The organism is Faecalicatena contorta (assembly GCF_003149105.1).
Taxonomy (GTDB): domain Bacteria; phylum Bacillota; class Clostridia; order Lachnospirales; family Lachnospiraceae; genus Muricomes; species Muricomes contortus_C.
Map to the genome: position 1 here is coordinate 1 of NZ_QGDS01000014.1, position 57,671 is coordinate 57,671.

The 57,671-nt window shown below is 40.7% G+C and carries 60 protein-coding genes, 2 pseudogenes and 1 riboswitch (1 of these 63 running past the window's edge); of the genes and pseudogenes, 15 read left to right on the forward strand and 47 right to left on the reverse strand.

Annotated elements, in window-relative coordinates:
- Window positions 1-113: 113 nt before the first annotated feature.
- Complete coding sequence (locus A8805_RS17355) at window positions 114-989, forward strand: IS3 family transposase (RefSeq protein WP_242992467.1); 876 nt, start codon at window positions 114-116, stop codon at window positions 987-989.
- A gap of 122 nt (window positions 990-1,111) precedes the next feature.
- On the opposite strand, the gene A8805_RS17360 is transcribed toward A8805_RS17355, so the two are convergent.
- Genes A8805_RS17360 through larA form a run of 3 tightly spaced genes read right to left on the reverse strand, consistent with a single transcriptional unit; the run spans window position 1,112 to window position 4,531 of the window.
- Window positions 1,112-2,101: a 2-keto-3-deoxygluconate permease gene (locus A8805_RS17360; RefSeq protein ID WP_109713501.1), complete on the reverse strand. Its 990-nt coding sequence runs from the start codon at window positions 2,099-2,101 to the stop codon at window positions 1,112-1,114.
- Window positions 2,102-2,110: 9 nt separating this feature from the next.
- Window positions 2,111-3,238, reverse strand: a complete 1,128-nt coding sequence (locus tag A8805_RS17365) for a glycerate kinase (RefSeq protein ID WP_109713503.1) — start codon at window positions 3,236-3,238, stop codon at window positions 2,111-2,113.
- Window positions 3,239-3,253: 15 nt separating this feature from the next.
- Complete coding sequence (gene larA / locus A8805_RS17370; RefSeq protein WP_109713505.1) at window positions 3,254-4,531, reverse strand: nickel-dependent lactate racemase; 1,278 nt, start codon at window positions 4,529-4,531, stop codon at window positions 3,254-3,256.
- Window positions 4,532-4,775: 244 nt separating this feature from the next.
- Between larA and A8805_RS17375 the strand changes: the two genes are divergently transcribed.
- Window positions 4,776-6,590: a sigma-54-dependent transcriptional regulator gene (locus A8805_RS17375; RefSeq protein WP_109713507.1), complete on the forward strand. Its 1,815-nt coding sequence runs from the start codon at window positions 4,776-4,778 to the stop codon at window positions 6,588-6,590.
- Here A8805_RS17375 and A8805_RS17380 read toward each other — a convergent pair.
- The 14 genes from A8805_RS17380 to A8805_RS17445 all read right to left on the reverse strand — a co-directional run bounded on the left by A8805_RS17380 (window position 6,573) and on the right by A8805_RS17445 (window position 15,550).
- Entirely contained in the window at window positions 6,573-6,974 is a 402-nt protein-coding gene (locus tag A8805_RS17380) for a hypothetical protein (RefSeq protein WP_109713509.1), read from the reverse strand. The two genes, A8805_RS17375 and A8805_RS17380, sit on opposite strands and share 18 nt — an antisense overlap.
- 25 nt (window positions 6,975-6,999) lie before the next feature.
- Complete coding sequence (locus A8805_RS17385; protein WP_109713511.1) at window positions 7,000-7,359, reverse strand: cupin domain-containing protein; 360 nt, start codon at window positions 7,357-7,359, stop codon at window positions 7,000-7,002.
- An 81-nt stretch (window positions 7,360-7,440) separates the two neighbouring features.
- Entirely contained in the window at window positions 7,441-7,983 is a 543-nt protein-coding gene (locus tag A8805_RS17390; RefSeq protein WP_330405990.1) for an HD domain-containing protein, read from the reverse strand.
- A gap of 13 nt (window positions 7,984-7,996) precedes the next feature.
- Window positions 7,997-8,587, reverse strand: coding sequence for a GrpB family protein (locus A8805_RS17395; RefSeq protein ID WP_109713515.1), 591 nt, complete (start codon window positions 8,585-8,587; stop codon window positions 7,997-7,999).
- Window positions 8,588-8,621: 34 nt separating this feature from the next.
- Window positions 8,622-9,830: an MFS transporter gene (locus A8805_RS17400; RefSeq protein WP_109713517.1), complete on the reverse strand. Its 1,209-nt coding sequence runs from the start codon at window positions 9,828-9,830 to the stop codon at window positions 8,622-8,624.
- Between the two features lie 54 nt (window positions 9,831-9,884).
- Window positions 9,885-10,520, reverse strand: a complete 636-nt coding sequence (locus tag A8805_RS17405) for a Vat family streptogramin A O-acetyltransferase (RefSeq protein WP_109713519.1) — start codon at window positions 10,518-10,520, stop codon at window positions 9,885-9,887.
- Window positions 10,521-10,583: 63 nt separating this feature from the next.
- A complete protein-coding gene (gene arr, locus A8805_RS17410; protein WP_109713674.1) occupies window positions 10,584-11,012 on the reverse strand; it encodes an NAD(+)--rifampin ADP-ribosyltransferase in 429 nt (142 codons plus the stop codon).
- Between the two features lie 311 nt (window positions 11,013-11,323).
- Window positions 11,324-12,085, reverse strand: coding sequence for an EFR1 family ferrodoxin (locus A8805_RS17415; protein WP_109713521.1), 762 nt, complete (start codon window positions 12,083-12,085; stop codon window positions 11,324-11,326).
- Window positions 12,086-12,115: 30 nt separating this feature from the next.
- Window positions 12,116-12,730, reverse strand: a complete 615-nt coding sequence (locus A8805_RS17420; RefSeq protein WP_242992459.1) for a putative immunity protein — start codon at window positions 12,728-12,730, stop codon at window positions 12,116-12,118.
- Complete coding sequence (locus A8805_RS17425; RefSeq protein WP_109713525.1) at window positions 12,693-13,400, reverse strand: nitroreductase family protein; 708 nt, start codon at window positions 13,398-13,400, stop codon at window positions 12,693-12,695. Before A8805_RS17425 ends, A8805_RS17420 begins: the two co-directional genes overlap by 38 nt.
- Before the next feature lie 130 nt (window positions 13,401-13,530).
- Window positions 13,531-14,046 (reverse strand): GNAT family N-acetyltransferase, encoded by a 516-nt coding sequence (locus A8805_RS17430; protein ID WP_109713527.1) that lies wholly within the window; start codon window positions 14,044-14,046, stop codon window positions 13,531-13,533.
- A gap of 4 nt (window positions 14,047-14,050) precedes the next feature.
- Complete coding sequence (locus tag A8805_RS17435; protein WP_109713529.1) at window positions 14,051-14,878, reverse strand: undecaprenyl-diphosphate phosphatase; 828 nt, start codon at window positions 14,876-14,878, stop codon at window positions 14,051-14,053.
- 48 nt (window positions 14,879-14,926) lie between these two features.
- Window positions 14,927-15,172: a glycine zipper family protein gene (locus A8805_RS17440; protein WP_109713531.1), complete on the reverse strand. Its 246-nt coding sequence runs from the start codon at window positions 15,170-15,172 to the stop codon at window positions 14,927-14,929.
- Window positions 15,173-15,232: 60 nt separating this feature from the next.
- On the reverse strand, window positions 15,233-15,550 hold the full coding sequence (locus A8805_RS17445) for a PadR family transcriptional regulator (protein WP_109713533.1): 318 nt from the start codon (window positions 15,548-15,550) through the stop codon (window positions 15,233-15,235).
- Window positions 15,551-15,961: 411 nt separating this feature from the next.
- Between A8805_RS17445 and A8805_RS17450 the strand changes: the two genes are divergently transcribed.
- On the forward strand, window positions 15,962-16,792 hold the full coding sequence (locus A8805_RS17450; protein ID WP_109713535.1) for a class I SAM-dependent methyltransferase: 831 nt from the start codon (window positions 15,962-15,964) through the stop codon (window positions 16,790-16,792).
- Between the two features lie 149 nt (window positions 16,793-16,941).
- On the opposite strand, the gene ribE is transcribed toward A8805_RS17450, so the two are convergent.
- From ribE to ribD, 4 genes are read right to left on the reverse strand one after another with little or no spacing between them, the layout of a single operon-like run.
- Window positions 16,942-17,409: a 6,7-dimethyl-8-ribityllumazine synthase gene (gene ribE / locus A8805_RS17455; protein ID WP_109713537.1), complete on the reverse strand. Its 468-nt coding sequence runs from the start codon at window positions 17,407-17,409 to the stop codon at window positions 16,942-16,944.
- A gap of 21 nt (window positions 17,410-17,430) precedes the next feature.
- Window positions 17,431-18,630, reverse strand: a complete 1,200-nt coding sequence (locus tag A8805_RS17460) for a bifunctional 3,4-dihydroxy-2-butanone-4-phosphate synthase/GTP cyclohydrolase II (RefSeq protein ID WP_109713539.1) — start codon at window positions 18,628-18,630, stop codon at window positions 17,431-17,433.
- A gap of 11 nt (window positions 18,631-18,641) precedes the next feature.
- Window positions 18,642-19,280: a riboflavin synthase gene (locus A8805_RS17465; RefSeq protein ID WP_109713544.1), complete on the reverse strand. Its 639-nt coding sequence runs from the start codon at window positions 19,278-19,280 to the stop codon at window positions 18,642-18,644.
- Window positions 19,262-20,362: a bifunctional diaminohydroxyphosphoribosylaminopyrimidine deaminase/5-amino-6-(5-phosphoribosylamino)uracil reductase RibD gene (gene ribD / locus A8805_RS17470; protein WP_109713546.1), complete on the reverse strand. Its 1,101-nt coding sequence runs from the start codon at window positions 20,360-20,362 to the stop codon at window positions 19,262-19,264. Before ribD ends, A8805_RS17465 begins: the two co-directional genes overlap by 19 nt.
- 241 nt (window positions 20,363-20,603) lie before the next feature.
- Window positions 20,604-20,716: riboswitch (FMN riboswitch) on the reverse strand.
- Window positions 20,717-20,885: 169 nt separating this feature from the next.
- Here ribD and A8805_RS17475 point away from each other — a divergent pair.
- The 3 genes from A8805_RS17475 (at window position 20,886) to A8805_RS17485 (ending at window position 24,016) form a co-directional block, all read left to right on the forward strand.
- A complete protein-coding gene (locus A8805_RS17475) occupies window positions 20,886-22,004 on the forward strand; it encodes a C45 family autoproteolytic acyltransferase/hydolase (protein WP_109713548.1) in 1,119 nt (372 codons plus the stop codon).
- A gap of 19 nt (window positions 22,005-22,023) precedes the next feature.
- Window positions 22,024-22,899: an AraC family transcriptional regulator gene (locus tag A8805_RS17480; protein ID WP_109713550.1), complete on the forward strand. Its 876-nt coding sequence runs from the start codon at window positions 22,024-22,026 to the stop codon at window positions 22,897-22,899.
- A 124-nt stretch (window positions 22,900-23,023) separates the two neighbouring features.
- Complete coding sequence (locus A8805_RS17485; RefSeq protein WP_109713552.1) at window positions 23,024-24,016, forward strand: serine hydrolase domain-containing protein; 993 nt, start codon at window positions 23,024-23,026, stop codon at window positions 24,014-24,016.
- Between the two features lie 114 nt (window positions 24,017-24,130).
- Here the strand turns inward: A8805_RS17485 and A8805_RS17490 are convergent, their stop codons facing one another.
- Window positions 24,131-24,469 carry a winged helix-turn-helix transcriptional regulator gene (locus A8805_RS17490; protein ID WP_109713554.1) on the reverse strand — a complete coding sequence of 113 codons (339 nt, stop codon included), beginning with the start codon at window positions 24,467-24,469 and terminating at the stop codon, window positions 24,131-24,133.
- 104 nt (window positions 24,470-24,573) lie between these two features.
- On the opposite strand from A8805_RS17490, the gene A8805_RS17495 reads away from it, so the two are divergent.
- Window positions 24,574-25,428: an arginase family protein gene (locus tag A8805_RS17495; protein ID WP_109713556.1), complete on the forward strand. Its 855-nt coding sequence runs from the start codon at window positions 24,574-24,576 to the stop codon at window positions 25,426-25,428.
- Between the two features lie 332 nt (window positions 25,429-25,760).
- A pseudogene (locus tag A8805_RS17500) lies at window positions 25,761-25,931 on the forward strand (BlaI/MecI/CopY family transcriptional regulator); the annotation flags it as partial.
- A 47-nt stretch (window positions 25,932-25,978) separates the two neighbouring features.
- Here A8805_RS17500 and A8805_RS17505 read toward each other — a convergent pair.
- The 7 genes from A8805_RS17505 to A8805_RS17530 form a co-directional block, all read right to left on the reverse strand.
- Complete coding sequence (locus A8805_RS17505; RefSeq protein WP_109713560.1) at window positions 25,979-27,187, reverse strand: DUF6070 family protein; 1,209 nt, start codon at window positions 27,185-27,187, stop codon at window positions 25,979-25,981.
- A gap of 409 nt (window positions 27,188-27,596) precedes the next feature.
- Window positions 27,597-28,970: a sensor domain-containing diguanylate cyclase gene (locus A8805_RS22380; RefSeq protein ID WP_207657722.1), complete on the reverse strand. Its 1,374-nt coding sequence runs from the start codon at window positions 28,968-28,970 to the stop codon at window positions 27,597-27,599.
- Between the two features lie 486 nt (window positions 28,971-29,456).
- A complete protein-coding gene (locus A8805_RS22790) occupies window positions 29,457-29,579 on the reverse strand; it encodes a hypothetical protein (RefSeq protein WP_278321256.1) in 123 nt (40 codons plus the stop codon).
- Window positions 29,576-31,435 (reverse strand): heavy metal translocating P-type ATPase, encoded by a 1,860-nt coding sequence (locus A8805_RS17515; protein WP_181392893.1) that lies wholly within the window; start codon window positions 31,433-31,435, stop codon window positions 29,576-29,578. The genes A8805_RS22790 and A8805_RS17515 overlap by 4 nt, the downstream gene beginning before the upstream one ends.
- A 120-nt stretch (window positions 31,436-31,555) precedes the next feature.
- The gene (locus tag A8805_RS17520; protein ID WP_109713567.1) at window positions 31,556-31,831 is read right to left on the reverse strand and encodes a metal-sensing transcriptional repressor; all 276 of its coding nucleotides are present in this window, start codon (window positions 31,829-31,831) and stop codon (window positions 31,556-31,558) included.
- Window positions 31,832-31,947: 116 nt separating this feature from the next.
- Entirely contained in the window at window positions 31,948-32,418 is a 471-nt protein-coding gene (locus A8805_RS17525) for a VOC family protein (protein ID WP_109713569.1), read from the reverse strand.
- A 596-nt stretch (window positions 32,419-33,014) separates the two neighbouring features.
- Window positions 33,015-33,350 carry a recombinase family protein gene (locus tag A8805_RS17530; RefSeq protein ID WP_109713571.1) on the reverse strand — a complete coding sequence of 112 codons (336 nt, stop codon included), beginning with the start codon at window positions 33,348-33,350 and terminating at the stop codon, window positions 33,015-33,017.
- A gap of 521 nt (window positions 33,351-33,871) precedes the next feature.
- Between A8805_RS17530 and A8805_RS17540 the strand changes: the two genes are divergently transcribed.
- Both A8805_RS17540 and A8805_RS17545 read left to right on the forward strand, forming a co-directional pair.
- On the forward strand, window positions 33,872-34,486 hold the full coding sequence (locus tag A8805_RS17540; RefSeq protein WP_109713575.1) for a TetR/AcrR family transcriptional regulator: 615 nt from the start codon (window positions 33,872-33,874) through the stop codon (window positions 34,484-34,486).
- Window positions 34,487-34,499: 13 nt separating this feature from the next.
- Window positions 34,500-35,297: a DUF4097 family beta strand repeat-containing protein gene (locus tag A8805_RS17545; protein ID WP_181392894.1), complete on the forward strand. Its 798-nt coding sequence runs from the start codon at window positions 34,500-34,502 to the stop codon at window positions 35,295-35,297.
- Window positions 35,298-35,929: 632 nt separating this feature from the next.
- Here A8805_RS17545 and A8805_RS17550 read toward each other — a convergent pair.
- The 3 genes from A8805_RS17550 to A8805_RS17560 all read right to left on the reverse strand — a co-directional run bounded on the left by A8805_RS17550 (window position 35,930) and on the right by A8805_RS17560 (window position 39,407).
- Complete coding sequence (locus A8805_RS17550) at window positions 35,930-36,193, reverse strand: DUF6870 family protein (RefSeq protein ID WP_109713579.1); 264 nt, start codon at window positions 36,191-36,193, stop codon at window positions 35,930-35,932.
- 146 nt (window positions 36,194-36,339) lie between these two features.
- Window positions 36,340-38,664 carry an ABC transporter permease gene (locus tag A8805_RS17555; protein WP_109713581.1) on the reverse strand — a complete coding sequence of 775 codons (2,325 nt, stop codon included), beginning with the start codon at window positions 38,662-38,664 and terminating at the stop codon, window positions 36,340-36,342.
- The gene (locus A8805_RS17560) at window positions 38,658-39,407 is read right to left on the reverse strand and encodes an ABC transporter ATP-binding protein (protein ID WP_330405995.1); all 750 of its coding nucleotides are present in this window, start codon (window positions 39,405-39,407) and stop codon (window positions 38,658-38,660) included. The genes A8805_RS17555 and A8805_RS17560 overlap by 7 nt, the downstream gene beginning before the upstream one ends.
- Window positions 39,408-39,499: 92 nt before the next feature.
- Here A8805_RS17560 and A8805_RS17565 point away from each other — a divergent pair, with 92 nt between their 5' ends.
- Complete coding sequence (locus A8805_RS17565; protein ID WP_109713585.1) at window positions 39,500-40,105, forward strand: TetR/AcrR family transcriptional regulator; 606 nt, start codon at window positions 39,500-39,502, stop codon at window positions 40,103-40,105.
- A gap of 253 nt (window positions 40,106-40,358) precedes the next feature.
- On the opposite strand, the gene A8805_RS22385 is transcribed toward A8805_RS17565, so the two are convergent.
- Entirely contained in the window at window positions 40,359-40,619 is a 261-nt protein-coding gene (locus tag A8805_RS22385) for an AraC family transcriptional regulator (protein ID WP_109713587.1), read from the reverse strand.
- A 54-nt stretch (window positions 40,620-40,673) separates the two neighbouring features.
- Between A8805_RS22385 and A8805_RS22200 the strand changes: the two genes are divergently transcribed.
- A complete protein-coding gene (locus A8805_RS22200) occupies window positions 40,674-40,835 on the forward strand; it encodes a hypothetical protein (RefSeq protein WP_181392895.1) in 162 nt (53 codons plus the stop codon).
- A 21-nt stretch (window positions 40,836-40,856) separates the two neighbouring features.
- Here A8805_RS22200 and A8805_RS22390 read toward each other — a convergent pair.
- The 10 genes and pseudogenes from A8805_RS22390 to pcrA all read right to left on the reverse strand — a co-directional run.
- Window positions 40,857-41,023 (reverse strand): annotated as a pseudogene (locus A8805_RS22390) (ArsR family transcriptional regulator); the annotation flags it as partial.
- Window positions 41,024-41,319: 296 nt separating this feature from the next.
- On the reverse strand, window positions 41,320-41,667 hold the full coding sequence (locus tag A8805_RS17580; RefSeq protein ID WP_109713589.1) for a cupin domain-containing protein: 348 nt from the start codon (window positions 41,665-41,667) through the stop codon (window positions 41,320-41,322).
- A gap of 336 nt (window positions 41,668-42,003) precedes the next feature.
- Window positions 42,004-43,104, reverse strand: coding sequence for a PQQ-dependent sugar dehydrogenase (locus A8805_RS17585; protein ID WP_242992461.1), 1,101 nt, complete (start codon window positions 43,102-43,104; stop codon window positions 42,004-42,006).
- A 61-nt stretch (window positions 43,105-43,165) separates the two neighbouring features.
- Window positions 43,166-44,767 carry a diguanylate cyclase gene (locus A8805_RS17590; protein ID WP_109713591.1) on the reverse strand — a complete coding sequence of 534 codons (1,602 nt, stop codon included), beginning with the start codon at window positions 44,765-44,767 and terminating at the stop codon, window positions 43,166-43,168.
- A 376-nt stretch (window positions 44,768-45,143) separates the two neighbouring features.
- Complete coding sequence (locus A8805_RS17595; protein WP_146199458.1) at window positions 45,144-45,593, reverse strand: hypothetical protein; 450 nt, start codon at window positions 45,591-45,593, stop codon at window positions 45,144-45,146.
- Window positions 45,594-45,786: 193 nt separating this feature from the next.
- Window positions 45,787-46,776, reverse strand: a complete 990-nt coding sequence (locus A8805_RS17600; protein WP_109713595.1) for a guanosine polyphosphate pyrophosphohydrolase — start codon at window positions 46,774-46,776, stop codon at window positions 45,787-45,789.
- Window positions 46,777-46,887: 111 nt separating this feature from the next.
- Window positions 46,888-48,621, reverse strand: a complete 1,734-nt coding sequence (locus A8805_RS17605; RefSeq protein WP_109713596.1) for a Na/Pi cotransporter family protein — start codon at window positions 48,619-48,621, stop codon at window positions 46,888-46,890.
- 31 nt (window positions 48,622-48,652) lie between these two features.
- On the reverse strand, window positions 48,653-50,020 hold the full coding sequence (gene rlmD, locus A8805_RS17610) for a 23S rRNA (uracil(1939)-C(5))-methyltransferase RlmD (RefSeq protein WP_109713598.1): 1,368 nt from the start codon (window positions 50,018-50,020) through the stop codon (window positions 48,653-48,655).
- A 124-nt stretch (window positions 50,021-50,144) separates the two neighbouring features.
- Window positions 50,145-50,384 (reverse strand): hypothetical protein, encoded by a 240-nt coding sequence (locus A8805_RS17615; protein WP_109713600.1) that lies wholly within the window; start codon window positions 50,382-50,384, stop codon window positions 50,145-50,147.
- Between the two features lie 138 nt (window positions 50,385-50,522).
- Window positions 50,523-52,748, reverse strand: a complete 2,226-nt coding sequence (gene pcrA, locus A8805_RS17620; RefSeq protein WP_109713602.1) for a DNA helicase PcrA — start codon at window positions 52,746-52,748, stop codon at window positions 50,523-50,525.
- 374 nt (window positions 52,749-53,122) lie between these two features.
- Between pcrA and A8805_RS17625 the strand changes: the two genes are divergently transcribed.
- The gene (locus A8805_RS17625; RefSeq protein ID WP_109713604.1) at window positions 53,123-53,734 is read left to right on the forward strand and encodes a DUF1836 domain-containing protein; all 612 of its coding nucleotides are present in this window, start codon (window positions 53,123-53,125) and stop codon (window positions 53,732-53,734) included.
- A gap of 19 nt (window positions 53,735-53,753) precedes the next feature.
- Here A8805_RS17625 and A8805_RS17630 read toward each other — a convergent pair whose 3' ends face one another.
- On the reverse strand, window positions 53,754-54,059 hold the full coding sequence (locus A8805_RS17630) for a YerC/YecD family TrpR-related protein (RefSeq protein ID WP_109713605.1): 306 nt from the start codon (window positions 54,057-54,059) through the stop codon (window positions 53,754-53,756).
- 97 nt (window positions 54,060-54,156) lie between these two features.
- Window positions 54,157-54,879: a phosphatase gene (locus tag A8805_RS17635; RefSeq protein ID WP_109713607.1), complete on the reverse strand. Its 723-nt coding sequence runs from the start codon at window positions 54,877-54,879 to the stop codon at window positions 54,157-54,159.
- A 99-nt stretch (window positions 54,880-54,978) separates the two neighbouring features.
- Here A8805_RS17635 and A8805_RS17640 point away from each other — a divergent pair, with 99 nt between their 5' ends.
- Window positions 54,979-55,194, forward strand: a complete 216-nt coding sequence (locus tag A8805_RS17640) for a hypothetical protein (RefSeq protein WP_109713609.1) — start codon at window positions 54,979-54,981, stop codon at window positions 55,192-55,194.
- Window positions 55,195-55,354: 160 nt separating this feature from the next.
- Window positions 55,355-56,434: a hypothetical protein gene (locus A8805_RS17645; protein WP_109713611.1), complete on the forward strand. Its 1,080-nt coding sequence runs from the start codon at window positions 55,355-55,357 to the stop codon at window positions 56,432-56,434.
- A gap of 160 nt (window positions 56,435-56,594) precedes the next feature.
- On the opposite strand, the gene A8805_RS17650 is transcribed toward A8805_RS17645, so the two are convergent.
- A complete protein-coding gene (locus tag A8805_RS17650) occupies window positions 56,595-57,530 on the reverse strand; it encodes an ROK family glucokinase (RefSeq protein ID WP_109713613.1) in 936 nt (311 codons plus the stop codon).
- A 100-nt stretch (window positions 57,531-57,630) separates the two neighbouring features.
- Window positions 57,631-57,671, reverse strand: the 3' end of a protein-coding gene (nagA, locus tag A8805_RS17655) for an N-acetylglucosamine-6-phosphate deacetylase (protein ID WP_207657724.1). Its footprint extends 1,087 nt past the window's final position; 41 of the gene's 1,128 nt are visible here — the last part of the coding sequence; its start codon lies beyond the right edge, outside the window — the gene reads right to left on this strand; the stop codon is at window positions 57,631-57,633.

Consider the following 57,671-nt stretch of genomic DNA (forward strand, 5'->3'; position numbering starts at 1 on the left):
CATATCAAACAACTTGAAGATGAACTTCTAAAATTAAAAATAGAGAATGCTTATTTAAAAGAATTGAGGAGGTTGCGTTTAGAGGAGGAAACTCTTCTGAAAAAACAGCGAGAATCATCCACAGCCTCCGAAGAGACTTCAAATTGACAGCTATTCTCGCAGTGATTGGATTCCCCAAATCAACATACATGTACTGGCAAAAAAGATTGGAAAGAGAAAATCCCAACCAGGAACTCGAAGAAAAAATACAGAAAATTCATTCAACCCATAAAGACTTTGGATACAGACGTATGTTGGGTGAACTTCGCAAACAAGGTTTCCTAGTGAATAAAAAGCGGGTTCAACGAATTATGCAGAGACTATCCATACAAGTAACTTCCTTTACTAGAAAAAGCCGTAAATACAGTTCCTACAAAGGTAGAGTTGGTAAAGTGGCACTAAATAGACTACGGAGACGTTTTGATACTAAAATACCACATCAAAAAATCACAACCGATACCACTGAATTTAAGTATTATGATGTAGATTCTAAGGGACGTATGATAATCAAAAAATTATACCTAGATCCGTTTATGGATTTGTGTAATAGAGAAATTCTAAGCTATGGAGTATCACCTACACCATCTGCCAAAAACATAATAGATGCTCTGAACACTGCAATCGAAATCACATCAGATTGTCCATATCGAAGAACCTTTCACTCGGATCAAGGCTGGGGTTACCAGATGAAAGCATATGTTCGTACCTTGCAAGAACATCGAATCTTTCAAAGTATGTCCAGAAAAGGAAATTGCCATGATAATTCAGTTATGGAAAATTTCTTTGGGATAATGAAACAGGAAATGTATTATGGCGAAGTGTATTACAGTTATGATGATCTCAATGAAGCAATAAATAACTACATAGAGTATTACAATAAACAACGAATAAAAGAAAAACTAGGATGGATGAGTCCCGTTGAATACAGACTCAGCCTTTTGGCAGCATAAAAGAAAAATGCGAAGTGGAAAATCCACTTCGCAATAAAGTCTAACTTTTAGGGGTCACATCAGAATACTTGTTCCGACTAGCACCTTTCTTTTCTTGTTTTCAAAAAAGATCTGTCTATTTTTTATGAAGCAGCAGCCTTTCCTCTTTTTCTTTCCTCTACTTTATGTAAATATGACGTAAGCAAAGGGCAAAGAATAGCAGTCACAATAATAGCCGCCGTAATCTGTACCGTAGCAACTGCTGCTACCGCAACCAGGGAAGCATCCGCCGCCGCAACAGCCGCAGGTGTAGCGGCTGCATTGCCTGCGGTAGTTCCGATCCCGGCACCTACCTCAGGATATTTCATTCTCAGAATCTTATAGACAAAGTATCCTCCAAGGCCTGTAATAAGTGTGCAGGCAATTCCCAGAACAATCCCGGGAAGTCCCGCCTTTAGCAGGTTAGAGAGGTGCAGACCTGCTCCCAGCGGAAAGGCGAAGAAGGGAATCATCATAGTAGCCCCCGGTTCACAGAATTTCCGGATCTCTTCATCCAGGTTCCCCAGAATACAGCCTACAATAATCGGAATCAAACAGCCGATTAATACTGTGACAGGTATTGTGGCAACACCTGCTGCGCCCAATGCCACCATGGTAAAAAAGGGACCGTCATTGATTGACAAGATGGAAACAGCTCCTACATCCGTTGCATCGCCATATTCCCCAGCAAGAGCGGCGTACAAGCCTCCGTTTGAATTGGAAATCGCTCCCACAATAGCGAGAGGCGCCAGACCTAAAATACCATTGGGGCCAAAAACTTTACCAATTACAACACCGATTATGATTCCTGTCAGCACCTTTGTTGCAGTCAGTACAACGCCCTTATACAAGGGCACACCAGCTTTTTTAAAATCAATTGTTGTAGCATTGCAGAATAAGAATACCGCCAATATGGGCATTGCCCCAGTCTTAAAAAGGTTCTCTGTAAATGTCCCTCCAAACCAATCCCATACTCCAGTATCAGTCAGGCCCAATATGCTGTTTCCAAAAAGGGTATTGACAATAGCACCTAATAGCAAAGGTACTACCATTAACCCTCCCGGCAATTTCTTTACTGTCTTTAATATCTTCATATCTTCCCCCTATATTTTTAATAGCCTCAAAACATTATCCACCGTGTAACCGAGATTTTCCCTTGAAAACTTACTGCTGACTGAAAAATCCTGTGGAAGGCGGTTAATTGAAAAAACTGCTGTCACTCCCATCTCATATGCTTTGGCGATTTCCTGATCGTCTGCTCCTCCTACAATTGCAATCAGAGGAACATTGCGCTTTTTCGTCCTTTCTGCAATACCGATTACAACTTTTCCTCTAAGACTCTGGGAATCCAGTTTTCCTTCCCCAGTAAGCACATAGGAATCATGACTTAAAAGTTCATCAAAGTTAACAGTATCCAATACAGTTTGAATTCCCATCTGCAGCTCAGAATTAAAAAATGCAACCATTCCTGCTCCCATGGCCCCGGCTGCCCCGGTTCCCGGGATTTTGCTTACATCCTTTCCAATGGTGTTTTCTATTGCCGCGCTTAAAAGTTTCAAGCCCTCATCCAGTTCCTTTACCATCTTTTCATCAGCACCCTTTTGAGGTCCGAATATATAGGCAGCCCCTGTCTCTCCGTACATGGGATTATCAATATCGCACATTGTCACAATCTCCACATCCTTTAGAATGGGGTCCATTTCATCCATGGAAATCCTGGAAATAGAATCCAGAGTTCCGCCGGTAGGGATAAAGATTTCGCCCTTGCCATTATAAAACCTAACACCAGCTGCCGAAGCTGCACCACAGCCTCCGTCATTGGTACAGGAACCGCCCAGACCTATGATTATTTTCTTTGCTCCAGACTTTGCCGCAGCAAGAATCAACTGGCCTACCCCGTAGGTGGTAGTAAGCTTGGGATTCTTTCTGTCTTCCACAAGGGGAAGACCTGCACATGACGCCATTTCCACAACAGCAGTTTCTCCATCGGAAAGCAATCCATAATAAGCATTCATATCTTCAAAATAAGGGTTTTTGACAGTAACATACTTTTTCTCTCCCCCCACTGCTGCGATGAATGCTTCCACACTTCCTTCCCCTCCGTCTGCCACAGGGATGGACGCCACCTCACTGCCCGGAAAATGAATGGAGATCTTTTCCTTCATGATATTGCAAATTTCTCCTGAGCTTAAAGTTCCCTTAAAGGAATCAGGTATTAGAATAAACTTCATATTTGTCCCTCCTCATTATTCAATTACAATGACTGATACGCCATCTGGAATTACAGCAACCTTATAGTCTTCTTTTTTCACTATTTCCTTTGCCTTTTTCATCGCCTCCTCCATGCTGTGAACCGGTATCATATGCAGGTCACGAACCATCTCATCCGGAGCATCCGAAACATAAATCACATGTGACTTTAACAATACTCTGGCAAAAATCTGGGATTGCCATTGATCAGGTATAGTTTCCTCCGCCTTTCTGTCCAGGAATACCTTCATCATCTTATTTAAGTCTTTTTCATCCCTGAATGTTTCATAAAAGACTTCTCCTCCGTGACCGTCTACAGATTTAGCAACCATAATAATCACTCCGCCCTCTTTTACAGTGGCTTCCGCTGCCGTCATCCCCTTTACTGCCTGATAAATGTTCTGGTCAAGAGGATATCCTCCATTTGTGGAAATGACTATATCGGAAGGTATGGCATCCACCCGGCACATGCTGTTTAAAAACTCACGCCCTTTCCGGTGGGCTAAATCGCAATCACCTGAAACACAGTTTATCACCTTATGCTCTGCATCAATCACCACATTGACAATAAAATCAAGCCGTGCAGCCCTGGCTCCATAAAGCATGTCATTATGTATAGGATTTCCTTCAATAACACCCGTTCTTGCATACTTGCTGGCAATGAACGCTGAATTGTGATTGTACATAACAGTTTCCCGGCTTGCCACCCCCGGAAGAACACTCTTTCTTCCCCCTGAGAATCCGGCAAAGAAATGGGGCTCAATAAATCCTTCCCCAATAAGCAGATCAGCTTCTGCTGCAATCCGGTTGATTGAAAAATTCCCGCCGGAGGGCAGCTTTCCAAAGAAAACAAGGTTCTCTTTATCATCGCAGTCGTGAATAATGATCTCTTCCTCCCGTACAATATCTTCGCCGAATTTATCTACCAATTCATCCTTCGTGGTTTCCCGGTGTAAACCAGTAGAAATTAATATGGTAATATGGGCATCTTTGTTTCCCTCACGGATTTCCTTTAATAAGAGAGGCATAATCACTTTGCTTGGAACCGGTCTGGTATGATCGGAAGATATAATGACAATCTGGTTCTTTCCCGCAACCATGTCTTTAAGTCTGGGAGTCCCTATGGGATTCTCCAGGGATTCCTGTACAAGCTCCTCCTGGCTTTTTTCTGCCTTATATTGATGCAGGCTGGATACCAGGACCCCGGCTAAATGCTCCTCCTCAATATTGGCTTCTATGGTTTCTTTCCCATAAGGTAAATGAAATGTTCTCATTATGTAGTCTCCTTTCCGTTTCATTTTAAAACAATTCTATCCATTATTTTTTTTACTTTCAACTTTTTAACTCTATTTCTTGTTCCATTATGAAACAAAATGCATAGATACTGATTTTAAAGGAGTTCCATTCTCTTATTATTTTTATTTCAAGAAAGATTATGCCTATTATTTTCAACGTTCTTGTGCTATAATTAGTTTCATATTGAAACAACATATTATTAAATAACTAGTGGAGAAATCTATGGACCGTAAAATAAAAATTCTGGGCATTGCTCCTTATGAAGGGCTAAAAATACTAATGGAACAGGCTGCTTCCAAAAGGAAGGATATCCAGCTTACTGCAGTAAGAGGTAACCTGGAAGAAGGAAAAAGAATTGTACAGGCCATGGGCCATGAATACCATATCATATTGTCACGTGCTAATACCGCTGACCTGATTAGAAATATCACCCATCTTCCTGTTATTGATATTGGAATCTCCTATTATGATGTACTCCATTGCATCCGGCAGGCAAAAGCAACAGGAAACCCATTTGCCATTATAGGTTTTCACGGACTGACTTCCATTGCAAAATCACTTTGCGAACTTATGGAATACTCTATTGAAATTATCTCCATCCATTCTGCAGATAACGTAAAAGAGCTATTAAGGGATGTAAAGAAAAGGGGATATGACACCATCGTATGTGATACGGTTCCATATCCTTATGCAAAACTTATGGGAATCACTCCCATCCTTCTGACTACAGGCATTGAAAACGTCAATGCTGCCATTGACAATGCAGTGAAACATTATAGAAATGAAGCACAATATCTGGATCAGATCTCGATTCTGAAAAAGACAATTTCCAGTACGGAAACGTATACAGTTATCTTTGATACGGAAAAAAAGCTTTTATTTTCTTTCAATGCACAGCCTGACTCTGAGTCCATTCTTCAGAAAATATATAAGACAATAGATGCTTCTCCTTGTGTAAATGCTGATTTTTTTATCAATACCAAAGGGACGGTTTATTCTGTTTACTGCCGATATCATGAAGAAGAAAAGAATTCTTTTTATATCTGCCATATCAGCACAACCGGAATTCCCCTGACCTATTCAAAATATGGCATCAAAATATTAAACCGGATCCAGGCAGAGGAAATTTACAGCACCAGTTTTTACAGTATTACAAATGCTTCCAAAGAGCTGCAGCACAAACTTATTCAGATAAATGAAACAAATACTCCTGTTATGATTACAGGAGAAATAGGCACAGGAAAAGACAAGGCAGCCATGCTTTTATACTCCAAAGGACCAGCTAAAAATAATCCTATGTTTACCATAGATTGTTCTCTTTTAAATAGCAGGAATTGGAATTACCTGGTTTCCAACTATAATTCACCTTTTATGGAGAATAAGAACACCATATATATCAGCAATATAGAAAGCCTGGATGAGGCCAAACAGCATCAGTTATTATCCATTATGACCGATACAAACCTTCATCTGCGGAACAGGATTATTTTATCCTGCTCCAGCGGACACCGGCTGTCTATTCCCCACATTGCCATGCGGTTTATGAATTTGCTTAACTGTTATGCACTCCATATGCCGGCTCTGCGGGAACAGGCGGAGGACATCCCCGCCTCGGCAACCTTATATCTAAACACCCTCAATCAGCAATTAGGAAAACAGGTAGCAAGCATTCAATCTCAGTCCATGGAGCTTCTTTTAAACTACGATTGGCCCTTTAATATAACACAGTTTCAAAGAGTATTGAAGGAAGTTGTCACCTTAACCGATACAAGCCATGTGGCCCCAAAAGTTATCAGCCAGGTTCTGGAACAAGAATCCAGATTCATTATTTCAAAAGACCTTGGCAATGATGCCCTTACGGATGGGCAGGGAGCTGAGAACATAAGTCCCGTGAATTTAAATCAGCCGCTGTATTTAATCATAAAAGACATTGTGGAATACACCCTGGATAAATGTAACGGGAACCAAAGTGCTGCTGCAAAAAAGCTTGGAATCGGAAGAACCACCTTGTGGCGTCATTTAAGCAGTGATAAGTGAGAACCGCTTCAGCCATTTACTGGAGAAAGGACTTCCATGAGATGGATAAACAATTTTTGTGTTTAGTGTTTTTGCCTTTGCTATACTCTCTTGAAGCAGACAAAAATTATCTGCAAACATAGAAGGGGACGGCAAGGGCATATTCATCACTAAATCTCCTGCAAATAAGCAGTCATTAAATAGCACTCCGATTGAGCCATTGGTATGTCCCGGCAAATGAACAATATGAAAACTATTGAAATCAGGCAAGTATTCTTCGTATGTTACAATAATATCCGGAGTGAATTTATTATATCGTGCTTTATCCATTTCCTTAATAGAGATACTCCTAACGGTGTTTCCCAAAAAACTATTTGTATTGCCGGATTTGATTGCCAATATCATTTTTACCTCCTCCAATAACAACCGCTTATATTTTTTCTAAAATTTCCACAGTCTTTTCGTTTTTGACATTTCCAGTATTCAATGTGGTTTTAGGTTCAAACAACATAACATGTACTTCCTCTTCAGCAACCGGCATATGTTCTATTCCTCTTGGTATAATGAATATCTCACCCTCATTTAGAATAATATCTTCTGTGCGTAACTTAATTACCATTCTTCCCTTAATAACCATGAACATTTCGTCCTCGTTTTCATGCATATGCCATACGAATTCGCCTTTAAGCTTTGCGAGCTTTACATAAGTCTCATTGATATCACCAACAATTTTAGGGCTCCAGTACTCACTGAAAGTATTCAGTTTATCATTGATATTAATTTTTTCCATTTTAACCTCCATTCCACACACCTTCGGGCGCGGCACAAATAAAATTCAGGAGAGGTAAGCTTTTTACCCCACTCAGTATAATTACTTTAATTCTAAAATAAAACGATCATAAGCAATCTTCTTTCCTGTCGGGGTTTTGAAATTTTCCTCTATGCACTTTTTTATTTTCTGCTGCTCTTTTTGCTTATCCATAATCGTTAGATTTTCTAATAGATCCGCTTCCCATTGTATTTGAAAATCAAGACCGTCAATTTTAGCCGGTGTGTGATGATTGCCTATAATATAGCAGATTCTTTCGATGTCGTCTGAATCGAAATTCTCACGAACTAATATTTTTCTTGCAACAGCCGGGCCTTCCTTCTCTTGATAAACGCCCTCTATAGAGTCATATTTCCGTTTTGCCTCTACCGCACCAATATCATGGAGAATAGCAACGCTTGATATTAATTCTCTTTCCTTAATACTTACATTTTCTCCATCCATGATATCTTCGGCATTTTTAAGTACCTTAAGAGTATGGTCTATCCCAAAAGGAATTTCTTTAAATATTTCTTTCATTTGTTGTATAATATGTTCTTTATGCATGGTTGCCTCATTCTTTCTGTCAAGTTGTATTTCATTCAATTAGATTTCGTTCTTATTCAGCGCCATTGGCTCGTTTCATGATTTCCTGAACTACAGAGGTTTTTGCATCCGCGTAATGCTGCACATGCCGCCATCTATCTTTTGCTAAGCTTCGTTTGACCTGTGCATATTTATCCCGGTCGGCTTCATTTGACCTCAGCCAATTGCGAAAAAGCAACATTCTATCAACTTCAGATGCACCCTCACTGAATACATGCAGATTAATATCCGTATCAGGCCCCTTAAACATACGATGCTCAAACCAGTCGGGCTCCCGAACCCGCAGGATATAACCAGCTTTCTCTAAATCCGGTACATAGGACGGTTCATTAGCGGATTTCTTTACAACCAGGAGCATATCTATGATTGGCTTGGCACACAGTCCCGGAACGGAGGTGGAGCCAACATGCTCCAACCGTATGATTTTGTCTCCCAGTATTGAACGAATCCTGTCAGCTTCCTGTGTAAAAGCTTCCGGCCAATGTGGATCATATTCCACGAGGGTAATTTGAGCATTATGGGGTTTTAATTCGCCTACAACAAACTTCTGGAGTTCTTCATCATTCCGGGGCATGGAACTGTTATGATCCTGTTTTGACGGCATATTAGCCACCTCCTTCTGAAACATATAGCATAAATTATGACTCCGTTTTTGGCACCCTGCAGTAAAACAGCCCTGCCAGGGCCAAAAAGGCGCCTGTCACCAGCAGGATAGACTCCACACTGACAATGTCGGCCAGGGGGCCAAAGAAAAGGATTGCCACCGGCATGGCAGCCGACGCAATGAGCTGCACTACGGAAAAAGCCCGTCCCAGCATGGCCGGCTCCGTGATTCCCTGAATATAAACAGTCTGGGCAGTATTGAGCACCGGTATGAAGCATCCTGCCAATCCCATGAACAACAGATATACCCAGAAGTGCCGGGCCAGCCCCAGAAGGGCAAACAGGATACCGAAGGCTACCAGGCAGAGTGCTGCGGTTCTGAATTTGTCCCGGAACTCCCCGCGCAGCGCCACAAAGACGCCGCCTAAAAGGGAACCCACCGTCCAGACAATTTCGTTAGCGGTGAGCCTCCAGACTTCGTCTCCAAAGCTGCGCTCCACCATCAAAGGGGTCAGAACTGCTGCGGGTGTAATTAAGAAAAAGGAAACCAAATAACAAATCACAATGCGCCGCAGCTTTGGATGGCTTAGCGTATAAGAAATTCCAGCTTTTAAATCGCCGAGCACCGACAAGGGAACGGTAGGTGAAGCAGCCTTCTCAACCTGGATGGCACTCATAACAGCAATAGCCAGCCCTGCCGTTATCACATCCACAAAAAAGGTGGACACAATGCCGATGGAGCCTAGCAGAATACCTCCCACGGCGGGGGACAGGAGCATCAGGACCGAACCGATAGTCTGATTAAGGCCCTGAATCCGGACAAGCTGCTTTTCCGGTACAATCTGCGGATAGATGGCGCTGACGGCAGGCCCCTGAATCCCCCCGCCGGCGGAGCGTACAGCCGAAACCGCCAGAATCAGGCCCATATACTGAAATCCCGCCAGAAAAGCAATCGCCAGCCCCAAGGTGGCAAGAGCGATGAATCCGTCTGACAGCATAATCAAGTATTTGCGGTGATACCGGTCGGCGAGTACGCCGCCGAACAAGGATACCACCACTTGAGGAAGCATTGAGCAAAGGGTAGCCAGCATAATCCATGTTCCTGAAGAGGTTGTAAGGGTGATATGCCACAGGATGGCAAAGCCTACTACGGATGAACCAAACAGAGATATGTTTTGACTCACCAGAAATAAAGCTGCCTGCCGTTTCCAGGCATTATTATTGGGTTTTTGAATCATATTCATAAATTTATCTCCTAAAATGGCAATGATTGCCTGGTACTATGGGTCTGGCTGGAATTATGAAATCATCCTGACTTTCGTTAAATCTCCGCTGCACAGGGCACCCAGATTGTCAAATATTTTTTTTGCAGGCCAGTTCCACCATTTTAACTCCAGCAAGTAAGTAATCAAGTCGTCATCAAAGCGTTTGCGGATGATGTGCAGAGGGTTGCCGCCCGCGATATGATAGGGAGGCACATCCTTAGTCACGACGGAACCCGCAGCAATGATGGCTCCATCTCCGATTTGCACTCCCGGCATGACGGTGACATTCTGTCCAATCCACACATCACTGCCAACAAAGGTATCGCCTTTAAACGGCAAGTCTTCCAGAGCAGGAGTAGATTTTTCCCAGCCGTGGCCCATGATATTGAACGGGTAGGTGGTAACACTGCTCATCCTGTGGTTTGCCCCATTCATGACAAACTCGATACCTTTTGCAATAGCACAGAATTTACCAATGATAAGCTTATCACCCAAAAACTCATAGTGATGGGTCACATGCTCCTCAAAATTTTCTGCGCCGTTGATATCGTCGTAATAGGTATATTCGCCCACTATGATGTTCGGCCGGATGATGACGTTCTTGATGTAGCATACACTTTTGATATTTTCATTGGGGTAGACGTAATTTGGGTCGGGTCCGTATAGCATAAAGCAGTCCTCCTTCACATTATAATCATAGTCTCCCGTAAACTGGAATTTACAGCTATCAAGTCAGTCGTTGATTGCCTCGATGCCAAGCCGTTCAAGCTCAGCAAGATGATCCCGCATATTCTGGAGCTCCCCCGGGGAGTGTCCCTTCCAGTCCATGATCTCACCCACGACTCGCAGTGGCTGTTTGGTACGGTAATATCTGGTAGGGTTCCCCGGAAACTTCTTATCCGTCAGATTTGGATCATCCTCAATAGGACCGGTGGGCTCTACCTGATAAATCCGGCCAGGTTTATCACCTGCTGCCAGTTCAGCTCCCCAGACGGCCGCATCCAGTGTAGCGGTCAGGTAGACATAGTTGGCCTTCTTTCTCTCACCATAGTTAGAGCTATAGTTGGGTTCCAGTAAATCCCCGTCTTTCAAATCAGCTTTTGTGCCATGGTAAAAAGGCCCCAGTTCCGGTACTCCGTATGGTGCCGGTTTGTTTTTCATATTCACTCTTGTACACCTCCCTGTAACAAACAGGCGTTGCCGCTGCCCGTCTCTTGAATATTATAAAATTCATTGATAAATAGCATATACAATTTGATATTTCCTTAATCAATTCTTTTCTGCTCTTATATTTCACTATATTGCCCTGTCATACAAAGTTAATTCTATCACACATTTTTTCAAAGTTAACCATAAATCTATAAACATTATCTAATGTGATAGGGTTCATTCACAAAAGGCAGCCTTATCAAAATGACAAAGCTGCTATAGACTGTGTTATTTAATTGTAACTAATGCCATTGACGTTTCTCTTACAGATACTTATCTATATTACTTTGCTCTATGACACGTTTCCCCAATAAGGTGATTGCTTGTTTAGGACACTTATTCACACAGCGGTAACATAAAGTACATTGATTTCCAGATACTGCAATTCTATTTTTCAACTCTATATTCTTCATAGGACACAAATCAACACATTTATTACAACCAATACATTTTTCAGCATTTATATTTAACTTATCCGAATATTGTTTTGTTTTATTAATAAAATAGAGTCTTTGTCCAAAAAGCCCTGCAAGATGATATAACATTCCAATTCCCTCTTGCGGCGGATTGTCATCTTTTAGTTGTCTTACAGCTTTTCTTATTTTCTGCCCGGCTTCTAGTATAAGTTTTTTATTATCCTCTAAAGACCTTTTTAATATCTTTTCATCACCTATACTATCTGGCATTTTTATATGTAAGCCGCCAACAATTTCCGCTCCATACTTCTTAAGTTCTCTAGCTAATATACCAGACCCATCTCCACTAAATAATCCCATTGTTGCAATAACAAAGACTCGTTTACCTTTCCACACAGCTTTATTCTCAGCAAGAAAATCCTTTAGTATTTTAGGTATATTACTGTATTGTACAGGATAACTGAAAACAATGTCTTTATGTTTATCAATTTGCTCTGACAATTCATCATCTTCAATAGAAAATGCCCTTGCTGCTGCATCATACTCCTGTAAAAACTTTTCTATACAATATTTTGAATTGCCTGTTCCACTAAAATATATTCCTATCATAATTACCCCTGAATTTTAATATACCAGCTATTATTTTGCCCTCTTCTTTTCATTCAACAATTTTTCCTTATTCGGCCGATTATCATCCATTAAAAAACTGGCCCATTCCAAATCAAGTTTATCAATATTTTCCTGCCAATAGATAAGCCGTTCGCGGTAAGCATTGATTTTGTCGTTAACTGGTTTGTAATATTCGTCCTTCCCAAATCGAAGAACAATGGCTGTAAGCTCATAAAACACCAGTCCTAAAGCATGAGTTTCCACATGCACAGTCGCGCCGGCATGACCCATTGCATGGCATAATGCTCCACATACTTTATCATCAATTTCTTTTGCAACAGCATGGGCATCTAAAATTGCCCGTTTTGCAGCAGGCATCTTGATTTTGCCTCTTGACCATTTTTCGCAGAAGTGCAGTGCCATTCTTGGTCTTAACTCTTGTGGATATTTTTCTTCAAATTGTGCCAGAGGAATTTTTGCGCAATCCAATGCCCACATAACAAGTGTATAATGTTTCTGCTGTTCTATTAGCATTTTAAGCTCTTGCAAACATTTGCTGTCACGAGAAAACAGTATCTTGTTCTTTTTCTTTAACTTCTGTTCAACATCAGAGTACATTGTAGACTCCGCCATTTCCAAATTCAAATTTTCCACCTGCCCCTATCTCGAAATGTCTTTTTGCAATACCTAAATCAATCAAATCCATTGGGTAATCATTTATAATTCGGGCACTTAAAATATTATTCTCATACTTAAACATCGGTTTTTGTGTGTTTTTAGCACTTGGGGCAAGTAATACGGCTTCCATTCCGTTTTGTACCCATTGCGGCAAAGGCTGATCGCTTATAATTCGTTCGTCTATGCTCTTTATTTTCCTATGTGTAGCTGACCGCACCATTTTTTCTGTTAATGAAGGAGCTGCTACTTTACCTAACACCACAACACAAACTAATTCCTCACCATTATCGATTGTTAATTCATCCTTATCAAAAGTGCCTCCAACCCAGCATGTTCCTAAACCCAAATCAGTTATAGCAAGAACTAAATCTTCTCCGTAATATCCGATCTTTTCCTTCAAATCTTTATCGTCTTTCTTTCCCTTCATCAATATAAGAGAGCGTACATTGGTAAATAACCCATAACTTTTTCTTAACTTCTGAAAAGCACCGCTTCCATCCTCCACGAAAGCCATTGTTAAACCGGATGCTTCATTTAACTGGTGAATAAGAGAAATAATTTTTTCCCTTTCCCCATCTGTAATCGGCTCCTTTTCAAACTTTCTCCGTGAAATTCTATTTTCTACCGCACTGTACATAAAATCGCCTCCAATTATTCTTACAAACCAGCTATTCCGACATAGGATTTCATCAATTTTTCTCTTGTCTTTGGAAAGTATTCTTTATTACTTATTTCTATATAATTTAGTGGAAAAACAACAGAAAGGTCTAATTAAGATTGCAAATCATGATATATTCCTGCTCATTTTCAGCACTTATTTCAAATCCTGCCTGCTGATACATTTTAACAGCATAATTGTCTTTTTGAACTGCAAGAGATGCCTTTGAGTAACCTTTCTCTCTCAAATACCCTATCATTTTCCTCATTAAATCTGTTCCAATCCCTCTTCCACGATACTGCGGATAAACAGATATAGCAAACTCCGGAACAGCATCATCAATATGGCCAAATGCCTTAATACAACGAACCCAAACAGCTCCAACAATCTTTTCGTCAACTTCTGCGACAAAGCAATAATCATCTTTTTTTGACCCAAACTCATCAATATATATCCAAATAGAAGGATCTTGTATAATTGTTCTTGGCGCTAAGTTGTCTGTATCTTTTTGAAAAACCGCTTCATACACAAAATCTGTTAATAACATAATTTCAGCACTTTTTATTGGTCTAATTAACAAGTTTCGTTCACCTCCGGACTCCTGTTTATAGCTGTATATTTGCATCAGTCTATAAAATTATCAGTATAACAAGAATACCAAGTGCAATTCGATACCAGCCAAATGCTTTAAAATCATGCTTTTTGATATATCCCATGAGGAATCTTATTACTAAAACAGATACCGCCAATGCTACTGCCATACCAATTCCTAAAGTAAGCAATTCTGTGCGTGTAAAGGAAAAGCCAAATTTCAGTATTTTAATGGCACTTAACCCAAACATAACTGGTACGGCAAGAAAAAATGTAAATTCTGCTGCCGCAACTCTTGATACGCCTATCAGCAATGCACCTATAATTGTAGCCCCGGAACGCGAAGTGCCGGGAATAATGGAGAGCACTTGAAATAATCCAATCAAAAAAGCCGTCCGATAGCTAATATCATCTAACTTTGTGGTAGTTGGCAGCCGCCTTTTATTCCATATTTCAATGACGATAAAGACTATACCATAGAAAATGAGAGTCGCTGCAATCACCATAGGTGTATGCAAATTGGCTTCAATATAATCATCAAAAAGAATAGTAATAACAGCTCCAGGAATACAGGCAATCACTACTTTAAACCAAAGGGAAAAAGTACCTTTTTTAATCATAGGCTCTGTTTTATCTCTAAACTGGAACGGAAACATTTTTTTCCAAAACATCGCAACTACTGCAAGGATTGCCCCGAGCTGAATAACAACAAAGAACATTTCCTTAAATGCCCCGCTCATATTAAGAGTAATAAACTCGTCTACAAGAAGCATATGACCCGTACTGCTGATAGGCAGCCATTCCGTAATACCTTCTACAATACCAAGAAAGATTACTTTCAGAATTTCTATAAAATCCAACGTCACTATTTTAAATCCTCCATCTCTTGTGTATTCATCATTAACCAGTGCTTCTTATTTTTTCTTTTTTACAGATTCAACAACTGCACCAACTACTAAGCCAAGTGCAGTGCCAAGGGAAATACCAATGGTCAAGTTATCGAACAAGATACCAAACGAAACACCCAGCCCAGCACCTATAGACAGAAAAACGCCTGTATAATTCATTTCGTTTTTCTCGTTTATCTCCTTATATTCATCATCGGACTTATCTATATTTTCTTGTAATTTTTTATGATTAGTTTTATTATCACCATCCATCTTAATTTCTCCTATCCTTTCTATAATTAATCAGAACCTTAATCAACGGCAAATTCCTATTTATAACAACTTCTTTGCAACGGAATACATTTCACAAATCCGCAAGCCTTCCAGCCTTAATATTTCTTTGCCAAGCGGTGTGATAAGATATAATTTTTTTCTGTCAATTTCTTTTGTTGATAAGATTAATTCATCATGTTCCAATTTAGAAATGCTTTGGTAAATCGTTCCTGACCCTAAGTTAATTCTATTACGCGTTAGTTCCTGTACAAATTGTTTGATGCCATAACCGTGCCGCTCTTCTTGTAGTGAAAACAAAATGTAGAACATAGTTTCACTCATTGGAATAAACCTTTTTATTGCTTTTTCAAGTTCCATATTCCTGACTCCCAACCTATATTACAACGTACTGCATCACAGTGTGATATAATAATATATCACACTGTGATGTATGTCAAGAGACCTCCAAAATTCTTATAGCGCCCACCGGACTGTAGTTGACAACTCCCCTCATGTACTATAATATAACTTAACTAGACTGAATAGAAAAGGTGATGGAAGTCCGGTGTATCAGATGTCATAAAATCAATGGCATGGGTAGACTGGAAAAGAGTGGATAAAATCAATTCAATAGGTTAAGATTAGCTGCTGCGGCAGTTTATTTCTTGTACCTAATGTTTGACTTTATTTTACTCTCAACTTTTCTTCACCTTTCGGAGATTAGCCGTAGAGTAAAATCTACGGCTTTTTATTTTGTCTAAATATAAATTTTCAAAGGAGAAAAAGATTATGTTAAACAGTATTGTCAAGCTTTTAGAGCATCCCCCACTCTACACAAAATCAGAGGGCGCATTCTGGAATGATGAACACATTTCAAAGCAAATGCTCAAAGCCCACCTTGACCCCGAATTTGAAGGCGCAAGCAGAAAAAAAGCATTTATTGAAAAATCAGCTCTATGGATAGAGGAAGTTGTCCCCCCTTCAAGCTACCCCTTACTTCTGGACATTGGCTGCGGCCCTGGGATATATGCCGAAAAATTCGCAAAAATGGGTTACCAGGTGACCGGGATTGATTTTTCTAAGCGGTCAATAGAATATGCGCAGAACTCAGCACTCCAACAGGGTTTAGATATCAACTATCATTATCAGGATTATCTGACTATGGATCTGAATAAGATTTTCGATTTTGCAGCAATGATATATTGCGACTATGGCGCATTATCAACAACAGACAGACAAGTGGTCATGCAAAAGGTGTTTGAGCATCTGAAACCTGATGGAAAATTCTTATTAGATGTGTTTGGGGCGGCTAAATACAAAAGCTTTGAAGAAAAACAGACATGGGAAGTCTGTCATGACGGTGGGTTCTGGCGCCCAAGAAAGTATGTTGCACTGAACGGGTGCTATAAATACTCGGATTATGTAACATTAGAGCAAGTTTCAATCATTTCTGATAGTGAGACTGCCCTTTACTATTTGTGGAATACCTATTTCACAAAAGAAATGCTCATCCGGGAAGCAACTGACGCAGGATTTAAAGTATGTGAAGTATTGGGTGATGTTGCAGGCAGCCCTTACCAGGAGGATGGCTTAACAATTTCTTTGCTGCTGGAAAAATAAATCTACAGTCTTTTAAGTACTTTTCAAGGGTCCGCTGCACTAAAAATATAGGTGCGGCAGACCCTTTTATCCAAAATTATGATTAAATCTATTTCTCAAATTACTCCCTAAACATGGGATATCCCTTCTCTAACCGTTTCTACTCCTTATCAACCTTGCATATCTCGAATCAGATTTATCATTTCAATTGCACCAACCGCACAGTCGAAGCCCTTGTTGCCGGCTTTAGTGCCGGCCCGTTCAATCGCCTGTTCAATATTTTCGGTTGTCAGCACACCAAACATCACCGGAATATCAGTGTTCAGGGATACATGTGCAATACCCTTGGCAACCTCACTGCATACATAGTCGTAGTGGGTGGTGCTGCCGCGGATCACGGCACCTAAGCAGATGACCGCGTCGTATTTCCCGCTTTTCGCCATTTTGGAAGCAATAAGCGGAATTTCAAATGCTCCTGGAACCCATGCAACGTCAATGCTGTCCCCGCTGACCTCATGACGTTTCAGTCCGTCAAGAGTGCCGTCCAGCAGCTTGCTTGTAATAAATTCATTAAACCGCGCGGCAACAATACCAATCTGAACATCCTTGGATACGAGTTTTCCTTCAAAAGTTTTCATTGTTGTAATCTCCTTTTTCACTTAATAATGTAAGATATGACCCATTTTTTTCTGCTTGGTTTTCAGGTAGAATAAGTCGTGGTCAGTAGCATCCATTTGAATCGGAACGCGCTCAATGATTTCCATGCCAAACCCGGAAAGCTGATAAACCTTATCCGGATTGTTGGTGAGCAGGCGCAAGGTCCTGGCTCCAAGGTCTTGCAAAATCTGTGCGCCGATGAAATATTCCCGCATATCTCCGGGAAAGCCAAGGGCAAGATTCGCTTCCAGAGTATCCATACCTTGATCCTGAAGCGCATAGGCGCGCAGTTTATTAATCAGACCAATACCACGTCCCTCCTGCCGCATGTAAAGCAGAATACCACGCCCCTCTTTTTCAATCTGCATCATGGCTGCCGCAAACTGCTGGCCGCAGTCACAGCGCATGGAGCCGAAGGCATCTCCGGTCAGGCACTCGGAATGAACACGGCATAAAAGATTTTCCCCATCGCCAATCTCCCCCTTAACCAGCGCCACATGGTGCTCCCCATTAAGCTTGCTGATATATCCGTAAGCCTGGAAATCACCATACTTTGTAGGCATAGTGGTGCAGGTTGCCTGCTCCACAAGCTTTTCATTTCTTTTGCGGTATTCCTGCAAGGCTTTGATGGTAACCATTTTAAGCCCCCATTTCTGCGCCAGCTCCATCAGCTCCGGAGTGCGCATCATGGTTCCATCCTCCCGCATAATCTCGCAGCAAAGGCCGCATTCCTTTAAACCAGCCAGCCTCATCAAATCCACAGTGGCTTCGGTATGTCCGTTTCGCTCAAGAACACCGTTTTTCTTTGCAAGAAGCGGAAACATATGACCGGGGCGGCGAAAGTCCTCTGGTTTGCTATCGTCCGATACGCATTTCAAAGCGGTAATACTTCTCTCTGCCGCCGAAATACCAGTGGTGGTGTCCACATAGTCAACAGATACCGTAAACGCTGTTTCATGGTTATCTTTGTTGTCGCAGACCATTTGGGGAAATTGCAGCTTTTGACAAAGCTCTGCACTCATAGGCATACAAATCAGACCTTTCCCATGAACTGCCATAAAATTTACGTTTTCGGTGGTGGCAAACTCAGCGGCACAAATAAAATCTCCTTCGTTTTCTCTGTCTTCATCGTCTGTAACCAGAATGATTTTTCCAAGGCGAAGGTCTTCTAACGCCTCTTCGATTTTGTTAAATTGAAACATTTTTCTTCCTCCTAAAAGCCATGTTTTGCAAGAAAACCGACTGTAATATTATTGTTTTGTGATTCTTTTCCCATCAGGCGTTCCACATATTTGCCAATGCAGTCATTTTCCAAATTGACCGAATCCCCAACACCGCGGCTGGACAGCGTTGTTAACGAAAGCGTGTGCGGTATGATGGAAACGCTGAAGCCGTCCTTATGCACCCTTGCTACAGTCAGACTGATTCCGTCAATGGCAATTGAGCCTTTTTCAATGATGTAGCGAAGAATCGGTAAAGGCGTTTTGATTGTATACCAAACGGCGTTATCATCTCTGCGAATGTTCGAAACCGTGCCGGTACCATCGATATGCCCGGAAACAATATGTCCGCCGAATCTGCCGTTTGCAGGCATAGCCCGTTCCAGATTAACAGGGCTTCCTATCCGCAGGTTTCCAAAAGAAGACCTGCTCAGGGTTTCATGCATCACATCGGAGGTAAAGCCCTTTGGGGAAACGGAAGTAACTGTAAGGCATACTCCGTTTACTGCTATGCTGTCGCCAAGATGGATGTCCTGCATAATCTCCGATGCCTGAACCGATAGGATGGCCGAACTTGCTCTTTTTTGAATGCCCTGTATTTTTCCCATTTCTTCTATGATTCCTGTAAACACTGAATCACCTCACTTTCTAATAAAATATCTTCACCCACCCATGTGATAACCGGCTTGCCTAGCAGAAAAGCCTCCTCCAGGTCATCAACACCTATCCCCTCTACCGGAGTCTTTCCGCTGCCGCCAAACAGCTTTGGAGCGATATATGTCTGTACCTTATTTACAATGCCGCTTTGCAGGGCTGACCAATTTAATGTGCCGCCACCTTCCAGCAAAATGCTGTCAACCTGCTTTTCTCCTAATCTTTGCATCAGACTATTTAAGTCAATATGGTAATCCTTTTGGGGAAGTACCATGACCTCACAGCCTGCATCCAGATACGGCCGATGCCTATTAGTATCTGTTATGGCTGTAGCGATAAGGGTAGGAGCAGTATCCGTTGTAGTAACAATCTTTGCTTGCAGCGGCGTTCTCAAACTGGTGTCGCAGATGATGCGCAGCGGATTCCTGCTGTTCTCCAGACGGCAGGTCAGCATGGGGTCATCTGTAAGGACAGTGCCTGCGCCAACCATAATGGCGGAATAACGGTGCCGGTCCTCATGAACACGATGGCGTGCCGCCGAGCTGGTAATCCATTGAGATTCGCCGGTGCGCGTTGCGATTTTTCCGTCCATAGTCATGGCATATTTCATAACCACATAGGGTGTTCTGTTTTGAATGTAATGAAAAAAGCTTTCGTTGAGCTTGCCGCACTCATCCCCTGCAACATTCTCTATTACCTCAATGCCATGTGAACGCAAAATCCCAATGCCTTTCCCGGCAGCCAGCGGATTGGGATCAGAAGAACCTACTACTACCCGGCTGATGCCACTTTCAATAATTGCCTGGGTACAGGGAGGTGTTCTTCCGTAATGACAGCAGGGTTCCAGCGTCACATAAAGGGTTGCGCCGGCTGTCGATGTCTGGCAGTTTGCCAGTGCATCGCGTTCTGCATGGAGCTCCCCGCATTTTCTGTGGCAGCCCTGTCCAATAATCTTGCCGTCCTTCACAATCACCGCACCAACCAAGGGGTTCGGATTTACCCATCCGCAGCCCTGCCGGGCAAGCCGAATTGCATGACGCATATATTCTATTTCATCCATGTTTCACCTCCGTAGAATAAAAAATGCCTTGAACAAAATGTTCAGGGCAGAAGAGTGAACGACGATTTTACCGTACACAAACCAGAAGCTATCCCGGAAAAAATGCCTTGAACAATTGTGTGTTCAAGGCATTTTTATAAAGCGGGCCGCGGTTACGATGCATGGATATAAAACAAACGCTCTGAAATGGTATTTCATTTCAGAGCATAAATTTAAATATTCACACAAAACGCGAATCTTCCTTTATCTTCTACTATCAGACTATACTGTCGGCTTCGGAATCTAACCGAATCAACCTTGCGGTTCGTGGGCTGTACCACCGGTCGGGAATTTCACCCTGCCCCGAAGATCTTATTCAATTGCTAATACTATACTACGGATTATGAAACCTGTCAATAAAACAGTTTATGCTATGATATAATAGTTTATCAGAAAACACATTGTAAAACAGCAGAAAATATCATGCGGCCCCTTCCTTGTTTCGGTAAGATAATGAAAAAGAACATTAGGAGGAATCAATGCTATGCTAAAAATACAAACCTATACCGCAGAGCTTGCCGGAACAAGCTATGAAATCGGATATCAGTTTGGAAAATTAACCGCTGCAATGCCACAGAAGCAAGCAGCACATACTGCCGGAATGGAGGGCTTTGGTCTAAAGCAGGTTGAGGAAGCAGTGAAACTTTTTGACCGCTGGTGCCCCGGTCTCACAGAAGAACTTTGCGGATTTGCCGATGCGCTGAAGGTAAAACCTGAGCAGATATTTTTTTACGGAATGACCTATCTGCTTCCCCGGTGCAGTCATATCGCCCTGCTGCCAAGCTGCACAGCCGAGGGGAAGCCCCTGCTCGCCCGCAGCTACGAGTTCAGTCACGAAGCAGAGGACTTCTGTCTCATAAAGACCAGTGTGACAGGAAAATACTCACATATGGGTACCAGTGTACTCCACTTTGGACGGGATGATGGCTTTAATGAGCACGGCCTCGCCGTCACGATGAGTTCCTGTGGTTTTCCGGTAGGGGCACTTCCCTATATGCGGGCGCCTAAGTTGAAAGGTCTGCAATTCTGGGCAGTTACCCGCGCCCTGCTGGAAAATTGCAAGGACGTAACTGAAGCACTCAAATATCTGGAAGGGATGCCCATCGCCTACAACCTCAATATGCTTCTGCTGGATAAGGCAGGCAACGCTGCACTGGTAGAAACGATGGATGGCTACAGTGCTGTCAAGCAGATCAACCCAGATTCCCTGGAACAGATGCTGTATGCCACGAACCATGCGCTTTTTCCCCAGCTTCAGCCGATGGAGCCACAGGTGATGGCACATTCCGTAAGACGGTATGAATATATCGAAAAACAGATTGCACATCGAAGCGTGGTAACACAGGCACAGCTCAAGGAAATGCTATTGGCTAAATATCCTGATGGCTTGTGCTGTCATTACTTCGAGGAGTATTTCGGAACCACCAAGAGTATGGTGATTTCCCCATCAGATGGTATTATTGATCTTTGCTGGGGTGGACGTTCCGAAAACGGCTGGTATACCTATGATATTACCAAACCATTGGGAAATAGCATGCAAGCTGTACAGATTAATTTGGCGAAAGCGGCACCTGGCACTTATGATTGGCAGCCGCTGACTTAAAAACGGAAGGAGAATTGCTGTGAACTATAGAAAAGCATTGGAGCAGGCGGTTATATATATTGAAAACCATCTGGGAAATAGTATTAAGGTGGAGGATGTGGCAAAGGCTGCCGGATATTCTTATTATCATCTAAACCGGCAGTTCACAGCCATCCTGGGTGAGAGCATAGGCAATTACATCAAGAAGCGTCGTTTGGCTGACGCATCCAAGAAGCTTCTCTATACAGACCTTAAAATTATAGATATCGCCATCGAATATGGCTTCGATTCTCCGGAAGCTTTTAGCCGTGCGTTCAAAGCAATCTATAAAGTCAGCCCTCAGAGCTATCGTCAAAACCGCCTGGACACCTTTATTAGCAGTAAAGAGCGCCTGGATACAGGACTGCTGGATCATCTGGCCCGCAATGTGACGGTCCATCCAAGGATGGTTGAACTGCCCGAAATCAGGGTTGCGGGTCTCCGGGGGGAAACCACCTTGCGGGACAACCGTCTGCGGGAACTGTGGGATAGAGCTAATTCTCTATACAGGCAAATTCCCAACCGAATCCCAGGCGGCAGAGCCTTCGGCATCTGCGAGGCATGTGCAGAAAACACACTGTATACCATGAATGAGGATATACTCTTCACCGAGGTGGCTGGAACGGAAGTATCCTCTTTCGAAGGGCTAACCGAGCCCTTTGTGCAAAAAGTAATCCCCGGTGGACGCTATGCGGTTTTTACCCACCGGGGCACTCTGAGGATGCTGCCTCAGACTTTTGACTACATCTGGGGTACATGGTTCCTCACTACAAGAGAAGAATTAGACTGGCGGGAGGATTTCGAGCTTTACGATGAACGCTTCCTTGGATATAATCATCCTGGCTCTGAAGTGGATTTGTATATTCCGGTAAGATAGACATCAACCTGTACTTGTTTTATTGTGTATAATTGATTTTAAAAAAGTTCTTGCAATTGATTTTTAATGGCCTTATCCTTTATTTGAGGATATCCTTCATAACTTAAAGGAGGAATTATATTGCATGAATCAGGAACAAATTAAAGAGCTTGAAAATGAAATAAACAATGTATACAGCAATACTGCAGGCATAGTTGTATTAAAAGACGGTAAAACACAATATGAACATTACTTTAATGGATGCACTGCTGATAGCAGAATCCATGTTTATTCAGTATCAAAAAGTATTATTTCCATATTGATTGGGATTGCCGTAGACAAAGGATACATCAAAAGTATTAACCAGAAAGTATTGGATTTTTTCCCGGATTATACGGTTAAAAGAGGTGAGAAAATAATACAGGATGTTACAATTAAGGATTTACTGACTATGACAGCTCCGTATAAATATAAGTTTGCACCCTACACTTACATAAAGTATTTCATGAGCAGTGACTGGGTAAAATTTACGCTTGATTTATTGGGAGGTAAGAGGCACACAGGGGATTTTAGATACACTCCTCTCGTAGGGCCGGATATTTTGTCGGGCATTCTTGTAAAAGCAACTGGACAATCTGTATTTGATTTCGCATCAGAAAATTTATTTTCGCCGTTGGGCATTACTGTAGAAGGTAATGTGGCCCTTCATAGTGCAAAAGAACAAAATACATTTAATAAATCTAAAAGTATTAGTGGCTGGGTTGCTGACTCAGCCGGAATAAACGCAGGGGGATGGGACCTTACTCTCTCTCCTGCAGATATGGCAAAGATAGGTCAGTTATACTTGAATGGCGGAATGTGGAATGATAAACAAATTGTATCGGCCGGATGGATAAACGAAAGCACAAAGGAACATAGCCGGTGGGAAAAACTCAATCTTCCATATGGATACCTCTGGTGGGTTATTGATGATAAAGAACGTGCCTGTGCAGCTATGGGAGATGGGGGAAATGTGATTTATTTCAATATGGAGAAAAGAATGGTGGTTTCTATTGCGTCTCTTTTTGTACGAAATGCAAAAGATAGAATAGAGCTTATTAAAAAACACATTGAACCAATATTTGAAAATTACGTATAATAAAGTCCAATTTATCGGAGAGATTATGAGCACACCATACGTGCATATCTTATTAGCATGGTTCTCCTTTCCGAAAACAAAAACGTATCTCACTGAAGAGATACGTTTTTTGCTTTATTTTTGATACTGCTCTCCCCACTCACACATAGCCTCCATAATCGGATATAACGAACGTCCTTTTTCTGAAAGACTATACTCTACCTTTGGGGGAATTTGAGGATACTCTGTTCGGATGATTAAGCCATCCTCTTCCATCTCCTTGAGTTGCGTGCTCAGTGTTCGAGGTGTAATTGTTCCAATCAAACGTTGTAACTCATTGTATCGCACTGCTTCATATTCTACAAGCCAGTATAGAATTACTAATCTCCATTTTCCGCCAATCATAGTGAGCGTATATCCAAACGGTGTATCTGTCAGCAGTCTGATTTTCCCTTCATATTCTTTCATACTCATTTAGTAATATCCTCCAAGATAGTATATGCTAAAAAAGACAGTACTTGTTTCTGATAATATGTTCATTGTACAATGAACATATTATCAAGTAAAGGAGAATTTCTATGTCAAATACATTACGTTTGATCATGCCCCAATGGCAGGGTGGAAATAATCCGCTTTACAGCTTTGGCGCTAAACTGCTTGCGTGGCTTGCCCCTGAAGCCGGTGATACGCCGCAGGTAGAAGTCCCTGTAGTGCCATATGACAGCTCAGAGCTTCCTACAGAAAATGGCGTATTTGCCCAAACAATTCTATTACAGCAGCAGCGTTCGGCCCGAAATATTATAGAAGCCTATCAGCCGGAACGAATCATTGTGTTTGGTGGAGATTGTTTGGTTTCACAAGCACCTTTTGCCTATCTGAATGAAAAATACAACGGTAAGATGGGCGTATTATGGCTTGATGCTCACCCTGATGTTTCCACCCCGGAAATGTACATGAATGAGCACGCTATGGTTTTAGGTAACCTGTTAGGTAATGGCGATCCTGCTTTTGCAGAAGAAGTGAGAATGCCGCTTAACCCTGAACTCGTAATGTACGGTGGTTTGCGTGAGACATCACAGGCGGAAGCAGAGATAGTTAACCGATTGAGCTTAAGGAAAGCGGGACCGGAGGCATTAGCTGATGACAGCAGCCCTGTTTTAGAGTGGATTCGGGAAAAAGGTATTGAGCATCTGGCTATCCATTTTGATATGGATGTGCTTGATCCAGCGTTCTTCCGCTCTTTGCTTTTCGCCAATCCTGATGGAACCGAAATTGATTCGCCCAGTGGCAAAATGACTCTATCACAGATATCAAGACTTATTAGTGATGTTTCTAAACAAACCGATGTTGTCGGATTGTCTCTTGCCGAGTATTTACCCTGGGATGCCCTGAATCTCCATAACTTTCTTACTTCTTTGCCTATATTTATGTAAGGTGGTATTATGAGACACATTTTGGCTGTACGCTGTTGCCGTGGAAGACACCAATCCGCCTAAAGGACGGTATAAAAAACATACTGAGAAAGACTGCGCGTCACTGATGACTGCTGCTGACTTATTTTGGACCTTTGAACGAGTAAAAGAACCTCTAATCCATTGTGATTTTGGTTCTTTTATTTTTGTTTCACTTTTAAATCCTACCTGTATAATGTTTAAATTATTATGTAAGTAAGATTTCAAGTAAATCTCTTTTTCTGAAATTGACATTTACATTAGTAATATCTATGTTTCACTTATTACACCTGTAAGATTTAAGAGAATTTGAAATGGGTGCTTTGCCACAGATTTCTGAAGCTGAATTTGAAATCATGAAAATCGTATGGAAACACGCGCCGATCAGTACAAATGAAATTACTGAAAAACTGACTGCAGCAAAAACATGGAGTCCAAAAACAATGCAGACATTAATCAAACGACTGGTGACGAAAGGTGTGCTTTTTAATATGCAATATTTTTATCAGTTGTCCCCACAGGCGGGATTCCATCACTCAGTTCCTCCATAAACCTCTTCCCATTCTTCCTCTGTCAGCCTATCCACATGCCATGACTCCTCACAATTGCTTTCGGAAGGTATGATATGATTCGATACATATTGAAAATTACCATTAGCCAGTGGGCGGATAGTCACTTCATGTGCATATACTTTAGACAAATTGTAGTCTGGATATACTGCATGAACCGTAAGAGTAATCGTTCCATCTTGATTTTCCGTATAGCTTACCACTTCTGGAAATGGGTAGCTTGGTGGCTCACAATCATAAAGACCTCGTGGCCGATACTCATAACTTTGGTCTTCCTCAAAGTATTTTGTTTTTGATTGTAAGGTTTCACTGTCTATCTTGAAATGCAGCATAATAACCTTTTCAAATTCTTCTTTGGGTATATGGTAAATTGCTCCAACTCCCAAGTTATCATCCGGCATATATGGTAAGGGAACATTGTACACTTCAGAATACAGCATATCAAAAATGTCATAAAAATCCAGATTATTAAAATCTTCCTCACTCCAATTTAAGATAAACATATTATTTAATTCGTAGCAAACCGGAAGTATGTACTGCCGATTCAATTCTCTGTATTTCCCATCCAAAGGCTGCACCCTTACAGCCGTATGACCAGATGGACCATCATACCCCGGCATATGATATTTCTCAAAAAACAAGTATCCATCTTCTGAATACTCCCATGTGTACGCATCGTATTCTTCTTTTGAATTTATCTCTGGTGTTTCTTCGTTCCACGCAAGATAGCTTCTCGTTATATGCACACTGCCCTCTGATGTCTGAAAATCAAATTGAATAAAACCTCCATTTGTTACAACACAGATGAGTGTAAGTTCAGCCTCTTTCTTGTCATCCACCTCCTTAATAAAATCCATCAGTTTATTTGCATTTACCATGTCTATTTGGTTGTCTGCATCCACAACTGCATATCCAGCCGCCCCGATACATTCTACAATATTTTTTACAGTTTCCAATGTCCCAAGTGTGTCATCGCTTTTTGCCTGTTCATACATATCCTGATAACATTCCGCTATTTTCTTTGATTCTGCATAAAAGTCCTGATCTGCTTCTTGTACACTCTGCTGCCTTTCATCCGCTCTGTCCGTTTGAATGTCTGAGGAAGGATTATTACAGCTTGTACCCCCAAGCGTTACCAATATCAGCAGTATTAGCAATTTTAGCCGTTTCAAGCAAACACCTCCATTATTAATGATTAAAATAAGCCTCCAGCATACTTTTCACTTTTTTTCATCATAATCGCTTCTGCCTAACAACACTTAGAGTTGTATCAATTATCGATTTGATTCTGCCCTTTGGATTTTTCTTCATTTCTTTTATTCTTACAATCGTAGAATTTAAGATTGAATTTTTTTTGCTTTTTTGAAAATATATTTAAATTCCATACGCAAATCTTACGACCGTAATAATTGTAAGTCAAGCCAAATTTGCTGAAAACACTGGTTTCTTTTCTTTTCAAAATCCCACAAACGCCCGTATAATCAACGGTTTTGAGTCAGAAATGCCACAGTCTCCCCATATGCCTTGAGCAGTTAAAAAATGCCGCCTGAAGCTGGTGAAGGCTTGGCGGCATTATGCTTGTTAATTAATAACTCTTTGCTCCATTGCATCATTGGTTTGATGTTCTTTCTTGAGCCTTTGCTTTTCTTCATACATCATTTTATCTGCTTTTTCAATGATCTGCTCCAAATCTATATCCATACCGGCGCAGAAATAAAATAACCCGTGGCTTGCCATAATATTATAAGGAAACTCTTTTCGTATATTACTTTCATCAAACTGTCTTTTAATCTCGTTCCAGATGTTTTCTGCCTGGCAGTTGTTCTTCTTACTGAATACTATAATAAACTCATCACCGCCTACGCGGAAAAATATATCTTCCTCATCCAGTTTATTTTTAATCATGCTGCATAGGGTTCGAATATAACGGTCCCCCTCGCTGTGACCATAGGTATCATTTACAAACTTTAAATTATCAATATCCAGAAAGCAGAGCACAAATTCCAGAAATTCTTCTTTAGCTTCCTCTAACAACTCTCCCAGTTTTTTTAACCCCATTCTCCGGTTCATAATTCCGGTTAAAGAATCGATAGAAGCGTAGCGGGACAGTTCTTCCTCCGCTTTTCTAATTTCCGTTATATCCATAATACCTGTTAAAATACACTTCTCATCGTGATAATCAATTATTTCATAATTTGCAGTAACCCACTTCCGTATTCCATTAAAATCATATTCTACAATCCGGTTGAAAGTGCTGCTATGTTCCTTCAGTTCTTCCTCAAGAGCCAGTCTGCTGTCATTTTTAATATAGCCGTCGATTCCATTAAAACTATCCAGGTTCTCTGCATCGGCTCCTATCAATTTGCATGCCCTTTTATTAGCTTCAATAATCTTACCATCCTCTAATCTTGTAATAAACACAGGATAAGGATTTACATAGAAAAGTTTTTTAAAATTCTCTTCGTTTTCCATTAATTTCTTTCTATAAAAAAACTCCGTCATTCTGTGACGATAAAAGATAAATCCAAGTAAAAATGCGGCACCCGCCAGAACTGTAGAATTTACTAGTTTTGAAAGTAACAGATTCGAGTCATTGCAAAGGATACCTATACCTATAAGGAAAATTATATGGTTTACAACGAATCCAAAAAGCATAACAGATGGTTTCAGGGTGAAGGCAATTGCTGCAATTAGCGCTAGAATAATATAGGAATAAATATTACCGGTATATCTTTGACTGTTGATAGAACAAACTGCCCCAAAAAGAATGTACAAAAATACATATATCTTTGAAGTAATAGATATGATGCGGAAATTCTTGTTCTCTCCTTTGCAGATTACCCACCTGTAGAAAATTAAAAACAGAGCTGAAATGACTACACTAATTATATGCATACTAACAAGTGTTACACTAAATATGTAATCGGCACCATTCTTTATAATTGTCCAATCCATATATGCCCAAAAAATTGACAAAAAAATATTAGCCAAAGAGATCAAGCGGATTCTGCTTAGAACAAGCATATTGTTATATGTCTCAAACTCATTTTGTTCTTTGCCTGAGCGATTTATTAATAGTTTTAACCCTTGCTTCATCCATTCCATAGGTTTGTTCCTTTATTGTTAATATAACTTCTTCTCAAGATGTAATAAACAGCATTCCTAACCTACAGGAATGCTGTTAAAACAAGATATATTATAACAAATAATAAGTTGAGAAACAAGATATTTTGCTTATTAGCACATTAATACCTTTTATTTATTTCCAATATACATTAACCTTCATCTTTCTTTTTTATACCTGCTGTAATCCAATTCGGGGTGAATGCCTCTTTGGGATACTCTCCCAGCAGATCATTTGGATTTCACGAAAATAATTCTTGAAAATTAACTAAAACTTATACAAAGCCGCTCCTATTGTAATTATCACTCCAATAATACTCATGATACGATAAATCTTAACTGATTCAGGATCTTTTTCTCTTTATTCATATAAAAGAGCCCTGCAATCAGCATACCTATCCCAACAATTAGAAATAAACCGAATATTACCCATTTCTTCACTTCACTTTCCTCCATTTCAATAGTAATGATGAGTTGATAATCACTGCTACAGAACCTACATTATGTACGAGAGCACCCACTACCGGGGTTAACACTCCAGTAATTGCTAATGCAATTGCAGCAAAATTAAGTATCATGGATGCAGCAAGATTAACATTGATAGTTCGCATAACCTTTTGTGAAAGCAGCAGTAAATGCGGAATTTCCTTAATATCATCACCTACAAGTGCAATATCTGCCGCTTCAATTGCAATATCACTTCCCACACCGCCCATCGCCAGACCCACTTGAGCCGCTTTCAATGCCGGTGCATCATTTATACCATCTCCTACCATGCATATCAACTCGCCTGCTTTTTGATACTCCTTTATGGCCGCCAACTTATCTTCCGGCAGACAATTCGCCCTCACGTCGGCTATTCCCGCAATTTCAGCCATATGAACCGCTGCCTGCTGTGCATCACCGGTAAGCAAAACTGTACGGATTCCTGTTGCCTCAATTTCTTTTATTGTTTGCGCCGCGTCAGGTCTTAATGTATCCGAAAGCGCAATATAGCCGATTACCTGATCTCTATCCGTTATATAGATAACCGTGCATCCCTCCCCTTTTGCTGAATCCACATTTTGCATAAGCTGTCCGGATAAACTTAAATGATTTTCCTTAACAAGTGCTTCATTTCCTGCAAAAATAAGATTTCCATACACCTGCGCCGTTACTCCCCGGCCGGGTAATAATTTAAACTCCTCCGGTTCATTAGGAGCTTTTCCAACCTTTTTTCTATAGTAAGCTACAATTGCTTTTCCAAGGGGATGCTCCGAGTGAAGCTCGGCTACAGCACTAATTTCAAGCAGTTTTTCTCTATTCATATCGGGTATACAACTTTCTATTTTCACCACAGATGGCTTGCCAAAAGTAAGTGTACCTGTTTTGTCAAATGCTATACGCCTTACTTTTGATAAACGTTCTAATGCATCACCACGGCTGACGAGAATACCATACTTTGTTGCATTCCCAATCCCTGCCATGATTGCAGTAGGTGTTGCTAATACCAATGCACATGGACAGAATACAACAAGAATGGTTACTGAACGGATGACTTCTCCTGTAACAAACCATGTAACGCAGGCAGCAACGAGTGCAATCACTACAATCCAGGTCGCCCACCGGTCTGTTATACTCACTATTTTTGCCTTTCCGGCATCCGCTGATTCCACAAGGCGAATCATTCTCTGTAATGAGCTATCTTCACCAACTTTTTGTGCGGTCATGTCAAAAGTTCCAAATTGGTTCACCGTCCCACTTTGTACTTCATCATCTTCATTTTTATCAACCGGAAGCGATTCCCCCGTCATAACTGACTGGTCAACAGAAGTCTGCCCTTTTATAATTAATCCGTCGACTGCAATAGTCTCTCCGGCCAGCACCCGGAGAACATCTCCTATCTTCACCTGTTCTGCTGGTATTACTCTTTCCTCTCCATCTGATACTACCCTTGCTGTAGCAGGCGTAAGATGCACCAGTTTTTCAATTCCAGCACGCGCTTTGGCAACTGTTCTTTCTTCCAAAAATGCTCCAATCGCCATAATAAAAGCGACTTCGCCCGCTGCAAAAGTTTCACCAATAATGACCGAAGCAATTAAGGCTATGGATACTAATACATCCGCCTTTATGTCAAATTCTGTAATAAGCCCTACAATTGCACCTTTTACAATTGGAATTCCGCAAAGCAAAATAGCAACCCATGCTATATCAATCGGAAGTTTCCCAATATTGAAAAAGCTAAATATTAATGATATTACTGAAAGTATAAGAAACAGAATTGTTCGCTTCTCATCATCTTTTAAAAATTCTATCACCTTCCCACTCCTTTCATACCCATAGGGGTATATGTATTTACCACAAGAGTATACCCCTATGGGTATACTCTTGTCAATAAAAAAAGCAACTATTTTCAGTTGCTTTCCATACATATATAATTAGGACATCCGTGAGAAATGCTCAACAGCTTTTGCGAATTCCGCGATTGTTTTGTCGGCATCACCATGTTCTATGCCCTCTCTGACACAATGATTGAGATGTCCCTCTAAAATTACCTGACCTGCTTTATGAAGCGCACCTTTTGCAGCATTAATTTGGATCAGAACATCTTCACAGGGAACATCTTCATCTATCATTTTGTCAATTGCTCTAAGCTGTCCCATAATTTTATTTAACCTTCTATGAAGGTTATCAGTATCCATACACTGACGCACGATGTATCCTCCTTCCATATACCTGCCGGGGTATGCTCAAAGAATACCATGATTATTCCATACCGTCAATATCTTCAAAGGGGAGAGGCTGTCTGCACTTTTTAATTATTGGGATTCTAGTCCTTTTTCCTTCCCGCCCTTTTGCCCCAGCTCTGCAGCTCAATAATATTTCCCTCTATATCTGCCGCATAAACAAAAGTCGCTTTCCTTCCATCCTCATACTCAGCATGTACCAACTCACCTACTTTTGTACCGCCCTTTTCCATAATCTGCCGAAGGGTTTCCACCACATCATCCACCTCAAAAGCAAGATGAGCAAAACCATATGCGTTAATCGGATGAATATGATTTCCCTCCATTTGGTCATAAGAAAATATCTCAATTGTTGGGTAATCTTCCTCATATCCGGGTAAAGCTAAATGTTCTCCTGTAATATGCGCATTTGTTATCCCAGTCATTTGGTCCAACCATGCTCCCCTCAAATCACGCTTTTCTCCAATGCTCTCACAACCAAATACATCTTTGTAAAATTCAATCAGCTTTTCAGAATTTTTAGCAATAATATTTGTATGTACGTAACGAATCATAGTAATCCCTTCCTTCCCCCAACACTGTCATAATAAGAAAATATTTTCATAAAATCCCTGCATCCATTATTACTTGGCTCTTCTGGTCAGCAACACTACTATTTTGACATAACTCAGTGCTGCAATTCTGATGACCAAATAGCTCTGCTGATTATAACATGACAACTCTCATTTTTCGATGTCTAATTCGGTAAAAATAAAAACTGCCTCTTACGGGTCATAAGCAATACTCCATTATTCACTTTCAGTATCAGGGCGATAATCAATTCTTCGTATCCGGAATCAGTCAATTTCTTTGTTCCTATCAGTTATATTGCAAAGCGTGTAGAGGGTCTATGAGAGGATACCAATAGTATACGTGCTGTATATACTATATTGTGAGAAAACTGGTTTTTTTAGAAGGAATAAAAAATCATGAAAAAAATGAAGATATATCACAACAAAGTTGTCATAATGGACCCAACTGTATTTTTTGCGTGTGCAATCCATGTTGTTGTCATTCAAAACCTTTATGTCCTACTGGACCGCCAGGTCCAACCGGCCCAAAGGGACCTACAATAATAGTAAAACAAAACACCTACAAAAATGCGGTCTGCTTAAACCGCGTCGGAATGAGTGTTGACGTTTTGTTGTGGGCCTGTTCGCGTATATTTCTTTAACAGAGCTTGCACCTTATCAAAGGTTGCCCAGTCAATGATTGGCTCATGGGTATTCAGAGCAATATACCATTCATCTTCCGGCACTCTTTCCTGCACATGGACTTTATAGCTCTTTTTGCACCATCGGCCCTGTACCATATCCCCGCAATACATACGGTTATTTAGGATATTGGTAACAGATATTGCTGTCCATAATGGTGTTTTAGCAGGGTCAAGACTTGGATATGCAAATTTTAGCTTTTGTACTTCTCGCTTATAATGGGCAGTGTCCATAAAGAAGCAACTACCAAATATAAAAATAGCGTGATAGACAGCCAACAGACAATGTATAGTCCTAAGAAATAGAGGAAAATCGGACACCGGAATGATTGAATCGGAGGGCAAACATTATACCAAAAAGAGAACGAAATTTGCGGCTTCATATCATGGTAACACATGAAGAATCAGCCGTCATACGAGAGCGCATGGCAAAAGTGAAAAGTCAAAATCAGAGTGCTTTTATTCGCAAGTTGGCCCGAAGTCAAATAAGGAATGAGCGACAACGAAATGATGCAACATTCGCCGGGTTTGGGGAGGCTCCCCAACAAGCAATTTTTAGAGTTTTCCTTTAAGGGAAAATTCTAAAAATGTGCAAGTGTGCACACACTTGCCCTGCTTGCCGTTTAGCGGTAAGCCTAATATCTCATTATTTTGCGTTTTGTGGCAAACTCGACCTTGTCAATAAATATAAATTTCTATTGACTTACTAAAGGGCGATATGTTATGCTAAATCAAAAATGAACAGGTGATTACTAATGCAGATTTTAAAAGAGGAAACAAAACAAGCTTTATTAAGCGCAGCACTTAATGAATTTCAAGAAAAGGGCTTTGAAAAAGCCTCTATGAGAGTAATTGCAAAATCTTCAGGAATGACTATTGGAAATATATACAATTATTACCCTAATAAACAAGCGCTATTTGAAGCGGTTGTATCGAATGCTTATCAAGAGTATAAAAAAAATATAGATGATATTAAAGAAAAGCTTTATAAAAGGAATAAAATGGTTAATGGCATCTCCTCAACGTACTTTGACGGTGTGGAAATTACAATAGTAAATTTAATAAAAAGTTTTACGCCGGAAATGACTTTGCTTTTTATAGGTTCTAAAGGTTCTGATTATCAGTATATTAAGGAGGAACTTACAAATATATCCTATGAAGTAACGAGAAGTATATTTTCAAATTCTTTTTCAATGCCGATAATAGATAACTCATATTATGATAGGCTTGCCCATATTATTGCTGAAAACCTAATTGAAAGTATTTGTATTGTTATGAGGAACAATGCAGATAAGGAATTATTTGAAAAATTAATTGACCATATGATAATGACTTATTCAACAAGCATAAAAATTGTCATAAATAATTAAGGAGATGATTTTATTGGAAAACAAAATAACGAGAAATAAAAAGATAAAAAATATTATGATTATATTTGCAATTATATTGATTGGTATTACTTCTACTCTTTTTGTGTCAAATATATTCTTTAAAAAAAATCAAAGCTATAATTATAAAGATATAAATTCTTACAATATAGATGTCGAAAATGCCGAAATAAGTATTGTTACAGAAAAAGGAATTGAGAATAAAACTGAAATTAAAATTTATATGAGCGGAATAGGAAATTATGAAAGTATACTGGTGATAGAGAAAGATGGGATTTTAAGTATAAGCCAAAATTCCAAAGTAAATCTGATACCGAATATTGGTGGGAGCGTAAAAGTGGAACTTATCAACACATATGTTGATGAAAACCGCATTAATAACTTTACTATTCATACCAAATCTGGTGCAGTAAAAGCGCAAGGAATAAATTCTGAATTGATAGATATAGACACTCATTCAGGTAAAGTACATTTAAGCGAGATTATATCTGACAAGTTGACAGTAAAAACTCAATCAGGGGAAATTGCAGTTGACAATATATACACTCAATACTTCGAGAATACCTCACAAAGCGGAAAATGTACGGTTTCTTTCAATGAAAATATAACACAGTTAAGCGCAGTATCAAAAAGCAGTTCTGGTGATGTTTCCTATATATTTACCAATGATATTGATTTAAATCTTTCATGGAAAGCTAGAAATGTGACATCAGAGATTGAAAGTGACGAAAATTCTCTTAACAAACTGTATTTCGAATCTGAATCTGGAAATATCAAAATAATTCGTCCATAAGGCTAATTTTGTTCATGGCTGGGTAAGTATCGGTCGTTTGTTAGTAACTAAAACTAAACATAAAAACAACGCCTATGCGGAAAGGAAAAAACCGTTGCTTGGCGGGGCGTAACTATGCACTAAAAGTCGTACCACCGCTGAACAAGGATAGCGGCCTAATGTGAGCCAGCCGAAAACAGACTAAGCCCTCACTTCGGACTAACTTGGCCCGAAGTTCGTTACTGTCCCGGCTGTCGTTCTCCGCAATTCTCCATTCGATTTCAGCAGCCGAACCCTTAAAAATTGAATGGAGGAAATCATATGCCAACAATCAATTTGCGGGATTTTTACCCATGCTGCAATGAAAATATATTTGTAGAAATCACTGATGAAATGGTGGAGGCCATGAGAGCGGCATACCGGCAGCAAGAAGCATAATGGCCCGTTGGTTTGTAACACTTTCTGATTCGTCATAGGTTCGGTTATCTTCACGCGATAAGCGAATATAAATCGCTATGAGCCATACCCTGGATTTTGCCTTTGTAAGATCTGTGATATTAGTCCGGCTTTTTCGTGCCATATTACCTCTTTCCTGTCACATTATACCCTTTTAGTGTAATGCGATCAATGTTGCCGCAGCCTGTAAACTGGCTTTACAGACCGCTTTTCTTACATTTAAGGAAGTCAGTAAACACGTCTCGAAAGGCAGGAGCGTCCTCTGAGAATTCCAGTTTTACGCCTATATCACCCACCCGAAAACAGTAAGGATTTTTTACCGTCGCCAATATTCGGGCCGCTCTTTGTTCCTGCGGCACAGTGTTATCAAATGCAAAACCGCTAACGTCAACCAACTCCTCTTTGTTGGCTGTTTCAATGTTGACGCTTGCGAGGTTTGTAATTGGTATGCGTTTCTGCATCCATAATCGCCTCCCTCCTGTCATATTTATGAATTTCTTCATATCACCACTTCGAGTCAAACTGTCCCGAAGTCAATAGGGACTTGTCCAATATTGCCACTTGAAAAAGGTCATTTATGGGAAAATTCCTGAATGGTGCGGGATAATTACTCCACGCTTTTCAGAGACGCCACCATATCAATACTCTTGAACTTTCGCCCCATTACATAATTTACAAGCATGGTAAACCCAAGAATAAAGGTAAAGCCTATGACAATGCCGAATGAGGAAATCATAGGTACAATTTCCAAGTCCGGCGTTGTCGCTTGTTGCAGGATCACACGGAGCAGTAAGGTTCCAACCATATAACCAAAGGGTAATCCAAATAGCGTAATCCAGATGTTTTCACGCAAGACCAACCGTTTCATTTCCTTTTTATAAAAGCCCAATACTTTCAACGTCGCAAGTTCACGTGTTCGTTCATAGTAGTTCATACGTCCCAGCACAATCATAACGGCAAAGGCAAGCAAGCCGGAGAACACGATTAAAATGACTTGGAAGATTTGCAGCGTTTCCAAAACAATCAACATATTGTTTCGCATTTCTGCCTTCGTCTCAACCAGCGAAATCCTTGGATCGGATTTTAAACTGTCGAGATCAAGTCCCTGCCCGTCTATAAGCAGCGTCCTCACGAGAAAAGGTAAGTCTGACACCTTCTCAAAAGCGGTTTTACCCATATAGACCTCATTGCCTACAGGAAAATCCACAATACCCGCCACTTTAAAGGAGAGAACGGTTCCGTCAAGGCGTTCCGCTTTGAGCGTGTCTCCAACACCCGCAGATAGGTACTCCGCCATTCTCTGCGTAATCAGAACCCCTTTCTCCGGCAAACGAACGGTCATACCATTTATATCTTTGAAATTGAGGCTTTTTTGTTCTTCGTCCATCACTACAAGATATGGGTTTTGCATTTGGCAGTTTTCCCCGTATAGATAGATACCAAAGGCCATTGTTTCATCAATGTTTTTTGCTCCGTTTAACATACCATAGATGTCCGAAAGCTGTTCCTGTGCCAACGCGGTACGGAGTTTGATTTCCACGTTATATTGCACCGTCTCATTGAATGCTTTGCCAAGCATCCCATTGATCGAGCTCATTAACCCAAAGCCGCACAGAATCAGTGCCGTGGATCCAATTATTCCAATAAGGCCCATGAGCATCCGCGCCTTATTGCGAAACAGGTTTCGCGTGACGATTTTTCCGCTGAAACTCAGCCTGTACCAAACTGGAGCAATCCGCTCCAGCACAATACGGTGCCCTTGTACCGGGGGTTTTGGCCGCGTCAATTCCGATGGCATGGATTTGAGCGATTTGCGGCAGGAAAGCACCGTAGCACCACAGGTTACGACCGCAACGCAAAACGCCGCTAACACAAGATGGGGAGAAAACACTTTCACCCCGTTTGCTTCTATGGTGTAATAAGCAATCCCGACGTTATATAAGGATTGTGCAATCAAATACCGGGAAAGAAGCCATCCCAAAATCATGCTGGGAACGGTTATTAAAATGCCAAAAAGCGCGTACCGTCTCATGATTTCTCTTTTAGAAAAGCCCAGAGAACGTAGTGTACCCAAATGTTGGCGTTGGTTTTCCATCATACGGGAAACGGTAATCCACGTTACAAGGGCAGCTGTCAGGAAAAAGGCGATGGAAAACAATAACCCGATTTGCCTTATCCCGGTCATAGCGTCCGCAACCTTTCGGTAGCTCGTCTGGTGATGGCGGTTAAGGATATTTGAACCTGTAATTGTTTCGCGCACCGCTTTCGTTATTTCTTCCTGTGAAAGATTTGATCCCTTATCAACAGTAAGGATGATTTCATTAAAAGTAACGTCCGGTAAAGAGGGCGCGTTTGTATAGGCAAAACCGTATTTGCGGTAGTCGGGAACAGTTAGACCTTCCGGTGCATAATAAACGTATTCCACATTACGGACAATTCCTTTAATTAGCCATTGTGTTTGTCCTTCATCACCCCCTGTGGCAATCATGTCTCCAACAGACAGCCCGTGCGCTTCGGCAAAGCGGCTGTCGAGCAATAGGGCGTTTTTTTCACCCTCATCGAGCAGGCTGCCGTCAAGCAGTTCCGGCACATTGATTATCGCCGTTTCATCTACAGCGTGAATGTGCAGTACCGCATCGGATGAGCCGGACAAAGCAGCATCAACCACCTTGCGGCGCTGTGCATCTTGAATATTGTCTAAAGCCCGTATACTATTTAAGTCGGAATCGGAAAACTCCGCTTTATAAATCCAGTAGTCGGCAAGATTGGCACGCTCATAATAATTTAAGACTTCATTTTCAACGGTACTGACATATAAGTTGATTCCGCTGAACAAGGCTATTCCGAGGGAGCAGATGCATACGATGGCAAGGAAAGACCAGCGGTTCTCCCTAATATCCCGGAAAATCTTTTTTTGCAGCATAGTTACCATTTGATTCCCTCCAAATCCGCAGAATTTTCCTGTTCCATTTCCCGGATTACACTACCGTTCTTCATTTCAATCAGCCGGTCAGCAATCGGAGCCAATAAAGAATTGTGCGTGACGATAATTACCGTTTTGCCCATCTTTCGGCTGATGTCGGACAAAACCCCAAGAACGGTTTTGCCTGTTTCGGTGTCCAGCGCACCCGTTGGTTCGTCGCAGAGAAGCAAATCCGGGTTTTTACAGATCGCCCTGGCAATAGCAACGCGCTGCTGTTCACCACCTGAAAGCTGTGCAGGGAAATTATGCACCCTATCCTTTAGCCCCACAATCTGCAAGGCTTCATCCGGCTCCAGCGGCGATTTACACACCTGCTTGGCGAGCTCAACATTTTCCTTAGCGGTCAGGTTGGGGATGAGATTGTAGAATTGAAAAACAAATCCGATTTGATGGCGCCGGTAATCAGTAAGTTCCAAATCATCCATTACGGTAATATCTTTCCCACCAAAGAAGATTTTTCCTGACGTGGCGGTGTCCATGCCGCCCAGCAGGTTAAGTACGGTGGTCTTGCCCGCGCCGGAAGGCCCTAAAAGAATGCAAAACTCCCCGTTTTTAACCCGAAACGATACGTCGTCCGCAGCCCGAATGACAACCTCTCCCATTTGATACTCTTTTCTTACGTTTTCAAAGCGAATATCTGCCATATCAATACCTCTTCCAATATATGAACTATAAATACGTTTACGGTTCATATGTTATCATATTTTTTGTTGACTTGTCAAGTACCATATGATATATTATTTACGAACAAGGTTTATATAGTTCATATTTTGAGGTGATTATTTTGGACGGATTCGAGAAAAGAAGAAACGATAAAAAAAAAGCTATCATGCAGGCCGCTTTGGAGCTATTCGATCAATATGGGTTTGATAAGGTAACTGTAACGGAGATCGCGGACAAAGCGCATGTCTCCAAGGTATCCATTTACAATTTCTTTGAAAGCAAGGATAACCTGCGTCGTATCATCATCAAGGATATGCTGGATGAAAGCACGGAGAAAATCCAGGCACTGATTGAAAAGGATGGAAACTTCATTGAAAAAATTGAGGAGTATATTCAAATCCGAACTTGGTATTTCGGCAAATACAGCCTGCGGTTCTTTTTTGAAGCTGTTGAGAGCGACCCGGAACTTCGCCAATATCTTGATGATTTTAATGTTTCCAGCAAACAACTTGTGATGACGTTTATTGAAAAAGGCAAACGCTCCGGCGTTTTTTCACCGGATGCATCCAATACCGCAATCGAAATCTATATTAATATGATTCAGACCTACTTAATGCATAATAAGGAAATCCGTGATAAAATTGAACGCAATCCTGAATTGGCAAGGGAGATAAACATGCTGTTTATGGATGGTTTGATCCGAGGAACAGAATTTCCGAGAACCTAATTACTTAGTATTAAGCTGTTGCAGACTCAGTTTGCAGCAGTTTTTTTGTTCCGGCAATACCTACACAGTAAAGCCGCGTTTACACTTTGCCGCTAAACGACAAACAGGACAGCTGCAGTCACAGTTGCACATTTTCGTAATTTGCCCTGCGGTCAAATCACAGAAAAATGCTTGTTGGCGAGCTTCCCCAACCCCTGGCACCTCGATGTTGGCCCGAAGTGATTGCTGCCATACAAAAATACCACCCATAGTCTTACTTGGGGGACATACCGATATGACGCTCAAACATAGCAGCCAGCTTGCGCCTGTCCACAGCAAACTCTTTTGCTGTTTGGGAGATTGTAATATCCTCTGCGTAGTTTTGGCGAATATATTCCATGATCTGCTCCACCCAAACGTCATCATGACCAGGAACCCTTTTTTTTGCGGAATCAAAGAACTCGCCCAGAAGTCTTGTGAACAACAACTTTGTCCTGAATCGTTCGACGACACCGGGTGCAGATTGGTTCACCATAAGCTGATGAATTAAGTCCGGGATTTTAGCATTTTTTCCTGTGGAGAGTGAAAAATGTGCCTGATAAAAAGGGAACCCTCTTACTTCATTCTTAGGGATGTTGTAGTGTATAACAGCAAAGCGCCATGCGGACTGGTTTCACTGCCGGTATATTTGCTTCCGGGTGGAACGGTGGATGTATATATATCTAAAAACGAACCGTCCGCATATATTTAACATCGGGATATCCCATTGCAAGAGATGTGTTTTTGCCGTAATTTCACCAACACGCATTCCGTTTTTAAATCGGACTCCATTAAAACCAGAAGTATTATCTGACGTGTTTCATCAACGATTGCTGTTAAAATTGATTGTGCATTTTTAAAATCTTCTTGTATTATTTTTATATGTTCTTGTTTATCCATAATTAATACCTTGCCTTTCGTTCTTTAGTTCGCACCAATAAACTATTGAATGTATAATACTCTTAAAAAGAAAAAATACAACATTGAGAAAGCAAAACGAGACGAACTTTTTCCTGATTTTATTTTCATATATTTTGTTTTCTTTCAATTTTATTTCTCATTATAAATCTTGGTATAAAAAAAGACGTTCCGCTTTACGGAAACGTCTTTAATATTTGGTAAGATACTTCTACTTACCTATTCTATTCAATTTTCATTTGCTGTCTCCCAACACTTCAGGTCTATAACCTAGGTCATTAAACATTTGCATCTGTTGCAAAGGCCTCTGAACCCATTGGCGAAATTGTGACGTAAAGGCGCAAGACATCTTCGCCGACGTTTATAACCTGCAAACTTTCCTGCCCGTCAACCTGCATTAACTCGCCCACCTGCAGCAAGGTTTCATTGCCATCCGTAACAACTTTGGCATTACCCTCCATAACCTGCAGGAAAAGGGTTGATTCTAGATGTGTGTGTCCCGGTAGTATTTCCCCTTTTGCAATATTTAGAACAAAGGCAATTACATTATCGCTTTTGAAAATCATCCGCTTGGCGATTTTTCCTTGAGGCTCATGAAAATAATCATTGAAAATAAACTTGTTCATAGATAAATCCTCCTTTAATTTAATCTTAAACTTTAATATACCCCAATTGGGGCATATAATAACTAATTTCTTCTCTACAGAACATTTAAATATCTGTCTATTTGCATTATTATATCATCAATTGGAATATCCTGTCTATCCGTTATGACAACAATTCTCTCATTCTCGTTTATCTTTTTAACCGTATCCGCATTGATATGGTATAATTAATTCTGCAAATTAAAAATCCCTATGTATTTATTAGAACACGTCCCAAGAGATATCAAAGCACTTGAATAAGTGTTAATGGGCAGGGGAAAATTAAATAATTTTCCCCTGCCCATTAAGTGCAAAGTGTTATAACCGGAGAATTCTATCATTCCCGGGACTTGGAAGTCCTCTGCCGTCCAGGTTGCTGGTAGTAAGGTATATAGAACCATCTCTTGCCTGATAGGCTTCCCTTAATCGTCCGTAAAGGACCTCCAATAATTGTTCCACATTAACCACTTGTGTGCCGGATTCGTCGAAGGTGATTGCCAGGAGTACGCTCCCTCGAAGTGTTGATACAAACAACTGACCTATTCGGGGACCGGTGGTTATAAAGGCTATTCCCGCAGGAGCCCAGGTATCATTCCCGCTTTGTATGACAGGCTTAATAAAATCATATCCCTGCATTTCTTCATCACCTATAACTAAGGGCCAGCCATAGTTGCCGCCCGGTTGTATGATATTAATTTCATCATGGGCTGTTTCTCCATGGTCCGAGGCATATAACACACCGCTGTTATTCCAGGCCAAACCCTGAGGATTTCTAAGTCCCAGGGCATAAACTGGTGAACCCTGGAAGGGGTTATCAGGGGGAATACTTCCGTCTGTTCCAATACGTAAAATCTTACCTGCCAGACTATTTATATCCTGTGCAAGATCTCGTTTACCAGCATCCCCGGTAGTTATATACAGGTAACCATCAGGGCCAATTTTTATCCTTCCGCCATTATGGACCTGGCCTGCCGGGATATGGTCCAAAATAATTTCCTCCTCAGGTACTGCATTGTCCTGAATACGCATACGCACCACACGGCTGTAAAGCGCTCCGTTTTCCTCATAGGTATACATAAGATAAATATATCCGTTTGAGAGAAAATTCCTGTCTAAAGCAAGCCCCATAAGCCCGCCTTCTCCCATACTGACAAAAGGAGGGCCAAATGTATACAACGGCACCGGGTTTAATATCTCGTCTTCTATGACACGCAAGTTTCCTCTGCGCTCCGTAAAAAACAGTCTGCCGTCTTCACTAATATCTACTGCCCAAGGTACATGGAGGTTTTCTGCAATGGTCTGAACCTGAAATGAAGAATTCTGGGCTTTAAGTATACTCAACTGGTTATAATCCGCTTTGCTTAATCTGATAGAACTTCGGTTAATCATGGCTTGTTCCTTAATATGCTTTACCGGCACTGCCTGCCGTATCCTCCCTAGTACTATATGTAAGGAAACAGAATTATGTGCGCGGTATGTCCTATACAAATTGCCTGAACACAACCTTATTTTTCCCAGTATTCTTAGCCAGATAAAGATTTTGGTCAGCCATCTGGATTAAATCATTTTTTTTAAGACAGGGCTGTGCATAATAGGCAACTCCTATACTGACAGTCAGATTTCCGTTCGGCTGGGTATCCTGGTATTTGAATTCATACTCTTCTAGTGATTTTCTGATCTTTTCCGCGGTGTTTTTGACCCCTTCTGCCGAAGTCTGACAGCATATCACCACAAACTCTTCTCCACCGTAACGGCACAGTATACCGTTAGAACAAAGGGATTCCTTTACGACATTTACAAGGGTTTGGAGAAGTTCGTCCCCGGCCTGGTGCCCGTTTAAATCATTATAGACCTTGAAATAATCAATATCGAACATAATCAAGCCGAAATTATTTCCAGCTTTAATAGCTTCATATTCACAGTTTTGCATCTTAGAAACTCGGTCGATTTCCTGCTCCAGCCGTTCGTCAAAGAAATAACGGTTGTATGTCTGGGTCAGCCAGTCTTTCATCGCCAGACTCCGCAATTTTTCATTCAGCATGATTACTTCTTCTAGATTTTTTTTATGTTCTGTAATATCTTTGATGAGCATGATGGTTCCTACATGATTGTTTTTAAAAATAACCGGAGTTATTTCCGACTGGTAATATCTTGCACCGTCCCTGGACGGACACTGCATTTCCATACTTATCGTTGTCTGTTCACAGACCGATGTACGAACCTTATGAATAAACTGATCTTTGTCAAAACCAGGACAGCCTCGTTTGATAACCTCACAAATTCCGGCTTTTCTGGAAACGCCGTCCCAGTTCGTTATAAATGCATTATTGAAATCAACAATTTCATATTCTTCACTGAAAACCACATAAGCATCGGAAATAATATTAACAACCTTATGCAAAGCAATCGGAACAATATTTAAAAAATCCAATTTCACAATAGCCAAAATAAAAAGAATAGCAGTAACGGAAAAAACGATGTTTTCCACAGCCGCTGACCAGTCAAAGATATGAAACGTACTGAACGTGTCTGCAATTAACGAGATCAAAATACCCCCAAAAATAAGCATAGCCTGCCTGGAAAAAAAACCAAAGTTTTTAACGGAATAATGAAGAAGATAAAAAAGACCGATTCCGATGCATAAATAGGAATAGACTGTATGGACGGAAAAATAAAACCTGAAATCCTGCTCAGATGGGATCAAGCTGAAGGTTTTATAAAAAAAATTATGGTGAGAGTTAGTGAATAAGACGGCAAGGGAAACAAACGGCACAACAAACAACAGAGCATATTTCCAAGAAAATTTAATCCTGGTATGGACAAAAATTAAACTGGTAAATAAAGTGGCCAGCGAGACAAAAATAATGCCAATAAAATACATTTTTTCACTGACAGCCAATACCCATGGTATCCCTGAAAAGGTTATATAGCATAAGACTGAAGTATTCCAGGTCAGCAGGCTGACTGCTATAGCCATGACGGCATAGTGAATCTGCTTTTTCTTGCTTTTTAAAGCAATTAAAAATAACAAAATTAGCATAAACAGTATAGAAATCACTAACAGAATCTGATAAACTGCCATCCAAAAAACCTCTTTCGTATAATTTTATATCTCTAAAAATAAAACACAAACACGGAAGGATATCAAGAAAAAATCCAGGAAGTTGTCTGAGATGACTGCAACCGCCTGCATGGCTCGACAACAATAAGGCTCATATCTATCAATCTTTCAACTTTCCTTTTATTATATTTCCAGTAATGCTGACGTTCGTGCTTTCTTTTGTACAAATTGGCTATGCTAATTATAACATGGCACCTCCTATTTATCGATGTATTATTTAATAAATATAAAAAAGTTGCTTACCCTGTAAAACAGCAAACAACCTTTTGTTTTCGTATTTCTTATTAAATTATTTGAAAATGCTTTAAAGCATCCTTGACTGCATCTGCCTTTTCAGCTATTTATTAATAGAGATCTTTTTTTCTGCAAGAGTTTTTATACGCTCCAGGGCTCTGGGAAACCTGATTTTAAATGTTTCTTTTTGTTCTTGTGGAACATCAGTTTTAATAATTAATGTAGTAACTCCATTTTTTTCGATAAGGGAATAGCTTTCTCTCCCCCCAGTCCACTCTTTTTCACGTTCCTCCTGTCCATTTTCTTTTGTGTCTGCACTGTGTCTGAATAATACAAATTCATTCGGATTAAGTTTCTCTATCAGACTTGTCACACCGTAACCATTTACAGATGATACAAACTGGACTTCATTTCCTTCGTTCATTACTCCATTCATATATGTGCCTTCATCAATAATATTTGCCCAGTCACGGAATGTTATATCTTCCCAAAGCGTTGCCCAGACGCTTTCTTTAGAGGCATTTATTTCGATTGAGAATTGGATTTCTTTCATATTTGTTACCATTCCTTTATTTTCTACTAAACACTGGGAACATGCTGTATTCTCCGTAATCTTTATTGCTGACCGCTTCCAGCCATTCATTGGACGCCCCCTGAGATCACACCTTTCGCCTATTTCTTAACAAGATAAGCCGCAGGTACAGAAGATATCCATAAATATGTAGTCTAAACTGCTTCACAAATAATTAATCAACAAGGTCATTTTGGAATCTTGAAAGATGCTCGTACGGAAGAATAAGTCTTCCCCGGTATAGGCCGCAGCCATCGTTAATAAGTGAATTATCCGCTGCTGAAAACATATTTACATCCAATTTCGATAATTCAAGCTGCTGCAACATAATACCTCTTTCATAAGCATCATCAAAATAAATATTTTCTCCTTTTGGAATTGCATCTCGTTTAGCTCTTTCACTTTCCTGCCGTTTTTCGTAGCCTAAATGATTGGCAGGGCCAATTTCAGCAAAATCGTCCATTTCTTTTGTACGCAGTTGTACTTCCACATAACAACGTGCAATATTATCATAAAATGTTATATGCAGCGAACGATAGCCACTGGACTCTGGATTGACAATATAATCTCTATAATATGGGCTTGCACCCTCTCTTAACAAAGGTGATTTTTTCTTCCCCTTAAAAGAAGATATTTCTGCGGTGAATCCGCGTTCCTCCATGAAACCAAGCAACTGGTTGGCAACATCATATAAATATTTATTTTCTTCATCCGCACAAATTTCACCTTCTTTCAGATGACATTTTGGAAGAGAAATCACGATTCTGTATGCAATCAGGTCCCGAAAACAGTTTAAATAGTTTTTCAGTTCAGGAAGCGAAGGGTAATTTCCGTGTTTAATATAATACTCGTAAATATATTCCACAATGTATCCGTTAAATTTTGCTTCCGCCCGTATCAGAGATTTAATTCGGCCCTTAAAAGTAAATGCAAGAAAAGGATATTCATTTGCCATATGTTTATAGAATTCCCGAATCCGCTGAGACTGAGAAGTCAGGAATTCGTTGTGCTGTAAAAGGTCCGCAATTTGAAGTAAAAAATTACAGTGCACAAGATCAATCTGATTATGAGTTTCTTTCGACGACTGTTTCAAATCTTCAGCATATCTCTGTAATATCTTAAGAACAGTATCGCCTGAGTATAAATAATCATTTAATTTTTTCATTATAATTTTCCCCATCTGTTCATTTTTTCACAGATGCACTTTCCTAAGTGCTTAAATATCTATCTCAATCCCAGACTTGAATTCGGAAGTTTTTCACTTTTTCATATTGGATTATAGAGAAGATTTACGATCTGCATTTTCCGTTTTTTTCTTTTCTCTTTCAATGGCTTGCAATGCTTCTGTTTTACTTCCGGTGGTGGACCGAATCGAGAAAGCAATGTTCACAATATGATCCGATATTCTTTGCAATGAAAACAGAACGGAATAAATGCTTTTTGATACCTCAACAGGGTACATTCCAGAACTTAGGCGTACCACATGTTCGTTACGTGTAGAGGATATTAGTTTTTTAATTTTCTTGTGAAGGTTTGAAATTTTTCTAAAATTTTCAGTTCTACGCTTTATAAACGCATCAACCCCTAAGTCGAACATTTCGGATATGTGCCCGTGGATTAGGTTAAGCTCATCTTTGGTCTGATCTAAAAATTTTACATTACATTCCTTCATATAGCTGGTTTCTTTTACCAAAAGTATCGCGTAATCGCCCAGTCGCTCAATATCGTTTGTTACATGATGCAATCCGCCGACCAGTTTTTCGTCATCAGCGAATTTAGTAACTGATGAAATTTTGATGAAAAAGCTTGTGAGCTTATTTGTTAAGAAATCAATACGATATTCAACATCGGCAATTTTTTTGCTTTCACTCATATCTTCTTTGACCAATGAAGCAAAAGAACGATCAATGTTCTCCTTTGCGAGAATCGCCATATCGTGCAATTCCTTTAATGCTTGTTCAATGGCAACCGCCGGAGTTTGCAAGAAACTCTCATCAATATATGACAATTCTTCCAGCTTCTGTTGCTTATCTTTCACTAAACTTGTCACTAAATTAACTAACGGGTCAATAAATACGAGCAACACTAAAGTGTAAATAGTATTATAAATCAGGTTAAATGTTGCAAGGCTAAACTGGGGTTTTCCGGGAAACAGACTTTCAAACATGTTGCTAATGGGTTCTCTAAAAAGAACCAGAATAATCGAAAAAGCTACCGCACCAATTACACTGGTAATCAGATGGAATAGTGCGATACGTTTTCCGTTAGCGTTCGTGGACAGGGAGGCCATAATGCCATCGCTGCAGGTTCCTATATTTGCTCCCATCATTAAGAAAAACGATTGATCTATATTGTGGATAACTCCCGTAGCCAAGAAAGCTATAAAAACACCGGTTGCTGCCGTAGATGACTGTATGATGCCTGTAAAAAGAATCCCTAATATCACCAGCAAGATGGGATTTTGCATGATTTCATATTTGAATACTTTAGAGAGTTGAATGCTCAGCGTTGAATCTGCTCCGCCGATTGCGTTTTCCATCACTTCCATCCCGATAAACAGCATTCCAAATCCGATTAAAAATGGTGCAATTTTATTAAGGGTTTCATTACTAGTGGAAAAAATGATGATGACACCGACAAACGCAACCGCTGCAAAAACAGAGCTAATGCTAAAGCCACCTTTGCTGATACCTGAAAGGGCAAATATAAATGCTGTAAGAGTGGTACCTACTTTTGCACCTAAGATAAAACCTGAGCCTTGCTTGACTGTTACAATATTCGCATGAGCAAGTCCGACTGTCATAATCGAAGAGGCTGAAGAAGATTGGACAAGTACGGTAGCCCCAATTCCGATTCCGTAATTAAAAACTCTGTTTTTGTTGATTTTTTTGAAAAGATTTCTTATTCCTGATCCTGCGCTTTGTTCCAAACCAGAGCTCATCTGCTTCATGCCAAACATAAACACAGCAACTCCACCTAACATAAGCATTAAATTCATTAATATTTCCATTGTACTTCTCCCTATATTTATTATCTATTTCTTACTTCACCTTGTATAGCAGACAGCATGTCTCAACATGCACCGTCGAACAGAATTGGTCTACTGCCACGCATTTCACTACCTCATACCCCCGCGCCTGCATCATCTCCAAATCTCTTGCCAAACTTGTAACCTTGCAAGATATATACACAATTTTCTCCACCTGATAATCCAGTATTTTCGGCAGCGCCTTTGGATGTATCCCATCTCTCGGCGGGTCCAGCACAATTACATCCGGCTTCTCTTCTATTTCATCAAGCACCTTAAATACATCCCCTGCAATAAACCTGCAATTATCCAGCCCATTGCGCTTTGCATTCTCCTTTGCCGCCTCTACCGCCTCTTCAATAATCTCCACCCCGATTACTTGTTTTGCCACTGGTGCCAGTACCTGTGCAATAGTACCTGTTCCGCTAAAAAGATCATACACCGTCATATCTTTAACATCTCCGACATACTCCCTCACCGTGTCATAAAGCACCTCTGCTGCCTGAGAATTAGGCTGGAAAAATGAAAAAGGTGTAATCTTGAATTCCATCCCCAGCAGCTTCTCATAAAAATAGTCCTGTCCATACAGAATCCCTGTTTCATCACTCTGCACCACATCAGACAGGGAATCATTTAAAATATGCAGTATACCTACTATCCGTCCTTCCAGTTCCAGATTCAGCAATTCCTCCACTAAAGGCTGTAAATCCCATTGCTCCTGGGTCGTGGTAACCAAATTTACTAATATCTCACCAGTCCGGTCTCCTCTGCGCAGCAGCAAATGTCTAAGATATCCTACATGCTGCATTTTCTTATAATAGCTTGCATTCCTTGTTTTAAAATACTCAAGTACACAAAGCAGTATTTGGTTCATGTCTTCATGCACGAGCTTACAGTCCCCCGCTGTCAGTACATCATAAGTACTACCCTTCTTATGAAGGCCAAGAGAAAGCGGCCCGTCTTTGTACTCATCTCCAAAAGAGAATTCCATCTTATTACGATAGCCAAATTCTTTAGGGCTGGCTTTTATCCCTTCGAAAATATATTCTTTATCTACAGCCTCATCTATGATACTTTTCACCTGTCCGGCCTTCATTTTCAATTGTTCTTCATATGTCATAGTTTGATACATACATCCCCCGCAGGCAGGGAATATGCTGCAGACCGGCTCACGCATTTCCAGGGGAGATTTCTCTAATACTTCCAGAAGTCTTCCTTCTGCATTGCCGCGTTTAAATTTATTTACAATGAAACGGATTTTCTGTCCCGGAATTCCATTTTTTACTGTTACATATCTTTCTTTTTCCGGCACCCATACAAATCCCTTATTTGGGAAATCTACTTTTTCTATCCTGCCTTCGAATATTTGTCCTTTTTTCATCTTTATCTCCCGTCAGCTTATCTATGAAATCAATATACTTAAATATAATAACACAAAAATAGACAGGGTGCAGTAAGTAAATCTCTACATCCTGTCCTTTATTTGTTTCCGTCAATATAATTGATTATACCTGATCTTCCTCGCTAAAATAGTCGTCAAAATCGTCATCGAAATCTTCTTCAAAATCTTCCAGATAATCCGGCGTAAAGAAACGGTACACTCCATACGCGATAGCAGCTACTGCGGCTACTGCACCTACGATTGCCAAAATCCAGAGTACTGTATTTTTCTGCTTTTCATCTGATTTTCTGCGCAGCAGTTCATTTAATTTTGTCTCAGCGATTAACTCCTCAACTTTGCTCATATCATCACGTCCTTTCCCCTTCTTCTGTTACAGGTTCATTTTTAGTTATTATATCATTATCATTTTCAGATTACTACTCATTTATGCTAAATTCTAGTGAAAAGAGTTAAAAATAAATTTCTTGTCTCTCTTGCAGGATTATATTTTTTTCAATTTAGCAAAGGAGGCAAACATTTTCTTTACGCCCACCGTATCAAACTGTACGGTTACCTCATAGTCACGTCCACCCTCTGTAATATCTGTCACGAGCCCTTCTCCAAACTTCACATGCCGCACTCTGTCACCAACCGCATAATCAATGCTTTTTTCCTTGGTTACTGTAAACTGCTGCGCAGTTTTGCCGGTAGAAAATGCTTTTGTTTTAAATATTTGTTTCGCCTGGAAATAGGCATTTTGACTTGGAATCTCTGCACTCTCTTCGAATGCCTTTCCTGATTCTATTAATTCCACCGGGATTTCCTTGAGGAACCGGGATACTTTATTATACCTGGTTTCTCCCCGAATCATACGTTTCATGGCACAGCTTACCGTCAAATCTTCCCGGGCACGTGTAATTCCCACATAACAGAGTCTTCTCTCCTCTTCCATTTCTTCCGGGTCATCGGATGTAACTGTCATATAGCTTGGAAATAAGCCATCTTCCATTCCTGCCAGATATACATGAGGGAACTCCAGGCCTTTTGCACTATGCAGCGTCATTAAAATCACATAATCCTGATTTTCATCCAAACTGTCAATATCAGCAACCAACGCTACTTCTTCCAGGAATCCGCTCAAAGTCGGCTTTTCATCCCTGTCTGCACAGTTTTCTTCATAGGCTGCAATCTTGCTCAGCAGCTCATCAATATTTTCGATTCTCGTCTGTGCATCCTCTTTATCATCCGCTTCCAGTTCTTCTATGTAACAGGTTTTTTCAATGATTTCATTCATTAAACCTGACAGGCTTTCCGTTTGGGCTATTCCTTTAAAATACTCTATGAGAGCCACAAAGGAATCCAGTTTTGCTGCTCCCCGTCCGATATTGGGAATCAAGTCCAATCCCTGTAATGCCTCGTAAAAGCCAATTCCACGCTCTAAAGCAGAATCCTGTACCCGGCCGATAGTCGTCAGTCCAATTCCTCTTTTAGGCACGTTAACGATTCGTCTGACTGCCAGGTCATCCCGCCCGTTATCGATGGTTTTCAGATAAGCCAGAAGGTCCTTTATTTCCCTGCGGGCATAGAAATTGACGCCGCCCACAATTTTGTAAGGAATATTAGAAGACACGAAACGCTCTTCAAACAAACGTGACTGTGCATTGGTACGGTATAAAATGGCATGATCATTATAAGAACTGCCTTCCCTTACATTTTCCCGGATATCCTCTGCAATAAAGTCAGCTTCATCATATGCTGTATCAAACTGATGGAGGTGAAGCTTTTCTCCCTCCCCGTTTTCAGTCCATAGAGATTTCTCTTTCCGCCCTACATTATTTTGGATAACTGCATTTGCTGCATTCAAAATGTTGCCTGTGGAACGGTAATTCTGTTCCAGTTTAATAACTTTTGCATTCTGAAATTCCTTCTCGAAATTCAAAATATTTTTAATATTGGCTCCGCGGAACTTGTAAATAGACTGGTCATCATCACCTACTACACAAAGATTTTTATATTTTCCCGCTAAAAGGCTCACAAATTTGAACTGCACCGTGTTTGTATCCTGATACTCATCCACCATGATATAGCGGAATCTTTCCTGATAATATTCCAGCACTTCCGGCTGAGTCTGAAATAGTTGCACAGTTTTCACAAGCAAATCATCAAAATCAAGGGCATTGTTTGCTCTAAGCTGCTTCTCATATTCGTGGTAAACCTTTGCAATTTTCTGCTTTCCAAAATCTCCTGCAGCATTAAGTTCATATTCCTCCGGCGAAACCATTTCGTCCTTAGCAGAAGAAATAGCGCTCAAAAGACTGCGCTCCTTATACACCTTAGTATCGATATTGACCAGTTTGCACACATCTTTCATGAGTGTTTTCTGGTCATCTGTATCATAAATAGTGAAGTTATTATCGTACCCCAGCCTGTCAATATGCCTTCTCAATATTCTCACACAGGAAGAATGAAAGGTACTTACCCAAATGCTCTCGGAGCCGAATCCCACCAGTTGGTCTACACGCTCTCTCATTTCCCCTGCTGCCTTATTCGTAAATGTAATGGCAAGGATATTCCACGGATTCACGCCTTTTTCCTCTATTAAGTAAGCGATTCTGTGGGTGAGAACCCTTGTCTTGCCTGAGCCTGCCCCCGCTAAAATTAGAAGCGGTCCTTCCGTATGGAATACTGCCTCCTTCTGTTCCTTATTTAATGTATCATATATGCTCATATGTATCTCCCTGTCTGCTTTACGTCCTACTGTTGCACTTTTATCTGACCATCCAAACTTTAAACTGCATAAAAGTTCTCTACTTATGAGATTATAATACAAAAGCCCGTTTCTGTCTAATGGTACTGTTTATAATCATTCAAAATTAACAAAAGCATCTTTATTGATTACCAATTCTTTTGAAAAAATAGTTTCACCCTCTAAAGTATTAATTTTCAGATTACAACTCGCTCTGAAAAACTTACAGTCAAGTATACGTAAATATTCTTCAATTCCCCCCCCCACTTTATGCTTGTAATTACTGAATAGTACCCTAAAAAAAGACTTGCTATCTAGTTTTGAATACTATATAATAGATGCATCGAGGTGATAATATGACGATTGATACAACCGATATGCTGAACAGCATCTTAAAAAGTATCTCCCGCATTGATTATATTCATCCGGAAGATATCCCGAATATAGATTTATATATGGATCAGGTTACAACCTTCATGGATGCCCAGCTTTCCTCTACAAAAAGATATGATGAGGACAAGATTCTGACTAAAACCATGATAAATAATTATGCCAAGAATAATCTTCTTCCCCCACCGGTAAAGAAGAAGTATACAAAGGAGCATGTACTGGTCCTGATTTTTATCTATTATTTTAAAAATATTTTGTCAATCAAGGATATTGAGACATTACTCAGACCTATTACGGATAATGCCTTTTCTGGGGACGGCAATTTAGATATGACTGCGCTCTATGAAGAAATCTGCGCTATGGAAAAAGCACAAATTGACCCTTTGCAGGAAGAAATTAAAAGGGCTTATGAAAAGGCTGAGACTTCTTTTGAAAATGCAGACACGGAGGACCGCAGCTATTTACAATTGTTTTCCTTCGTATGCAGTTTAAGTTTTGATGTATATGTGAAGAAACTGTTGATTGAAAAAATCATTGATGAGCTGCCTGCTTCCAAAGAAAAGCCTTCTAAGAAGTAAAGAGCAAAAAGGGAGATGCCTACGCATCTCCTTTTTCACTCTTTCCAAGCCTTTCAAACACCATGTCATACCCATCATTTCCGTAATTTAGTGAACGGTTCACCCGGCTGATGGTAGCGGTAGAAGCGCCGGTCTTTTCTGCAATCTCCAGATAAGTCTTCTGTCCCCTAAGCATCCTTGCAACCTCAAAGCGCTGGGAGAGTGATAACAATTCATTGATGGTGCAGATATCCTCAAAGAATGTATAACACTCCTCTTTGTTCTTCAGACTTAATATGGCGCTAAACAAATAATCCACCGCCTCTGTCCTTATCTTCTTACTCATACTGCCGATCTCCTTTATCAGTCAAATGACTACTGCTACATTTTAGCACACTAAACTTTTAAAGTCCACCTTTTTATACTGTTTAAGTGGAGTGATTTTATTCTTTGAAGAGATTTAAGTAGGGTTTCAGCTTTTCAAAATCCGTTGTTACAATCAGCTCTTCCGGAAAGCTGCAGTGTTCCAGAATATCCTCAATATTGCAGAAATTTCCTGCATCAACATCAACATGGGCATCGCTCCCTGTTGTCACCGGCACTTCATACTGTTTACATAAATCCAGCATTGTCAATATGTTTTCCCGTGTTCCCTGACGGAAGCTCTGGGGACGAAGGGAAGAATTGTTCAATTCCAGCAATGTGTTCGTCTCTTTGGCTGTCTTGACTAATATTTCATAATCTATTGGAAAGCGCCCGTCATCCGGGTGCCCGATTATATTTACGTAAGGCTTTTTCATTGCCTCCACATAAGCTCTCGTTACCTCTTCCATCGTACTGTCCGTCTTAAAACACGGCGGATGGATACTGGCAATGACAATATCTAAATCTTCACATAATTTTTCCGGCAGATCAACCGTTCCATCGGAATCCAGGATATTTAACTCAGCACCAAACAGCAGACGCAGTCCATTTATTTCCCGGGGAACCACATCCAGATTTTGAAAATAAAATAAATGGCATGTACCGGGCATTTTAGGTGCATGCTCTGTCAGCGCAAGTACCTGCAGCCCTTTTGCCGCCCCTGCTGCTGCCATTTCCCGAATCGTACTGTAGGCATGGCCGCTTACCAGCGTATGTGCATGAGTATCCGCAATAAATTTCATAACAATCCTCCTTTTCTTTTCCATTTGCTTCTAAGTATACCATAATTTTTCCAGAATACAATTTTTGTATGGGTAAATACTAGTATTGAGGTGAAATTTATGTTGAATGATAAAGAAAATGAAAAAATCATTGACGATTATGATTATCTGTCAAATGCGGCATCATCTATGGACTGTACGGGCCTGATTCCTTCTCTCCCAGTTACAGACGCAGAACTGGAATCCTATAATGACCTATATCAGTACCAGCCTCCCGTAATTAGGGAAAAAACATCCAAACATGCCAATTCATCTGAAGAATTCTCCTCAAAATAATACTTTTCAATAGTATTTCCCAAATGAGCACCGCCATTCCCCATATGGCGGTGCTTTCGACATAATGAGTCAGGATATTGCATTTTTTCATTGTCCTTCTACAAACAAAATGTTATAATAAAATCATTGCTAGTCATCAAAGAAAGAGAGGAATACATAAATGAGATGTCCGAAATGCGGAAAGGATGTAGAATTACAGAATAAAAAAGTAGGCGTTGATGAGAATGGTGAGCCTATCTTTAACGAATACGCAATCTGTAAAGACTGTAAAAAACAATGGAACCTGGACAAACAAAGAGAAAAAAAAGCAGCAAATGCGGCTGTTTCTAATCATACACAACCCGAATCTAGTACTCCGGCCAAAGACAAGCCATCGTCAAAACAGACGGATTTGAAACCTGCCGCCTCTAACACTGACAGACCTGAGGTGAAAAAAGCTCCTGTGAAAAAAAACTCCCAGGAAACAGTACCGGAAAAGCGAAAAGCTCCGCCTAAAAAGAGACCTGTCCCCAGCGCTGCTTCACCAGAGGGCAGACCGGCTCCAAAAAAACAACCCGTTCCGGCAAACCCGAATGCTGCCAAGTCTGTAAAAGCAGGCGAAACTCAACGTTATTCCAATATTCCTCCCGAAAAAGTAAGGACGAAAAAGGAGAAAGCTGTAAGACAGAATTATGAGGACATGCTTGCTGCTGACCCAAATAGAAAGCCTGTAAAAAAGAAGAGCTCTGCTGACCGCAAGGACAGCAATTCAAATAAAAAGCCTGCGACTTCCAATGGTGCACCTGTTCGGAAAAAGCCGGTCTCACAGCCTTCTAAAAAGGCTCCTGTGAAAAAAGAAGAGCCAAAACCAAAGTTTAAAATTTTACGTATCATCCTTGGAGTTGTCTCAATTATTGCCTTTGCATTTTTTGCATACAAAGGATTTCTTGCCGGACTGAGTAATATTTCAGCAGGAAGTGACTCTACTGCCGGAATCACTTACATCGTACTTGCACTCTGTATGCTTATATCGGGCCTGCTGCTTCTTATTATGCAGGCAAAGCGCACTGTTTTTGCATTCATACTGCCTATGGTTTTCTGTATTGGCGGCGGGGTATTCGCCTTCCTGAAGCGTACAGATGACAAATGGCTGTTATACAGTGCAGGAGCGTGTGCCTTACTGGCAGTGATTTTCCTTGTATTGGCTATTGCTTCCAGATCAGATGATGAAGACTACCTTGAAGAAGATCCTTTTGAATAACTCTCTGACAGCCTTACCATTCCTATGGCAGGGCTGTTTTTGAGAGTCTGTCTCCTAGGAATCCTATCAAATACAAACTTAGAATAAAGAGTCTGGCAAGCCAGACTCGCGCGCCGAAGCGCGGTCGCTTTAGCGACCAGTTTCCTATTATATAAAAACGTTACTCTCCCAAAATCATTTTGGCCGAGCCGCAGATTCCCGCATCATTTCCAAGAGCAGCTAATGTGAATTTTACATCTTTGACCGCAAAGAGTGCCCGTTCCAGATATGATTTCTGGATAAAAGGTATCAGCACTTCCCCTGCTTTGGACACACCGCCGCCTATGACAAACACCGCCGGATCTACTACTGCCGCCAGATTGGCAAGCGTATATCCCAGGTAGCGCCCAAATTGCTCAGCCACCTCCGTTGCTGCAGCATCTCCAGCCTTCACAGCCTCAAATACAGATTTTGCTGACACTTCCTCTTTTTTCAATATGGTATCTATCTCTGCCTGAGCCAGCTTTTTCTTTGCCAGCCGCACAATTCCGGTAGCAGAAGCATATTGCTCCAGACATCCAAAATTTCCGCACCCACAAACATCAGTCTCCTCATAATTCACACAGATATGTCCAATTTCTCCGGCGGAGCCGTGGGCGCCGGGCACAATTTTCCCGTCTATAACCACACCACCGCCTATACCAGTCCCAAGTGTAACCATAACGATATTCTTCTGCCCCAAGCCACCGCCTTTCCACATTTCACCTAACGCAGCTACATTAGCATCATTCTCAATCCTTGTTTTCAACCCTGTGAAGCTTTCCAGTTCCTTTTTTGCCTCTTTATACTTCCATCCCAGGTTGGCACTTCCAGTGACAATCCCATCTCCTGTAACAGGTGCCGGTACTCCCACACCAACTCCCAAAACAGCAGACTTGTCTAATTGCCTTTCTTGCATTTTGTTAAGAATGGACGCTGAGATATCCCCCAGGATGGCCTCACCTTTATTTTCTGTGCGGGTCACAATCTCCCACTTGTCAAGAATTTTCCCGGATTCTCCGAACAACCCCATCTTTACTGTGGTTCCTCCCACATCTACACCAAAACAACATTTCATAACACTTCTCCTCTCTTTCCCTGGCTGCTTATACTTCCCCAAATTCTCCTGTACACGCTTGTATAATTGCTATGCCGCATCTTTCTACCTTTTATTTGCCTTATTTCACAATGGTTCCCAGGCTGATTGTTTCCAGCAATT

What these genes read in the sequence shown, in the direction of transcription:
- A8805_RS22200 (WP_181392895.1), top strand. Translation starts at nt 40,674, where the DNA reads ATGTGCCTGATAAAAAGGGAACCCTCTTACTTCATTCTTAGGGATGTT.
- A8805_RS17475 (WP_109713548.1), top strand. Translation starts at nt 20,886, where the DNA reads ATGCTAAAAATACAAACCTATACCGCAGAGCTTGCCGGAACAAGCTAT.
- ribE (WP_109713537.1), bottom strand. Translation starts at nt 17,409, where the DNA reads ATGAAAACTTTTGAAGGAAAACTCGTATCCAAGGATGTTCAGATTGGT.
- A8805_RS17650 (WP_109713613.1), bottom strand. Translation starts at nt 57,530, where the DNA reads ATGAAATGTTGTTTTGGTGTAGATGTGGGAGGAACCACAGTAAAGATG.
- A8805_RS17405 (WP_109713519.1), bottom strand. Translation starts at nt 10,520, where the DNA reads ATGCTATACGGACCCGACCCAAATTACGTCTACCCCAATGAAAATATC.
- A8805_RS17605 (WP_109713596.1), bottom strand. Translation starts at nt 48,621, where the DNA reads ATGGAAATATTAATGAATTTAATGCTTATGTTAGGTGGAGTTGCTGTG.
- pcrA (WP_109713602.1), bottom strand. Translation starts at nt 52,748, where the DNA reads ATGAGCATATATGATACATTAAATAAGGAACAGAAGGAGGCAGTATTC.
- A8805_RS17640 (WP_109713609.1), top strand. Translation starts at nt 54,979, where the DNA reads ATGTTGAATGATAAAGAAAATGAAAAAATCATTGACGATTATGATTAT.
- A8805_RS17375 (WP_109713507.1), top strand. Translation starts at nt 4,776, where the DNA reads ATGGACCGTAAAATAAAAATTCTGGGCATTGCTCCTTATGAAGGGCTA.
- A8805_RS17415 (WP_109713521.1), bottom strand. Translation starts at nt 12,085, where the DNA reads ATGATAGGAATATATTTTAGTGGAACAGGCAATTCAAAATATTGTATA.
- A8805_RS17425 (WP_109713525.1), bottom strand. Translation starts at nt 13,400, where the DNA reads ATGTACAGTGCGGTAGAAAATAGAATTTCACGGAGAAAGTTTGAAAAG.
- A8805_RS17530 (WP_109713571.1), bottom strand. Translation starts at nt 33,350, where the DNA reads ATGGACACTGCCCATTATAAGCGAGAAGTACAAAAGCTAAAATTTGCA.
- A8805_RS22380 (WP_207657722.1), bottom strand. Translation starts at nt 28,970, where the DNA reads ATGGATTGGACAATTATAAAGAATGGTGCCGATTACATATTTAGTGTA.
- A8805_RS17395 (WP_109713515.1), bottom strand. Translation starts at nt 8,587, where the DNA reads ATGCCGTCAAAACAGGATCATAACAGTTCCATGCCCCGGAATGATGAA.
- A8805_RS17385 (WP_109713511.1), bottom strand. Translation starts at nt 7,359, where the DNA reads ATGGAAAAAATTAATATCAATGATAAACTGAATACTTTCAGTGAGTAC.
- larA (WP_109713505.1), bottom strand. Translation starts at nt 4,531, where the DNA reads ATGAGAACATTTCATTTACCTTATGGGAAAGAAACCATAGAAGCCAAT.
- A8805_RS17645 (WP_109713611.1), top strand. Translation starts at nt 55,355, where the DNA reads ATGAGATGTCCGAAATGCGGAAAGGATGTAGAATTACAGAATAAAAAA.
- ribD (WP_109713546.1), bottom strand. Translation starts at nt 20,362, where the DNA reads ATGGATGAAATAGAATATATGCGTCATGCAATTCGGCTTGCCCGGCAG.
- A8805_RS17365 (WP_109713503.1), bottom strand. Translation starts at nt 3,238, where the DNA reads ATGAAGTTTATTCTAATACCTGATTCCTTTAAGGGAACTTTAAGCTCA.
- rlmD (WP_109713598.1), bottom strand. Translation starts at nt 50,020, where the DNA reads ATGAAAAAAGGACAAATATTCGAAGGCAGGATAGAAAAAGTAGATTTC.
- A8805_RS22385 (WP_109713587.1), bottom strand. Translation starts at nt 40,619, where the DNA reads ATGGTGAACCAATCTGCACCCGGTGTCGTCGAACGATTCAGGACAAAG.
- A8805_RS17460 (WP_109713539.1), bottom strand. Translation starts at nt 18,630, where the DNA reads ATGTTTCAATTTAACAAAATCGAAGAGGCGTTAGAAGACCTTCGCCTT.
- A8805_RS17580 (WP_109713589.1), bottom strand. Translation starts at nt 41,667, where the DNA reads ATGAACAAGTTTATTTTCAATGATTATTTTCATGAGCCTCAAGGAAAA.
- A8805_RS17630 (WP_109713605.1), bottom strand. Translation starts at nt 54,059, where the DNA reads ATGAGTAAGAAGATAAGGACAGAGGCGGTGGATTATTTGTTTAGCGCC.
- arr (WP_109713674.1), bottom strand. Translation starts at nt 11,012, where the DNA reads ATGAAAAACAAACCGGCACCATACGGAGTACCGGAACTGGGGCCTTTT.
- A8805_RS17450 (WP_109713535.1), top strand. Translation starts at nt 15,962, where the DNA reads ATGTTAAACAGTATTGTCAAGCTTTTAGAGCATCCCCCACTCTACACA.
- A8805_RS17525 (WP_109713569.1), bottom strand. Translation starts at nt 32,418, where the DNA reads ATGATTCGTTACGTACATACAAATATTATTGCTAAAAATTCTGAAAAG.
- A8805_RS17590 (WP_109713591.1), bottom strand. Translation starts at nt 44,767, where the DNA reads ATGGCAGTTTATCAGATTCTGTTAGTGATTTCTATACTGTTTATGCTA.
- A8805_RS17555 (WP_109713581.1), bottom strand. Translation starts at nt 38,664, where the DNA reads ATGGTAACTATGCTGCAAAAAAAGATTTTCCGGGATATTAGGGAGAAC.
- A8805_RS17615 (WP_109713600.1), bottom strand. Translation starts at nt 50,384, where the DNA reads ATGAGCAAAGTTGAGGAGTTAATCGCTGAGACAAAATTAAATGAACTG.
- A8805_RS17600 (WP_109713595.1), bottom strand. Translation starts at nt 46,776, where the DNA reads ATGAAAAAATTAAATGATTATTTATACTCAGGCGATACTGTTCTTAAG.
- A8805_RS17595 (WP_146199458.1), bottom strand. Translation starts at nt 45,593, where the DNA reads ATGAAAGAAATCCAATTCTCAATCGAAATAAATGCCTCTAAAGAAAGC.
- A8805_RS17445 (WP_109713533.1), bottom strand. Translation starts at nt 15,550, where the DNA reads ATGGAACTTGAAAAAGCAATAAAAAGGTTTATTCCAATGAGTGAAACT.
- A8805_RS17400 (WP_109713517.1), bottom strand. Translation starts at nt 9,830, where the DNA reads ATGAATATGATTCAAAAACCCAATAATAATGCCTGGAAACGGCAGGCA.
- A8805_RS17625 (WP_109713604.1), top strand. Translation starts at nt 53,123, where the DNA reads ATGACGATTGATACAACCGATATGCTGAACAGCATCTTAAAAAGTATC.
- A8805_RS17430 (WP_109713527.1), bottom strand. Translation starts at nt 14,046, where the DNA reads ATGCAAATATACAGCTATAAACAGGAGTCCGGAGGTGAACGAAACTTG.
- A8805_RS17440 (WP_109713531.1), bottom strand. Translation starts at nt 15,172, where the DNA reads ATGGATGGTGATAATAAAACTAATCATAAAAAATTACAAGAAAATATA.
- A8805_RS17560 (WP_330405995.1), bottom strand. Translation starts at nt 39,407, where the DNA reads ATGAACCGTAAACGTATTTATAGTTCATATATTGGAAGAGGTATTGAT.
- A8805_RS17485 (WP_109713552.1), top strand. Translation starts at nt 23,024, where the DNA reads ATGAATCAGGAACAAATTAAAGAGCTTGAAAATGAAATAAACAATGTA.
- A8805_RS17360 (WP_109713501.1), bottom strand. Translation starts at nt 2,101, where the DNA reads ATGAAGATATTAAAGACAGTAAAGAAATTGCCGGGAGGGTTAATGGTA.
- A8805_RS17540 (WP_109713575.1), top strand. Translation starts at nt 33,872, where the DNA reads ATGCAGATTTTAAAAGAGGAAACAAAACAAGCTTTATTAAGCGCAGCA.
- A8805_RS17635 (WP_109713607.1), bottom strand. Translation starts at nt 54,879, where the DNA reads ATGAAATTTATTGCGGATACTCATGCACATACGCTGGTAAGCGGCCAT.
- A8805_RS17550 (WP_109713579.1), bottom strand. Translation starts at nt 36,193, where the DNA reads ATGCAGAAACGCATACCAATTACAAACCTCGCAAGCGTCAACATTGAA.
- A8805_RS17495 (WP_109713556.1), top strand. Translation starts at nt 24,574, where the DNA reads ATGTCAAATACATTACGTTTGATCATGCCCCAATGGCAGGGTGGAAAT.
- A8805_RS17490 (WP_109713554.1), bottom strand. Translation starts at nt 24,469, where the DNA reads ATGAGTATGAAAGAATATGAAGGGAAAATCAGACTGCTGACAGATACA.
- A8805_RS17380 (WP_109713509.1), bottom strand. Translation starts at nt 6,974, where the DNA reads ATGATATTGGCAATCAAATCCGGCAATACAAATAGTTTTTTGGGAAAC.